Genomic DNA, 55,877 nt, shown 5'->3' with positions numbered 1-55,877 from the left:
CGAACTGCCACCGTTGCGCCTGCTTGAAGAACCCAAAGCCGGCGGCAAAGTTCCGGGACTTTCAGCGGATGCATTGGAACAAAATGCGCGCATCCTTGAAGGTGTCCTGGAAGATTTTGGTGTGCGCGGTGAAATCATCGAGGTTCGCCCTGGTCCGGTCGTCACACTCTACGAACTGGAACCGGCCCCTGGCATCAAATCGTCCCGCGTGATTGGACTTGCCGATGACATCGCTCGTTCGATGAGCGCAATCTCGGCACGTGTGGCCGTCATTCCCGGCAAGAACGCGATCGGCATCGAGCTTCCAAATGCCCGACGTGAAACCGTATATCTGCGAGAACTTCTGGCCGCGCAGGACTTTGAAAAGTCCAAATCGAAACTGGCGCTTGCGCTTGGCAAGACAATCAACGGCGAAAGCGTTGTAGCCGATTTGGCGCGCATGCCTCACTTGCTTGTGGCCGGTACCACAGGTTCCGGTAAGTCGGTCTCCATCAACACCATGATCCTGTCACTGCTTTACCGACTGACGCCGGACCAGTGCAAAATGATCATGATCGACCCAAAGATGCTGGAGCTGTCCATCTATGACGGCATCCCGCATTTGCTGACGCCGGTTGTCACCGATCCGAACAAGGCCGTTGTCGCCCTGAAGTGGACCGTCCGGGAAATGGAGGACCGTTACAAGAAGATGTCCAAAATGGGCGTCAGGAACATTGACGGCTACAACACCCGCATCAAGCAGGCGTTGGAAAAAGGCGAAAGTTTTACGCGCACGGTTCAAACCGGGTTTGACCGCGAAACCGGGCAACCGATCTACGAGGAAGAGGAACTGCCGCTCGAGGCGATGCCTTACATCGTCGTCGTCGTGGACGAGATGGCCGACCTCATGATGGTTGCGGGCAAAGACATCGAGGGTGCGATTCAGCGCCTTGCCCAGATGGCCCGAGCCGCCGGCATTCACCTGATCATGGCGACCCAGAGACCGTCTGTTGACGTCATTACCGGCACGATCAAGGCCAACTTCCCGACCCGGATTTCGTTCCAGGTCACATCCAAGATCGACAGCCGCACGATCCTGGGTGAAATGGGCGCAGAACAGCTGCTTGGTATGGGCGACATGCTGTTCATGGCTGGCGGTGGCCGCATTCAGCGTGTCCACGGCCCGTTTGTTTCCGATGATGAAGTCGAAGATATTGTGAAACATCTGAAAGTGCAGGGCACTCCTCAATATCTGGAAGCTGTCACGGAAGAGGAAGAAGCCAGCGACGGTCCTTATGACGGTGGTGGCGGTCTTGCAGGCGGCGGAGAGGGCAACGAGCTCTATGACAAGGCAGTCGCCATTGTCCTGCGAGACAAGAAAGCGTCGACTTCCTACGTTCAGCGACGCCTGTCGATCGGCTACAATCGCGCTGCATCTTTGATCGAACGCATGGAACAAGAAGGTGTGATCAGCGCCGCCAACCATGCCGGGAAACGCGAAATTCTGGTACAAAACGGCGTAGAAGACGAGTTTTGATTGCCAAACGCCAAAGCTTTGCCACACACTGACCCTAGCTACTGGTCCAAGTGTCACGGCACAAACGATTAGGATTGAATATCATGCTGACCCGTTTCGCCCATCGCTTTGTCAAACCACTGGCACGCGTGGCCCTGGCAGGCGCTCTCACGGTGACGGCCCTTTTGCCCGCTCAAGCCCTGAGCGAGAAAGAAAAAACAACCCTTCAGGAACTGAACACTTACTTCAATGCCGTGAAGACGATGCACGGAGACTTTATCCAGTTCGGCCCCGATGGCAGCCAGTCCGACGGCAAGTTCTACATGGCGCGACCCGGCAAGGTGCGGTTTTATTACAACAAACCTTCCGTTCTGGACATTGTTGCGGACGGCAAATCTGTCTCTGTGCGTGACCGCAAATTGAACACCCAGGACATCTGGCCACTTGGCCAAACGCCGCTGCGGTTCCTGTTGTCAGACAGCATCGATCTGCAGCGTGACACCAATGTCACCAATGTTCTGGTGGAAGAAGACCTTGTTACCGTGACAATCTTCGACAAGACCAAGTTCAACTCCGGCACATTGACGCTGATTTTCGACGCGGAAGATTTTGCACTGAAGCAATGGACGGTTACCGACCAACAGGGCTACGACACGTCGGTCGCGGTTTACAATGTTGTTTCCAACGGACCGACCAACCCCGACCTCTTCAAGATCGACTATCTGGCCAACGCCCGCCAGGACAAAAACTGACCGCCGCGGCGGAAGATTCCTTGGACGACAAACCGGCAACATCCGTCGGCTCCTCAGGTCAGGCAATTGTCTTTCAGTTGCTGGAAGCGTATTGCGCTGAAAAAGGACTTCGACTGACAGCCGGAGATCCTTATGGACATGCCGGATTGGTTGAAGATCCGTCGGGAGAGAAACGGTTCTTCAAAGGTTGTCGCTTCGACCTCAACGGCTATGGCGCAGCCGAAATTGCAAAAGACAAGGCCTATACAAACCGGTTCCTGGAACTTGCAGGGATTGCCATACCGGCAAGTCACTTTGTTCCCTCTGACGGCATTGGCACTGGCGCGGAATTGTCAGCGGATGTTCACCGGTTCACGGACAAGACCGGCTATCCGGTGTTCGTCAAACCAAACGAAGGTCAGGAAGGTCGAGACGTCCTAAAAGCAGTGACAAGCAAGGACCTGTTGACCGCCCTGCAAGCACTTTCGACAAGACACGCGGCATTGCTGGTGCAAGAAGCCATGCCGGGAACCGACCTGCGGATAGTCGTTCTTGATGGCGAGGTCCTGCTTGCGTTCGAACGCCTCAAACCGATCGTGACCGGTGATGGGACCAGGAACGTGTCGGACCTGATCAACGATCAAACGAAGCTCGACAGAACCGATCAGCGTATCGCAATCGAACTGGCACAGCAGGGTTTGAGATTGGACAACGTTCCGGAAACAGGACAAACCATCAGTCTTCTACCTGTGTGCAATCTGTCTTCCGGCGGGACAGCGCGTCTGGTCACCAAGGGCCTGGCGCCTGAGCTTGTTTCCATTGCCTTGCGCGCTGCCAAAGCCCTTGACCTTCGCTTTGCCGGCGTCGACCTCATTGTTTCCAACGAACATAGCCGCAATTCTGCCGCCGTTGTTCTTGAAGTCAATGCAGCACCCGGTCTCAACAATCTCTATCGGCAGGGCCGTGTGGAGGCCGAAGCGGCAACCTCAACCTATCGAAAGGTTTTTGAGGCAATGCTGAGGTTCTAAGACGAATACCAGCCCCGCCCTCTCGCCACCCTCTTGTCCTGCAACCTACTCTGCTGCGGCACCGCAGGTTTGTCCGCCGGATCCATAGTTCTTTTCGCGAGACGTTTTCCCGATCCCGGGATTGAAACTGTTCGTCGGATCAAGCGTCTGATAGTGGGCGGCCAAGGCAGGCTTTGCCATGTAAAGGTGGCCAACGTTGTGTTCTGCAGGATATTCAGCACCCCGCCGGTCTAAAAGCGACAACATTTTCTGCTTGACCCGTTTTGGATCAGCACCTTTGCGCACCACGTAGTCCTGATGAAAAACATGGCAAAAGAAGTGGCCATAATAGAGCTTTGAGACAAGATCTTTTTCGATCTCTTCCGGAAGCGCTTCGAACCAGTCTTCATCGTTTCGTGCCAAAGCGATGTCGAGAGCTATGACATCTTCGACCTCGGCTGCGTGCACAGCATGGTACCTTACGCCGGCACCTGCTGCCGCGAAGCGATGCAGCATCGCTTTTTTGGCTTCGGCTTCGGTGCAGGCAAACCAGGCATCCCTGCCCAGTGTTTCGGTCAGGATCGCTTCGATGGCTTCAGCCATTTGCGTCCCAACTTTCAAAATAAGATGATGTTCGTAACGCTCGCGCCATGTCAGCAGCCGTTTCGGAAGTGGTTCGGGGATCAGGTGGCTCAACAGTTGCATCGTGCGATCAACCAGATTGCTCGGCAAGAACGGCACTTTGTTCAACCGTGCGTCCAGAGCGCCCTTGATCGAGAAGAACATTGGCAGCCGATCCGTACCGAACCAGTGGATCATCATCAGCGTGTCTTTGCCGTATCGGCGTGCAACGTCAAAAAGCGTTCGGTGCATGTATTCGCCGCAGATCGGCAACTCATCGCATTCGGTCAAAATGCGTCGACGCAAGACCTCCAGGTCCGCCGGGCTGTTTGTACCGATGTAGTAGACGCGTTCCTCCTCAATAGCCGGATAGGAATCGAGTCTTACTGCAAAAACCGCCAGCTTTCCGGCCGAACCCGAGACCTCGAACAACCTGTCCGGATCTGCGTTGTAACGTGAAGGCGTTGAGGCTGTGACATCACGAACTTTGGCGATGTAACCATCATCCGACGCGCGCCCCACTCCATCCTTCACGTCCGCTTCGGTGAACAGGCCCTTCTCAAGCCGGTCCAGGATCTCTTCCGGTGTACCGCCCAGCTCCATTCCCAGGTGGTTTACAAGGCGCAACACTCCATTGCCGTCCACTTGTGCGTAAAGCGCAAGCTCCGTGTAAGCCGGGCCGCGCTGTGTCAGAGCGCCGCCGGAATTGTTGCAAACGCCCCCGACGATCGATGCGCCGATATTGGATGAACCGATGGTCGAATGAGGCTCTCTGCCAAGCGGCTTGAGCAGCTTTTCCAATTTGTAGAGTGTGCCACCTGGATGACTGACGATCTGGTGCCCGTCCTTAAGCACATGGATCTTGTCGAGGCGCAACGTATTCATGATCACGACATTGCGGTCATAGGCGCCCTTCGGTGTTGAACCCTCGGTCAAACCTGTATTGGCTGCCTGCATGATGACAATCCGGTCAGCCGCCACGCAGACCTGCAACACACGCCACATTTCAAGAAGTGTGCCTGGGATCACAACAATTTCGGCTTCGCCCTGCCCTGAACGAAATCCCTTTCGAAATCGCTTTGTGTCGATGGGGCCGGTCCGCACGAATTGCGCACCCACGATCTCAATCAGCGCGTCAGCGAACGAGGCATCGGTGGCCTGCTGGGCACCGAGGGGTTGTTGGCCGTGGTTCTCGTCTCTTGGCATCTTCCCGTTTCCCGAATTAAGACCATTGGTCGAATAAAGCGCTTGATTAAGTGCGGCCAAAATCTCTTTTGGCCGCACTTAGAGGGTCGATATCGCGTCCTTCGGCATACTTGTTGCCGCAGTTGTCGTGCCTGCTTTTTTTAGTATGCGACCGACGGCAACCACGTCGCGAGCGCGGGCCACATGAAGACCAGAGCCAAGCCGAAGAGCTGCAACAGCACGAAAGGTATGATCCCTTTATAGATATCGGTCAGCTTGATCCCCTCCGGGCAAACTCCCTTCAGGTAGAAGAGTGAGAATCCGACCGGTGGCGTCAGGAACGAGGTTTGCAGCGTTACAGCGACCAGGATCACGAACCAAACGAGAGCAGGCTCATCCATCGCGCCGAACCCTGGAATGTCCAGGCCCAATCCATTGACGATCGGACGCATGAGCGGCAGCACGATCAGCGTGATTTCGATCCAGTCGAGTACAAAGCCCAGCAGGAACACGATGCAGAGAATGAAGATCACGGTGCCGCTCGGGCCGAGACCCGTTGAAGAAACCATGCTTTCAATTAGCTCATCACCGCCAAGTTCCCGCAGCACAAAGGAAAACACAGTCGCACCGAGGAAGATCGCAAAAATGTAGGCGGTGGTGTTGAACGTTGCCTTGAGCACGTTCCAGGTTTTGGTAAAGGTTAGCTTGCGGTAGGCAAGCGCAAGGAGCGTCGCTCCGATGGCCCCGATACCGGACGCTTCGGTAGGTGTGCAGATACCTGCGAAAATTGAACCGAGCACGGCAAAGATCAATGCCAGCGGCGGGATAAGCGCGACAAAGATATCCTTGATCGCCGCCCAGTCGGGTGAGCGCGCATCGTCGGGAGCCGGGGCAGCTTTCGGATTGAGCAGAGCAAGACCGAAAATATAGAGCAGGTAGATCGCGCCGAGCAGCATTCCGGGAATTGCTGCCGCCATGAAGAGGTCGCCAACCGAAAGCGCCATCTGGTCCGCCATGATGACAAGCATGATTGAGGGCGGGATCAGAATACCCAGCGTGCCGGATGCAGCAACAACGCCGGTTGAAAGGGTTTTTGAATACCGATGTTGCATCATGGCCGGAAGGGACAGGACACCGAGGAGGACCACTGAAGCGCCGACGATACCGGTTGATGCGGCCAGAATAATGCCGATCAGCGTCACGGTGATGGCAAGTCCTCCGCGCACGGTTCCAAAGAGACGGGTCATCGAAGTCATCAAACGCTCGGCAACACCGCTTTCATCGAGCATCAGGCCCATGAAGATAAACATCGGCAGTGCCACCAGCACCGCATTCGACATGACAGCGTAAACACGGTTCACGACAGCGCCGAGAGTTAGGTAATCAAGACCGGTGAAGGTGTCCTCAAGTCCGGTCCAGGCCATGTTGCCCATGTCGAACTGATAGGCGAGGCCGCAGAAAATCATGCCGGTTCCCGCCAGGGTCCAGGCAACCGGAAATCCGGTGAACAACAACCCGACAAAGCTCATGAACATGGCAATGACGAGCATTTCTTCAGTTGTCTCAACCAGCGTCGACAAACCGGCCGTGATGACGGCAAAAATTCCGATCAACACCAAAAGGCGCGTGAAGCCGCCGCCTTGCCGTTCGCTTGCATCGGCAACGAAAATCGCGTGAACGTCGTGCAGAAGGCGCGCAAACGCAGCGATACCCAAAAGTACGAAACTGATGGGAATAATGGCTTTGAACGCCCAGCGATAGGCGAGACCGGTGGCGGAGGACGACCGTTCGTTGACGCGGTAGCTTTCAACGAAGTAGTCGAACCCCTGATCGACCATCAGCCAGATAAAGGGTGCGAGCAGAAACAGAATTCCCAGAATTTCAACGATGCGTTGCGCGCGGCGTGACAACTGCATATGCAGAAGGTCAACCCGAACATGACTATCGGTCGTCAAAGCATATGAGACACCGATCATGGTCACGAGGCCATAGAAGTGCCATTGCAATTCGTCGAGTTTGGGAAAATTCAGATTGAAGGCGTAGCGCAGGACGACCTGGGCGACAATGGCTGCAATCAAGGCGAGGTTCGCCAACATGACGACGTGGCCGGTGACTTTCACAAGGTTGTCGATCGCCACGGCAAGACCAAAACGATCCTGATCCTCGTGTTCGGTTACCGCCTCATAGGTCTCGGCGAGATCGCCCTGGTAATTGACATTCGTGCTCATTGCACAACTCCTCCTCAAGCCGGCCGCAGCTCACCCGTGGGCGCTCCTCGTTGCGCCAGGAACTCAATTGGCTGAAAAATACTGGGCCGTGCCCGGCAAGCCGGGCACGGCGATTGCCGGATCAGAAGCGCGGCAAGAACGCGTTCTTTTCCCAAAGGTCGTAGTTCGAACGGAACTGGCTAAGGTCCGCATAAACTTCAGCGAAGTACTCGTTGTTGGCACTTTCTTCAGCCGCGACCTCTTCCCAGGTATCCCGGAAAGTCTGCAGCATTTCTGGGCTCCACTTGCGGATTTCAACGCCGTTCTCTTCCACGTTGCGCTTCAGAGCATCGAACTGCAGGGCTTCACCTTCTGCAAAGCTGTCGGCCATGGACGCCTTGCAGGCCTCTGCCAGAATGTGCTGGTGCTGTTCGGAAGCCTCGTTCCAGACGTCTTTGTTGATCAGAAGTTCAAAGACAGTGGCCTGCTGATGCCAGCCAGGGAAGTAGTTGTACTTGGCCACCTTGTGGAAGCCTAGGCGCTGGTCGATGGCCGGCATGGAAAACTCGGTTGCATCGATTGCACCTTTCTCAAGTGCCGGGAAAATTTCACCTCCGGGAAGAAGCGAGGTCGCAACGCCGAGTTTCTCCATCACTTTGCCACCAAGGCCGAAGAAACGCATTTTCAGGCCTTTGAGGTCTTCTGCGGAATTGATTTCCTTTGAAAACCAGCCGGATGTTTCCGGAGCAATGACGGCGCACGGCAGTACTTTAACGTTGTAACCGGCCTCGTCATACATGCGCTGATAGAGATCCAGGCCATTGCCGTAGTAGATCCAGGCCATGTATTCGCCCGCTTCAGGACCAAACGGAATTGCCGAGAAAAGCGGTGCTGCAGGGATCTTCCCTGCCCAGTAACCCGCAGTGGTGTAACCCGCATTGATTTTGCCCGAGGACACCGCATCCAGGATTTCAAAGGCCGGCACCAGTTTGCCCGGCTCATAGACTTTCATGCGCAGCGTTCCACCGGACATGATCTCAACTTCTTCGGCAACTCGCGGGATCGGCGTGCCGAGGCTCGGCAGTTCGGTCGAAAACGCAACCGGCACTTTCAAAAGCAGCTTGTCAGCGGCAATGGCGGGCTGGGCGGCAAGGCCGGCGGCCAGAACAAGGCCGGTCAAAAATTTGGTCATCGTAACTCCTCCACAAGACCGGGGCAGCGCTATTCGGACAGCTGTCCCGCAACTAAGACACAGAGGTAAATAAAATTATCCACTAAATCAGTCAACAATTTTATTTACCTCTGCGTAGGTGCTGCGCCAATGAAACGGTCGTTCCGATAGGTAAGAAGCTGAATCTTGTTGGGTTTTCTGGCTACATCAGGAAAAACACTTGCCACTGAGGTAAACCAATATTACCTCTACTGACGGAGGTGCCGCATGAATGATCTCAACAGTCTGTTCGAGCCGATAGCTGCAGAGTCAGTGGTCGACCTGGTTGCGAACCAGATTGAAAACCTGATCGTCCAGGGCATCCTTCCCGAAGGTGCGCGGCTGCCCTCGGAACGGGAATTGTCGGAAAAGTTCGATGTCTCACGCCCCAAGGTTCGCGATGCGCTTAAGCGGCTGGAGGAGCTGGGACTGCTTCATGTCCGCCATGGCGAGGGCACCTTCGTTGCCCAACTTTCCGGACAGGCCATGACACCCGCGCTCATTGACCTATATGCGCGACACGGCATGGCTTTTTATGACTATCTTGAATATCGCAAGGAACAGGAAGCCTTTGCCACACGCTTGGCGGCTGAGCGCAGCACGCCGTCTGACAAGGCAGCAATCGCCGAAATCATCGAAGAGTTGAAACAGGCGCACGAAGCCGGTGACCTGGACACTTCGGAGCAGGCGGATGTTCGCCTGCACACCGCAATCGTGAATGCCAGCCACAATGCCATGCTGATCCACATGATGCGGTCTATCTATGATCTCACGCAGCGCGGCGTCTTCTACAATCGCCGCTATTTGCGCACAGTCGATGGCTCTGGCGACTCGCTTCTGCAACAACATATTCGCATTGCCGATGCCGTGATGTCGGGAGACCCAGGTGAAGCCGAAGCTGCCGCCCGCGATCACCTCGATTTTGTCGAGATGTCCTTCCGCATCGGCGAGGAACGTGAGCGCCGCGAAGCCTTTGCCAAGAAGCGCAAACTGGCATTGGAAACCACTGCGGCATCACCCGGACAGGCAAACGGCAGACCATCCAAATAAGCGATGTCAATGAAAAAGGCGGACACAGGATGTCCGCCTTCTCGTGTTTTTAGCAGGTAATACAAGGCCTTAAAACGAAAGGCCAAAGCCGTTCTGTTTCGACCCCGCTTCAGGCGGCAGCCACTCTGGCAAGGAAGTCGTCGACAACGACCTTCAGCCGGCTTGCATGATCAGCCACCTCGTTTGAGGCTGCCTCCACCTGCCCTGCGGACTGCGCTGCCTCAGCAACGGCATTCATGACACCAGAGATACTGTCCGCAACGCCCTGAGTTCCCTCAGCCGCTTCGCGTACATTCTGTGAGATCATGGACGTCGAAGCATCCTGTTCTTCAACAGCTGCAGCAATGGCCGAAGTTGTCTCGTCCGCCTGCTCCATCGTATCCCGGATTTCCTGGATTGCCGTCACACTCTCCGTCGTCGCACTTTGGATTGCCTCGATCTGCGTGGCAATCTCTTCCGTTGCATTTGACGTCTGGGTGGCGAGTTCCTTGACCTCCGCGGCAACAACCGCAAAGCCCTTGCCTGACTCACCGGCCCTTGCAGCCTCGATGGTCGCATTGAGCGCCAGCAGGTTGGTTTGTTCGGCGATCGCGCGGATCAGGGTGACGACTTCGCCGATCCGGCTCGCAGCTTCTGCCAGTTCAGAAACCTTACTGGTCGTTGTCCGGGCACTTGCCGATGCACCGGTAACGATCTCGGTTGCCCGGGCAACCTGCTCGCCGATTTCCGCAATCGAACCGGCAAGCTGCTCGGTCGCAGCAGCAACCGATCCGACGTTTTCAGACGCTGCAGCAGAGCTGCTTTCCGCTTCGGAGGCCTGCGTCGTTGTCTCAGTTGAGATCTGGTTCAGAACCTGCGCAGTCGACTGCATCTGCTCCATATTGCCGGTAACAGTGCTGAGCACGGCTTCGATTTCATTGCGGAAATCCGTAATCAGATGTTCGATGGTATTCTGGCGGTCCTGCTGCGCATCCTGTTCGGACCTTGCAACGGCTTCAAGATTGTTGCGTTCGACCGCATTCTCCTTGAAGACTTCCATCGCCTGCGCCAGGTCGCCGATTTCATCGCGGCGGGCCGTTCCGGCAACCGCGACGTCGAGTTGACCGTCTGCGAGTGCACGCGTGGCATCGACGAGCCCCAGAAGCGGACGAACCATGCCTCGGTCGACGACAAAGACACCGATGGCGCCGGCAATCACCAGGCTCGCCAGACCAACGGCAATCAGAGCCATGGAGCCGTTTTCAAAAAGCTTGTTGATGCGCGTGGCCGCAACGTCGACTGCTGCAATTTCCATTTCGATGAGGGATGCAACTGAACGTCCAATCCGCTCCACCGCATAGAACATCTCGTTGACCTGAGCATTCGATTCCGCTGTGCTCTTCAGCTCTTCGAGGTGATCTCTCAGGAGGCCGTTCTCAGGATCACCATAGGCGAGCAGTTCATTCAGCTGGGCCTTGATTTCCTCGGAGTTCAGGCCCTCAAAGCCGTCGCGCATGTGCTTGGCGTCTGCGGTCACTTTTTCCTGAATGGGAACCAGCATTGCCGGGTCGTCGGTCAAGCCACCTTGAACCAGGGTCGCGACGAATTTGTTGGCGAAAGCCTGCGCTTCCAGCGTGCTTTTCAACTGACCGACCTGATTGTTCAGGAGATCGGAGATAATGGCCGAGTTTTCCTCAACCGCTGTCTCGGTGTCGATGGTCAGGGTGAAGAGCTGATCGTCAATCTGCATGATGAGCGCATCATCAATGGCTTTTTGCAGTCCGATGGCTTCGTTCAATGTCGCCTTTTGCTGACCAATGCTGAGGGAATTCGAGCCGCGTTTCTCTAGCGTGGTTGCAGCCAGTGTCCGGAGCTGATCGAGTTCGTCGTCAGCGCCGGTGCTCAAATCCAAAGCGCTCAATTCACTCTGATATTGATCGATCTTCGCCTTCGTTGCGATGATCTTGTCTTCAAACACCGTCATAAGAGCCTTGTCGTCGACAAACGCAACTGTTTCAGCCAGGCCGACAAGCAGGTTCACTTCAGCACGGAGTTCCAAATAGAGTCTCAGCTTACCCATCTCGTCATTGGCAAGGCTGTTGACCAGGGATTTGCTTTGTTCTGCGGCATCTTCACCGCCCAGAACCACGGTGAAATAAGCATCGTCCACAATGGGTGTGATCGCATTGTGGACACCGTCATAGGCTTTGAAAAGTGCCGCCATGCGCGCATCTTTTGCATCTCTTGCCGCGATCTTTTCCTTGGTTGCAAGGTCCAGAACACCCAAAGTCTGCTGGAAGGTCTGGCTTTGGGAAAACAGTTCGTCGACGATTGTCCGGTTGGCATCGGATTTTACGAACTTGGCCTCGATACCTTCGATGACCGATACAGACTTTTCGAGTGCCTGAAAGGAAACTTCCTGGGACTGAAGCGTGACGCTGTTGGCAACAGCGGCGGCCGCGGTGGCGACTTCCGTGCTTGTCAGTGCAAGTTGAGCTGCATTTTCAATGGAAGGCAGGCGCTGTTCGGAAAGTTCAGCAAAGCCGCTCTCCACCCTTTGAAACGAGAACAGACCGATCCCGATTGCGGTTGCCGTCAAAAGAACAAGTCCGGCAAATGCGGTAAAAAGCTTCCCGCGAATTCTTAAATTAAAGATCGACTTTTCATTCGACCCACCAAAATTCAGTCCCCGAAACCCAAGCATGGCACCCACAGTCCCCAAAAAACACGCATCTGTCGTCACGCCCGAAACCGGAACGACACGTTAAATCCGCTGGCCTGAACAGGTCAGGCCAGCAGATGTGTTTGCTTAGCTGGCAGGCTTGTCGATAGGTGCGAAGCTGCCGTCTTTCTGGATCGTTGTCAGGAACACATCGTCCATGCCCTGGTTGTCATCGGCTCCGAATGTGAGCGTTACACCGCCCAGATCGAATGCACCTGTGGACCAGAAAGCATCAAGGAAACCTTCGCGGGTGACGTCCTTGCCGGCTTTCTCAAGACCCATGACCGCCAAACGACCGACAATGTAGCCTTCAAGGGAAACGAAACCCGGCTCAGCGGAAGCGTCCTTCGCCTTCAAAGCAGCCTGGTATTCTTTCACCAGCGGCACAGTCACATCCCACGGGAACGGAACAACCTGAGAAATGATGACACCTTCACCGGCATCGCCCAGCTCTGCGGAAAGAGCCTTGGAACCCACGAACGAGATATTGACGAATTCAGCATCGAGCTTGACCTTCTTGGCCAGCTTGATGAATTCGGCAATCGGCTTGTAGGCGCCAACCATGACAACCGCCTGCGGCTTGGCTTTGCGGATTTCAAGAAGCGCAGATTTCACAGCTGTTGTGTTGCGCTGGTATGTGCCTTCGGCAACCAGTTCCAGGCCACGCTTTTCAAGAGCTGCCTGCACACCGGCGAGACCGACGCGGCCAAAACCATCGTCCTGATAAAGGATCGCGATCTTGTCGAGGCCCAGTGCACCGTTGAGATGCTCAATCCAGGCTTCTGTTTCGGCACCATAGGTCGCACGCACATTTACAATGTTGCCATGCGCCGGATCACGCAGGAAGCCGGCTCCGGTGAACGGACCAACAAACGGAACCTTGGCAGCCGTAGCAATCGGCTGGGTCGCCTTGGAAGTTGGTGTGCCGACCGGACCGATCAGGCTGAACACCTTGTTGTCGTTGATGAGCTTGTTGACGGCGGCAATCGAACGATCCGGCTCATAGCCGTCATCCATGCTCACAAGTTCAACCATACGGCCATGAACGCCACCGGCTGCATTTGCCTCGGCAAAAGCGGCTTCGATGCCGAGTTTCATTCCGGTACCCAGCGCGCCGGCCGGACCTTCAAGAGCGGCCGCCTGGCCGAACAGAATTTTGGCGTCACTGACGCCGTCTTCCGCATTCGCAGAACCAAATGCAAACAGACAAGTTGCAGCCATAGCTGCAGCAAAAGACTTCCTGGATTTCGACAACATGTGTTACCCCCTAGAGTAAATAGCGTATAGCGACGCTAATTCCTTAGTCTAAGGCAAAGTTGTTAAGTGACCGTTTCGCTCGTTTATGTTTTTATTGTCATAAATACGCATAAAGCAATTTTAAGTTCCCGTAGTAGAGCTAATAGAATATTTAGAAAGTACTGGCCGCTATAATATAAGTTGCTAAAATTAATCGAGACAGCTCATAGGACCCGTTTTGCCTGTGTCACTCTGCGCGGACCCGAATGTGCCAAAACGACGTCTGCAACCTTCCGAAGACCTGCCAGCTTGGGTCGCCATTTTTGCTAAAACCAAGCTTGCCGGTTCAGACGCAAAACAGGATCTGAGAACAAATCTCTACCCTCCGCCACGCTCCCGGTGCATAAACCCAGCTCGGAGGATTTCTGCACATGCATCTCTTGATAATCGGCGCTGCCGGCATGATCGGCCGGAAACTTGTGGCTCGGCTCGCAGCTGAACCAGATTGTTTTGGTTTTGACGTCGATCGGCTGACGTTGGCCGATGTCGTTGAACCCTTGGCTCCTGAACCACTGAAAGATGTCACAACAACGAAAACACTCAGTCTGGCCGATCCCGGCGCTGCCGAAAGCCTGGTCTCCGGCCAGCAGGACACGGGCAGACCTGATGTGATCGTTCACCTCGCGGCGATCGTCTCAGGCGAGGCTGAAGCTGATTTCGAAAAAGGATACATGATCAACCTTGATGGCAGCCGCTTTCTTTTTGAGGCGATCCGCAAGGAAGGTTTGCGTCAACCCTATTGTCCGAGACTGGTTTTCGCATCATCTCTCGCCGTATACGGTGAACCTTTCCCGGAGAAAATCGGCGACGAATTTCATCTGACACCGCTCACCAGTTACGGAACGCAAAAGGCCATCGCAGAACTGCTGATCTCTGACTATACGCGCAAAGGCATTTTTGACGGTATCGGCCTGCGGCTGCCAACCATCTGTGTGCGTCCCGGAAAACCGAACAAAGCGGCCTCGGGTTTCTTCTCCAATATTATCCGCGAGCCGCTGGCAGGTCAGGAAGCCGTCTTGCCTGTTGAAGACAGCGTTCGGCATTGGTTCGCAAGCCCACGCGCCGCCGTCGGTTTCTTCGTCCATGCCGTTCGCCTTGATACCGAGCAGGTCGGTCTTCGCCGCAACCTCACCATGCCGGGCCTTTCCGCTCGTATCGGCGACCAGATTGACGCCTTGAGGCGTGTTGCCGGTGACAAGGCAGTCAACCTCATTCGCCGGGAGCCAGATGCGGGGATCGCAAGCATCGTCTCCGGCTGGCCGCAAGACTTTGTACCACAACGCGCTCTCGAGCTTGGATTTGAAGCCGAGACGCGTTTTGACGAAATCATTCACATCCACATTGAAGACGAATTGGAAGGCAAACTGATATGAACGCTAACGGGTTTGATGTAGATGGCCGGATCGCACTCGTCACCGGGGGCGGCAGCGGCGTCGGCAAGGCCGTAGCGCGCGGTTTGGCATCTGCAGGATGGCGGGTTGTCATCGCCGGACGCAGGTTGGGCGTCCTGGAAGAAACAGCAGCTGCGTTGACTTCAGAAACCGGCGGCGACGTAATTCCGATGTCTGCAGACATCGGTGATCCTGCAGCGGTAAAGGCTCTGTTCGAGGCGATCGGCACACGCTTTGGCCGCCTTGATCTCCTTGTCAACAATGCCGGCATTTCAAATTCTGCAGTGCCGCTTGAGGACATCTCCTTTGAGGAATGGAACAACGTGGTCGGCGCCAATCTGACCGGGGCGTTCCTGTGCACGCAGGAAGCGTTCCGGCTGATGAAGGCACAGGAGCCGCAAGGGGGTCGTATTGTAAACAATGGATCGATTTCGGCGACGACGCCACGCCCCTTCTCCGCGCCCTATACGGCAACGAAACACGCCATCACCGGACTGACCAAGTCATCCGCTTTGGACGGACGTCCGTACGATATTGCCTGCGGCCAGATAGATATCGGCAACGCAGCCAGCGAGATGACATCAAGGATGGGGGGCGGCGTGCCCCAGGCCAATGGCGAGATTGCCCCGGAACCGACAATCAATCCTCAACACATTGCGGATGCCGTGGTCTATATGGCCGGACTGCCGCTCGATGCGAATGTGCTGAGCCTGACGGTTATGGCGACAAAGATGCCGTTTGTCGGACGCGGCTAAGCACACTCAAGCCCTTGTTTGGAGATCCCGATGCGCGCAATCACATATGATCGGTTCGGCTCTGCCGAAGATGTTTTGTGCCCGGAGACCCTGCCGGATCCGACGCCTTCGGGCGGCGAGGTGCTGGTCCGAGTGCACGTATCCGGCGTTAATCCATCCGACGTGAAAGCCCGCGCCGGCTCGCGTCCCGGGGTAACCGAGCCGCCATTTCCAAAAATCATTCCGCATAGCGACGGGGCGGGTGTAATTGAAGCCGTTGGCGAAGGCGTCGATCCATCAAGAATTGGCGAGCGGGTCTGGATCTGGAACGGCCAATGGCAACGTGCTTTCGGCACGGCGGCAGAATTTGTTTCACTGCCTGAGGACCAGGCTGTCACGCTCCCAGAAAACGTTTCCTTTGAAGTTGGCGCCGCACTTGGCATTCCAGGCCTGACAGCGGTTCAGGCAGTGCTTGGCAGCGGTCCTGTCTCGGACGGAACAGTCCTTGTCAGCGGTGGCGCTGGAACGGTCGGCCATCTGGCAATCCAGGTTGCCGCAGCTTCCGGGGCCCGGGTTCTGGCAACGGCAAGAGGCGACGAAGCTCTGGCAGCGGCGCGGCAAGCCGGCGCAGAACATGTGTTCGACTATACCGATGAACGGCTTGCGGACCAGATCATGGAGGCAACAGGCGGCGCTCCGGTGGACCGCATAGTCGAAGTAGAATTCGGTCAGAATGTTGAGACCAACACCCGTATCATCGCCGAACGCGGCACAATTGCAGCTTACGGGTCAGCAAAGAACATGACCCCGACCCTGCCGTTTTATCCGTTGATGTTCAAAGCCGTGACGATCGATCTGTTGCTGATCTACATTCTGTCGGAAAAAGAGCGGGATATAGCAACACAACAACTGACCGGTTTGCTTGAACGTAACGCTCTCAACTTCCGGATCTCTGAAATACTGGATCTGACAGACTGCGCCAGAGCTCACGATATGGTCGCCTCAGGGCAGCGCTCTGGATCCGTCCTGTTGAAGGTCTGATGACCAGCAGCTTCAAGCATGCTCCCCTTTTGGCCGACTGGAAGTCCAGCGCCAGGAAGGGCATGCTTATAATTGTCTTTTGAAACAAGGTCGGATCGATGAAAGAGATTGTAATCGCAAGCGCAGCCCGAACGGCGGTCGGGAGTTTTGGCGGCTCGCTCAAGGACACACCGCCCATCGACCTTGCAACCAAGGTTGCCGAAGTGGCCATCGAGCGTGCCGGGATTGAAGCGGGGTCCATCGACCAGGCATTTCTTGGCAACGTGATCCACACGGAGCCACGTGACATGTATATCGCCAGGGTCGCGTCCCGTCAGGCAGGTGTGCCGGATCATGCGCCTGCTCTGACCATGAATCGCCTCTGCGGCAGCGGTTTGCAGTCAATTGTCTCTTCAGTGCAAGCCATCACACTTGGTGACGGCGACGTCACGCTTGCGGGCGGTGCAGAGAGCATGAGCAGAGCAGGATATTCGTTGCCTGGCGCGCGTTTCGGCCAGCGCATGGGAGATGCCCAGATTGTCGACATGATGACTGGCGCCCTGCACGATCCGTTCGGCATAGGTCACATGGGTGTAACGGCAGAAAATGTCGCCGAAAAGTATGGCATCGATCGTGACCGTCAGGATGCATTTGCTCTCGAAAGCCATCGCAGAGCCAGTGAAGCCATCAAGGAAGGTCGGTTCAAGGATCAGATCGTTCCGCTGAATGTTGGCCGACGCGGCCGGGAAACGGTGTTTGACACCGATGAACACGTCCGCCATGACGCCAAACCCGAAGACATGGCCAAGCTGCGTCCAGTGTTCAAGAAGGATGGCATGGTTACAGCAGGAAACGCGTCCGGCCTCAATGACGGCGCCGCCGCGCTTATTTTGATGTCGGCGGAAAAAGCCAAAGAGCTTGGCGTGGTTCCACTTGTGCGCATCCGGTCCTACGGAGTTGCCGGGGTTGATCCTGCCATCATGGGTATTGGCCCGGTACCGGCGATGCAAATCGCCATGACACGGGCCGGCATCCAAGCGGATGACCTTGCCGTCGTTGAATCAAACGAGGCATTTGCGGCACAAGCATGTGCGGTCAACGATCAACTGGGGTTGCCGTCGGAGAAGGTCAATCCGAACGGAGGCGCCGTGGCACTCGGTCATCCCATCGGTGCAACGGGCGCGATTATCATGACCAAGTTGATCTACGAACTGCGTCGGCGCGAAGAAAGCCTTGGAGCAGCCACCATGTGCATCGGCGGAGGTCAGGGAATTGCCGTGATCGTGGAAAACTTGATGTAGGCTGCACTGCCCCGTTTTTTTAACACCCGAATATTCGGCGGCAGCAACCGGGCTTGCCGCCGAAGCTCCGCAAACTCAATGGGTCAGTAGTCGCCGAGTTTCATATCCCGCGAATAGGTCTCACCCTCGACGTCTTTGGTGACGGCCTGACCGCAAATGGTGGCGCCGCGCGTCGCATCGTAGGTAAGTGACGGGGACCCTTGAAGTTGCCAGCCCTTGTTGAGGGCCTGAGTAACACGGTGACAGAACTCGCTGTCGTCGACGCCGGTGATGAACCGATACAGTTTCATGGAAATTCTCTTTGGTCCGGTGCAGCTGATTGCTTCTCCCGCATGTAGCCCGCTGGAACGTCATCGTCCACCCGGCGCATGCGGAGAAGTCTTTTTTGTCAGATGCCTGTCTGGATCCTTTTCGAGAAAATACCGGCCGGTAAACTCAGGCCGTCGCGCCCCGATGCCGGATGGCACAGCCAAGGCTGCCGGCCAGAACACCGACCAGAACTGCGATTGCAAGGTCGAAATAACCAATTTCAGAAGCATGGAAGCCCGCAAAAACAACGGTCTCAAAAACACCGACGAGCCCGCCCATTACCGCGGCAACCAGCCAGTTCCGTGTCATCATCCCAAGCGCCAGGCCCAGGATACCGGGCAGGCTGAGTATGTTGCCCCCAATGGTTCCGAGTAGATCGAGAATGCCAAGCATACTTTAGCCTTTTCTTTCTCTGAGCAGTTGAGAGCGCCAACCGTTGGAATTGGCGCTCAAAGCGTTTTACTTGGACAGTTTGCCGACATAGGACTGAATCGCTGCAACATCGTCAGTCTTCGGAGACAAAGGCGCTTTTTCAGCCTGAATCTCATCAACGATGCGCTTGTATTCCTCCAGGTGCCCCGGTGGCAGCGCGTGTGCGATGCCCTGGTGACAGTCGATGCAGGTCATGTTTTCATCGATGGCCCGCTGGTGTTCGGCTGCCGCCCGGTTTTCCTGGATTGTGAAGTCCATATATTCGAACGAATGGCAATTGCGACACTCCCGGCTGTCGGAAGCTTTCATTTTCCGCCAGACCAGCGATGCCATCTCAAGCCGATGAGCTTCGTACTTTTCAGGTGTGCTGATTGTGCCCATGATCTCGTGATAGACATCTTTCACCGCGATGATCTTGGCCTTGACCTTGTGCTGCCATTCGTGCGGGACGTGGCAATCGGAACAGATCGCACGCACACCCGAATGGTTGTTGTAGTGGATGGTCTCGCGATATTCGCCAAGGTTGGTTTCCATCGTGTGGCAGGAAACACAGAACTCCTCTGTGTTTGTCAGCTCCATGCTCCAGTTGAATGCACCCCAGAACAGGACACCGCCGAGAAACCCGGCAATGACGATGAACCCTACGCTGAAGGCCGATACCGGGCTCCAGAATCCGTTCCATAGCCTGCCAATCAGGCCACGCTTCGGTTTGTCGTTGGGATCTTTCATGATCTCTTATCTCCCGTTCCCTTGTCAGCGCGACGTGCTAGAGGATTGAAAGTCATTTCCGACAAGTTCAGGGGCATTGGCCTGCGGAACGTGGCACTGGTTGCAGAACCAACGGGTTCCGGCAACGGTGTCCAGCTGGTTGCCTTCCCGGTCGAGATAATGGGTCATGGACAGGGTTGGCGCTCCGCGCTCACCGGCAACCGTCCAGTCATGACAACTGAGGCACTGGTTGGTGCGCTTGTCCATCTGGTACTGGGAGATGGAATGCGGGATCAAAGGCGGCTGCTGGCGATAATTGCGTGGCATGCGCCCTTCGATCTGTTTGTGAACGCCGTCGACGGCCCGGGTATCTTCCAACTCGGCACCCCGCAAACTCTGGACACTGCCAGACGACTGGGCGATCGCGAAGCCGGCCAGGACTGTCGTGATCGCGATGGCGGAAATTCCCAAAAGGACCGGCATTTTCATGTCTATTCTCCGATGCTCCGTTCAAGCGGCCTGTTCAGTTGCCGCATCCACCGCCGTGGAGACGGTTTTTTTGGCTCGATTGTCATAGCGGTGGGTAAAGGCGAAAACGTCGACCGAACAGACGTCAATGCAGCGTCCGCAGTTGGTGCAGTCCGGTGACAAAATCAGGGGTGTTTCTCCGTCCTTGCCTTTCAGGGCCGGCGAAATCACATGGTTCTCGGGGCAGACCGCATAGCAATCCATGCAGTCATCGCAATCAACGCGATTCACGGCGCTGACACGCAAGACGCTCTTTGTCCCAACGAGACTGTAGAATGCGCCGACCGGGCAAATATGGCTGCACCAGCCGCGCCGCGACACCACGAGGTCAAAGAGGAATATTGCAACGACAAGCGCCCAGACAAAGCCCATCCCGAATATCAGTCCGCGATGCAGCATCGTGATGGGGTTGATCAACTCCCAGGCGACCGTGCCGGTTATCGCACTGACCAGAAGTACGGTTCCAAGGATCCAGAAACGGGTCGTGCGCTTTGGCTGCCAGCCTTTCTGCAAACCGAGACGCTCATGCAGCCAATGGGCAGCATCGGTGATCGGATTGATCGGACAGACCCAGGAACAATAGACCCTGCCGCCGATCAACGCGTAGACCGCCAGTACAATGACAGCCCCGACAAGAGCGGTGACTTCGGGCAAATGGCCGGCAACAATGCTCTGTGCCAGAACAAGCGGGTCCGTCAGCGGCAACACTTCAAATGTGCGGGAGCCGGCAAGCGTACCGACGACCCACCAGATGCCGAACCAGGGCCCCAGCAGAAAAAGCAGCAGAAAAAACGCCTGTGACAGGCGACGCAACAACAGGAATCGATGAGCGTTGAACCATCCCTTGAGCTGAATGGCTTCCTGGCCAACGGGAAGTCTGGTCTTGGCACTCATTGGCCGCCTCCCGGAAGTTTGAAGGCCGGTTCAAACGCCGGCACTTCAGAGCTGGTACCAGGTATCTCCGGCATTCTGTCCGGCAGATCGATTATGCCTTCAACAACGGGCGCGCCCTTGCGCTCCTTCTCTTCCCAGCCCTTGAGATAGTGCTCGGCAGACGAGCCGCGCGCCAGGCGCGTTGGCAGAACCTTGATGGCCGCATCCGGCAGGACGCAGCTCCTTTCGCAAACGCCGCACCCCGTGCAATGGTCGGCATGCACGGTCGGCGAGAAAATGGCGTGGTGACCCGAACGGGTGTTGTGGGACGGCTCCAGCGTGATTGCTTCGTCAATCACCGGACAAACGCGATAGCAGACATCGCAGCGAAGCCCCAGAAAGTTCAGACAGTTTTCCTGATCCACCAGCACGGCTGTTCCCATGCGAGCGTCATCGATGTTTTTCAGACCGGGATCGAGGGCTCCCGTCGGGCACGCTTCGACACACGGAATGTCGTCGCACATTTCGCAAGGAACCGTGCGCGCAGTGAAATAGGGAGTGCCTGTGGCCGGTCCGTCTTCACCCAGTTCCGCGAGTTTCAGTGTGTCATAAGGGCAGTCGCGCACACACAGGCCGCAGCGGATACAGGCAGACAGAAAGTCAGATTCAGGCAGGGCTCCGGGTGGCCGAAGCGCTTCAGCAGGCAAGGCACGCGCATCGCGTGCCAGATAGGCAAGCAGCGTGCCCGCCACCGCGCACCCGCCCGCCATCCGCGCCGTATCCGTGAGGAAACGGCGGCGGTCGACAGATCTCGGTTTTCCGGTGGCGGACATTGCTAGCTACCTTGGCTTCAATCAGGCGCGCTCGACTTTACAAGCGCACTTCTTGAAGTCGGTTTCCTTGGACAGTGGGCAGGTTGCGTCGAGCGTCAGCTTGTTGATGAGCTGTCCCTCGTCGAACCAGGGCACAAACACCAGGCCTTTCGGCGGCTTGTTCCGGCCGCGCGTTTCCACTCGGCTGAGCATCTCGCCCCGACGTGTGGAGATCAGGATTTCCTGACCGCGACGCAGATCACGTGCACGCGCATCATCGGGATGCATGTAGACGACCGCTGATGGATAAGCCCTGTGAAGTTCCGGCACCCGGCGGGTCATCGACCCTGAATGCCAGTGTTCGAGCACGCGACCGGTGCAGAGCCAGAGATCGAATTCTTCGTCCGGGCTTTCAGCTGCGGCTTCATAAGGCGCGAAGATGATATTCGCTCTGCCGTCAGGCTTGCCGTAGAACTCGACACCTTTGCCTTCCGCAACGTAGGGGTCATACCCCTCGCGGAAGCGGTAAAGCGTCTCCTTGCCGTCAACAACCGGCCACCGCAGGCCACGTGCCTGGTGATAGACGTCGAACGGTGCCAGATCGTGCGCATGACCGCGGCCGAATTCGGCATATTCTTCAAACAGGCCTTTCTGGACGTAAAACCCGAAATCCTTGGATTCGTCGTTTTCGAAACCTTCGGCCGTTTCGGACAATGGGAACTTGTTCACCACGCCGTTGGCAAAAAGCACTTCGTAAAGTGTCTTGCCAGCCAGTTCGGGTTTCTTGGCAACCAGTTCCTCACCCCAGGCTTCCTCAACCGTGAAACGCTTGGAGAACTCAATGATCTGCCAGACATCCGACTTGGCATCGCCCGGAGGGCTGACCTGCTGACGCCAGAACTGTGTGCGGCGCTCGGCGTTGCCATAAGCTCCTTCCTTTTCCACCCACATGGCCGTGGGCAGGATCAGGTCGGCAGCCAGGGCCGTGACGGTCGGATAGGGGTCTGAGACGACAATGAAGTTGTCGGGGTTCCGGTATCCCGGGAGCCCTTCCTCATTCATGTTGGGCGCCGCCTGCATGTTGTTGGTGCACTGGACCCAATAGGCGTTGAGATCACCGTCCTTCAGCTTACGATGCTGCAGAACTGCGTGGAAACCGGGCTTCGCCGGAATGGTTCCGGCAGGAATGTTCCAAGCGGTCTCACAGATTTCACGGTGCTTGTCATTGGCCACAACCATGTCGGCAGGCAGTCGGTGTGCAAAGGTGCCGACCTCACGTGCCGTGCCGCAGGCCGAAGGCTGACCGGTCAGCGAGAAGGGTGAATTGCCCGGTTCTGAAATCTTGCCCGTCAGAAGATGGACGTTGTACATCAGGCCGTTGACCCAGGATCCTCTGGTGTGCTGATTGAAGCCCATTGTCCAGAGAGACATAACCTTCCGGTTCGGATCGGCATATTGCTGGGCCATGCGCTCCAGCTGCTCGGCCGGAACCCCGGACAACTCGGACACTTTGTCGACGGTATATTCGGCAACGGATGCCGCATACTCATCGAAACTCATGTCTGAAAGCTTGCCGGAATTGGGATTGGCGGCTTCCTGTTGAAGCGGATTGCTGTCACGCAAACCATATCCGATATCCGTATCGGTCTTCTTGATGTTGACGTGAGCGTTGACGAAGTCCCAGTTCACCGCATCGTTCTGAATAATGTAGTTGGCGATGTAGTTCAGGATCGCCAGATCCGTCTGCGGCGCGAACACCATGCCGTTGTCGGCCAGTTCGAATGAGCGATGCTCGAATGTTGACAGGACATGGACTTCGCAATCCGGCTTGGTCAGGCGCGTATCCGTCAGACGCGACCACAAGATCGGGTGCATCTCCGCCATGTTCGATCCCCAAAGCACGAACGTGTCGGCGTGCTCCAGGTCGTCATAGCAGCCCATCGGCTCGTCGATGCCGAAGGCACGGATGAATCCCACCACCGCGGACGCCATGCAGTGACGGGCATTTGGGTCGATATTGTTGGACCTAAGGCCCGCTTTCATGAATTTGGCGGCGGCATAGCCTTCCCAGACAGTCCACTGACCGGATCCGAACATACCGACGGAGGTCGGCCCCTTTTTGGCCAGCGCCTCTTTCCATTTTTCGGCCATGACGTCGAAGGCTTGGTCCCAGCTCACCGGCTCGAAGTCGCCATTCTTGTCAAAAGCGCCGTTCTTCATGCGCAGGAGCGGGGTTGTCAGGCGATCCTTGCCGTACATGATCTTCGACAGGAAGTAGCCCTTGATGCAATTGAGCCCGCGGTTTACGGGTGCATCCGGGTCGCCCTGAGTCGCAACAACCCGGCCTTCCTTTGTGCCCACCAGAACAGAACATCCGGTGCCACAGAATCGGCAAGCGGCCTTGTCCCAGCGGATATCCGGGGAACGGGGCTGCGCCACGACAGATCCAGCGGTCAGCGGAATGCCTGCGGCGGCGGCAGTGCTTGCCGCTGCAGTCGCTTTCAGGAACGTGCGGCGGGATTCCGAGATAGTCATATCAGGTCTCCGGCATTAGGGAGTGGCGCAAGCATCCGGCTGCGACAGGTCCTCGAAGTGGTGGTAGTTGAGCGTGACGGACATCACGCCGGGAATTTGGTGCATGGCCATGATTTGGTCGGAAGCAATGGTGGTTTCGGTGTCTTCAACAACGACAACGAGGCGGCCATCTTCGCTGGCAGCATGAACTTCCGTTCCGGGCATCGCCTCGATGCCGGCGCGAGCGGCCTCAACCGCTCCCGTGGTCACGTGGACCAGGCAGCCGCAGATATTCATGTTTTCTCCCTCGCGCTCAAATCTTGAGCTCTCTTGAATTGGACAGCTTGTGCCGGGCAAGAGTGTGCGCATTCGCCGCACCCGGTGCATTGATCAAGATCAATGACCGGCTCGGCCTTGCCACCAACCGCAAGCTTGAATCGAACGGCTCTCGGCTCACAGACATCTTCGCAGGTGCGGCACATAACGCCTTGCAAAGAAAAGCAATTATCTTGAATTTCGGCGCGCCAGATCCAGCTTTCAACCTGCCCGGCGACCAGCGCGCCCGACGTGCAGGCTTCGGCACAACTATCGCAAAACGTGCACGCGCCCAAAGCAAAATCAACGACTGGAAGGCGGTCTTCGCCGACTCGAATGATCTTCTCCGGACAGGCCGAAACGCAATCGCCGCACTCTGTACATAGCTTGGCGAACTCGGAAACCGATCCGGGTGGCCGCATGACATTTGCGTCTACCGCGTGGAACCGTCCCCTTAAAAAGTTTCTTCGGCTGGGAGAGGGAGTCGTCAAATTGCCTATCCTTCAGGAATCGGTGGGTTTTCTGATCCTCAAAGGCCTCATTTCGTTCTTGGTGATCCTGATTGCTCAAGCTGCACTGACTGTGCCTCAAACACACTGAAAACACCGGTTTTCAGCCGGTTGCCTATTCAGCTTGAGGTTCACGGTAAAGAAAGAGCGGGGTGACTGCCTTGCTAAAAGTCAAAACGTGCGAAATTATTTTGCAATCGCCGCTTAAGAATTAGGCAATGCGAACAACGTTCTGCTCGCAATCAATCGGCAGATAAAGTCGAAATTCCAAGCACTCCCGAATACACCGGTTCGGTGGCACAAAATCGAACGTTTTCGATCTTACACCACCTCCAGGGAGTACAACTGGGGCTCTATCTATTGCTTGTAACGGCTTACGCCACTGTCAACCACGGGCCGCGATGCTATCGGCGATGGCGATCACCCTTTTGCCCATTTCCGCGTGGAGGCGCTCAACCATCTTGCCGTCGACCTGAATTGCCCCCTTGTCGGAGTTTTCCGGCTTCTCGAACTCCGCGTTGATCTTTCGAGCCCAGGCAATCTCGTCTTCAGTCGGGCTGAAGGCCTTGTGGCAGGAAACGATCTGCTTGGGATGGATAAGCGTTTTGCCGTCCATCCCCATGTCGGCCCCTTGAGCACACTCTTCGGCAAATCCGTCTTCATCCTGAAACGCATTGAAAACGCCATCCAGAATATCGATACCGCCGGCACGGGCGGCCGCAACGCAGGTCATCAGCCAGGGCATCATGGCAGCCCGCCCCGGTGAGAGGCGGGCACGCGTTTCCTTTGCAAGATCGTTGGTTCCCATGACAAAGCAGGACAACCGAACCTGAGTATCCTTGCCACAGGCGCCGATGGCACCTGCATTCAACATGGCCTCCGGGGTTTCCATCATCGCCCATAGCTTCAAGTCAGGCGAACCGCCAAGTGCTGAGATCTTGTGCGCAACCCTTTGAAGATCGGCAGGACTGTTCACCTTTGGCACGAGCACCGCATCCGGATTTGCCCCGACCGCTGCCTCAAGGTCCGCTTCGCCCCAGGGGGTATCAATACCGTTGATCCGGACGACAACCTCCCTGGACCCATAACCGCCAGCTGAAACAGCCTCTACGATCTGAGATCGCGCCAGATCCTTTGCGTCCGGTGCCACGGCATCTTCCAGATCAAGAAGAAGGCAGTCGACGTCAAGCGACTTCGCCTTTTCAAGCGCTCTGGCGTTTGAACCCGGCATATAGAGTGCGGAGCGACGGGGACGGAACGGTGCAGACATAGAGTGATCTCAACATTCAACAGGAAACGGAATTCCAGTTAATCTAGAGGATCGATTTCTCAATTGAAATCAGCCGAAGGGGGAAGACCGGTCCGGAAAAATCATGTGGCTTTGCCGTTGCGTTTTTTGAACAGCATGTCCTTTGCCGCGATCACTGCGCCGAGTGTGATCGCGACACAGGCGATCGCGACCGAGAGCGTCAGAGCCCCAAAGCCAAAAGCAATCAGGAGAAGCGTCGAAAGTAATGGTGCGGAGTAGGCAGCAGCGCCCAGCACCTGAATATCGCCGCGCTTGACGCCGACATCCCAGGTGAAAAACGCCAGACCGACCGGGAAGAGTGCCAGCGCTGCCACTGACGCCCATTCAAGAGAGCCTTCTGGCCAGACGGTATCCTCCAGAGCGACATGACAAAGGGCCGAGAGCAGCGCCGTCATCAGGCAGAACCCGGCAACGGCTTCCGTTGGCACCTTTCCCAGCCGCCGCGACAAGACGGAATAACTTGACCAGAAAAGGGACGAAGCAACCGCCGCGCCATATCCAAGTGCCGACCCGCCCGAAAAATTCAGTCCTTCTCCGCCTGTAATCAGGAGAACAGCCCCCGCAAGACCCAGGAGGGTACCGACAACATGATGAAAGCGTAGATGCTCCCCGGGCAGGAAGGCCGAAAACACCACGATCAGCAAGGGCCAAGTGTAATTTATGAGGTTGGCTTCCACCGGCGGTGCATTGCGAATGGCTGTAAAATAAAAGAAGTGAAAGCCGAACAGCCCGACAGTCCCAAAGGCCCAGACTTTCAGCGGCTGGCGCAGCTGGCCCAACTTGCCTGACACCGCAAGCCAGACAAAAGCCAGCGATCCGGAAATGCCAAAACAAAGCGCATTGAGCAAAAAAGGAGGCACATTGCCTGACCCTGCGCCAAACAGACCCAGCGTCGCCCACATCAGGACCGCGCTCAATCCAATGAGCGTTGCTTTCAGGCGTCCGCTTTCGGTCATCTATCCTGTCCATGCCAAATCGAAGCCGCGGTGATGACATGAAATTCAAGTCGGCGAAAGAGCCGCACCGCAAATTGACAAGGTTCTTGATCCCGATACCCGTTTCAGGACATGTTGTGGCTCAATTCACTGACCTGTCACTTTCGGGGACTTCATGACAACACTGGAAATCAGAGCCCTTGGGCTGAATGATGCCCATCAGCTTGCGCCACTCATTGCTGAAAATGCTCAGGCACTGAGACGTGGCGCGCCGCGGCGCCCGGATGAATACTACGCCGAACGTATTCTTGCTGATAAGACCGCGGAAGCGATCGGTGCGTTCGAAGGTGACATGCTGATCGGCTTTGCCGTATTTTTCGATCTCCCGGAACTGATCACCGGATTGCGCATTGGTCAGATGGACGACATTTATGTTCATCCGGATCACCGCAACAAGGGTGTCGGCCGCCGCATGATTGAAACTCTCGTCTCGGAAGGAAAGAGCCGCGGTTGGCTACATTTGCGCTGGATCGTGCCGGGCAAGAACACACCGGCTGTTGCGCTTTATGAAAAGCTGGCCGAACCGGACCATCGCAAAAGCTATCTGATCCCGATCGATCGTGTTGCAGGTGACTGATCGCAGGCCGACCTGACGGATCAGAAACCGGCCTGGAACAATGGCGGCATCGGCGGCAGCGGGAGAAGTCCGATCCGGGCGATCCCGCGATCGATATTGACCTTCAATGGCACCGTCTTGACGCCATCGACCTCGCTGGCCAAAGGATCCAGGCTTTTCACCACCTGCTCCATCAGTGCCAGTGTCCGATCTCCCGCGGGCGCAAGCGGTTTGAATGCTCCGATAAGAGCCTCGGCATTTCCAAGCGACAGATCCAGTGTTCCGGACAATGTGCCGTCCCCGTTGACGACGAAATCGCCGCCCGCCTTAACCCGGCTTTCACCCAGATTTGCATCGAACACGACAAGCTTTATCGGCAATTCGCCCCCGTTTGACTGCACCAGCCAGGGGAGACTCGCACCTGCCAACAGAGCCGCACCACCAGGAATTTGCAGATGCGCCCGTAAATCGACAGCATCCTGCAGGTTGGGCAATGACCGCAACTGAAGGGCATCGACAGACAGGAACCCCTCGAAAAAATCGGCTTCTCCATCCGACTGCCGCACATGCAACTCCGCCTTTTCTGCGGCGAAACTGCCTGTAGAGACCGGGTTGTTCAAAACAGCTTCGGGTTTTTCAACCACCGCATCGAGTTTGCCGAGTGCGCCGGACCCAAACTTCATGCTGGCCCGGGCGGTTTTCCAAGTCATGTCACCGGACATGCCTGAAAGCGGAATATCCATTACGGCCGGTGCTCCGGCCTCAAAAATAATGTGTGTCGGGTTGTAAATCAGGGCGACGGCTTGGAGGCCGCCGAGTTTTGCGGCGGCGCCCGAACGGTCCGCAGATATCATTTGCCTGCAAGAGACTTCATAGCGAAAGGGAAATCCATTGATCGCCAGATCGGCACAAGATACCTCCAGCCCCTGCGCCGCCATGGTGTTCATCTGGGAATTGAGCTGCTCGTGAAGCAATGATCTGCCGATAAACCAGACTGCAGACCAACCAAGTACGACAATCGCGAGGACGGACATCAGGATAATGTACCGCCGTTTGGTTGGTTTTGAGGGCAGCTTCTCTTTGCTGGACACGTGTTCCCTTACCTTCCTGTAATTCGCTGCAGGTCAGCAGCATTGAATCGGCGGCCACAGATTGTTATCTCCGCACCTGCGCAATTAGAAGACAGGGTGATATGAGCGATTTTTGGGTCTTTGGCTACGGGTCCTTGATGTGGAACCCCGGATTTGATCACCTGCGCGCTGAACAAGCGCTCTTGCGAGGGGCTCATCGCGCGCTTTGCGTCTATTCCTGGGTTCATCGCGGCACTCAGGAAAGACCGGGCCTGGTCTTCGGCCTCGACAATGGCGGCGCTTGCAGAGGACTTGCCTACCAGGTCTCAGAAGATATCTGGCCTCAAACGCTTGAATATCTCCGTGCACGCGAACAAACCACGATGGTCTACAAGGAACACTGGCACCACGTGGAACTGGGCAGTGGCGAGAAGGTCAAGGCACTGGTCTACATGGTCGACCACGGTCATCCGCAATACGCCGGTGCACTTCCGCCTGAAAAACAACTCGAGATCGTCGAAGGCGCCGTCGGGAAGTCCGGCAAGAACCCGGAATATGTCATCAACACAGCCGCACATCTGGAAGAAATGGGCATCGCCGACACGGCTCTCGCCTGGTTGGCCGGCCAGCTTAAAGACTCTAGGAATCCCTGAAGAAGGAGCTGCAAACCCAGGGCTTGGCTCCAACGAAGAAAGGCCGCGCAAATTGCGCGGCCCTTTCTTTTCTCAAGAGCGGATGCTCTTGAAAAGACTTACTGATGAGGGAAACCTTTTTTGGCAGTGCCGTTCCAGTCGCCGATGAAAGGCAGGATCGTCAGGTTGCTGTCGCTGGCGCGAGTTGCCTGAACGCGAACCGGAACCGGAGTGTTGCCGTTGGAATCACCAACTGTCTGATCCGGGAAGTCTGCAACTGCAGCGCGGTTGACGTAGCTTTTGGTGTTCAGTTTGCCGGCATCGCGAAGTGCTTTGGCGTTAGCGATCTGCATTTGCTGGATGGAAACAGGGTTGTTACCGTTCAGATCACCGACAGTCTGATCAGGAAACTGTGCGAAAGCGCCGCCGATGAGGGCACCGGAAACGAAAGTAGCTGCAACAACAGTCGACAGGATTTTCTTGGAAGTACGCATTTTAAAGCTCCGTATGTATTTACTCAGTTAAGAAATGATGCCGCCCCGAAACTTCGATACTGCATCTGTTTGCGTCTTATCAACGCTGCACACCCGATGTAGGAACTGATTTTGAGAAAAAAACCGAAATAACCTCTATGTGAACTGGTGTTTACTTAAATATACGAGTTCACGCTGCTGTGTTTACCTGTTTACTTAAGTAAAGCAGCATCCATCCGCATATTTTCTTCCTCAAAACAAAAAAGAAAGGCCACGCTCGGAGCGCGGCCCTTTCTTTTTAGTCGGGAGGTTTTTTGGGGTCGAAGATTACTGACGCGGGAAACCGTCTTTGCCGCTACCGTTCCAGTCGCCGATGAAAGGCAGGATCAGAAGGTTGCTGTCGGTCTTGCGCGTTGCCTGTGCACGAACCGGAACCGGAGTGTTGCCGTTTGAATCACCAACTGTCTGATCCGGGAAGTCTGCGACTGCAGCGCGGTTGACGAAGCTCTTGGTGCTCAGTTTGCCGGAAGAACGCAGTGCTTTTTCGTTCGCAATCCGCATCTGCTGGATAGAAACAGGGTTATTGCCATTCAGGTCGCCAACGGACTGATCCGGGAATTGTGCAAATGCACCGCCGATGAGAGCACCGGAAACGAAAGTAGCTGCAACAACAGTTGACAGTGTTTTCTTGATAGTACGCATTTTAAAGCTCCGTGTTTGTTTACTCGTTTAAGATTTGATGCCGCCCCGAAACTTCGATACTGCATCTTGCTTGCGCCTCTTGAACGCTGCAAACCTCATGTGGGGATTGATTTCGAGAAAAGAACACGGATAACCGTCATGTGATGACGTGTTTACTTAAGAATACATAATTCACAGCGCCGTGTGCAACGCGTTACTTAAATACGTCAAATATAACTGAAGCTTTTACTGAATCGCCAAAAACAAACCCTTAGCGTGGAAAAACTCCAGGAAGAACAAGTCTCGTGACGCCCTCGCGGCTTCGTGAGAATGCCGAAGCCTGAGCTCGTCAGAACATCAGTTTGGGGATGTCGCAATGGTTTCCAGCACCGGAGAAGGCCTTGGACCCCGCCTCGCTTCGTCAATAAGGCGATTGCTTGCGGTCTCGATTTCTCGAACCATGCGTTCGTGAAAGACGTCTGCCGGCAGGCCGGGCTGGATCGGCGGAAGGATGTCAACGACAACGGTGCCTGGATAAACCTTCCAGGAAGAGCGCGGCCAGTACAGTCCGGCGTTGTGGGCAATCGGCACGACAGGACATCGCAAGTCCTTATAGAGATGCGCAATGCCGTACTTGTATTTAGGCTCAGCCCCTGCCGGTCGACGTGTGCCTTCCGGAAAGATCAGGATCTGGCGCTTCTCTGCGATGGCTTCCTTGGCCGCTTCCATCATTGCCGCGAGCGCTTCGGAACGTTTTCCCCGGTTGATCGGGATTTGTTTGAATTTGGCCGTGTACCAGCCGAAGATCGGAATCCAGCGCAACTCACGTTTCAGAATAAAGGTTGGGCTGGAAAACAGCGGTATCAGTGACACTGTCTCCCAGGCCGACTGGTGTTTCATGGCGGCAATGAACCCGCCATCCGGCAGGTTTTCGCGGCCGCGCACCTCAACTTTCAGGCCAACAGTGATGCGCATCAGCAGCAATAGAACCTTGGCCCAGACCGGCACGACCCACCAGCCCCATTTGCGTGGCAGCAGCATCACGGGCGAAAACAGGATCATCAGAACGAAAGTGACCGAATAGAACAGAACCTGAAAAAGGCTGGAGCGCAGTAAAACCATGGAACCCGTAAATGCTGGATTGGGCGGGAGCCGCTCCGGCTATGAGCTGATCAGCTTCAGCTCACACCCCTCACGGTAATCCGCAGTCGGGCGAGGATATACTTCACATATTCGCGCATGAGAAGCCGGATCGTTGCCGGTTCCCTGTACCAGTCATTCAGGTTCAGGTCTTTTGAGAACACCGGATAGGCAATCAGATCCACCTTGGGCAGTGCACCGGAGAGTTCAACCTCGGCTCGCGGCAAGTGATAAGCGCTGGTCACAACCAGCAAGGAAGAAAACCCGTTCTTTCGGACCCAGTTGGCCGTTTCTGCAGCGTTGCCAGCGGTATTTAGGGCAACCCGGTCAAGATCGACGCTGTTTTTTTCAAGGGGCATGTCCGAAGCCGTCACCGCAGCAAGCTGCTCACGCGTTGTCCCCGGATGAACGCCAGATATCAGCAGCCTGCTTGCCCGCCCTTCTTCCAGAAGACGTATGGCCTCATTGACCCGGGCCTGACCACCCGTAAGCACCACGATTGCATCGGCATTGGCGCTGCCGGGAACTTTCGCACCGGTTACTTGATGGGCAAAAACCAGAAACTGTCCGAGTGCCGCGCCGATAAACGCGGTAAGAACGGCAACCAGCGCAAATCGCAGGCCGAAACGCTTCTTACGCCTTGGCTTTGCGCCGGTCTGCACGGGCTTCAAACTTCTTGAGGCAGGTCTCGATTCGTCCGATGACACGTTCACATGCGAATCCGAGACGATGGGGACACCGTCTTCCAGACCAGGCTCTATGACTGTGTTGGCATGTGACATGGCGGGACTATGATAAGTGATTCGGCCAATTTCGCGGCATTTGCTCCGAAAAATCAATCCACTTTTGCAAGATGGGCTTTCACCGCAAGACCGGATGTCAATGCAGTGAGGATCGCGACCAGGAATACCACGCCGAAAACACCGAAATATCCCGGCAAGCTGACAGATACGGAGCCGACCAATGCCGAGAGTTGATCGGAACTTGCCTGGCCCGACCCCTGCCGTGTCAGCATATCGAGCAGCAGGAAGCTCAGGATAGCGGCCACGCCACCCGATATGCCGCCCTTGAGGCCCAGCATCAGAAAGTGGCGCTGAAATTCACGCGCGATGAAACTGTCTTCTGCGCCAACAAAATGGAGCACTGACACAACGTCCTTGTTACCAGCCATGGCTGATTGCGTGGCGAAGACCACACTGAGCACCATGGATCCGAGAACGAGGATCATGATTGCAAATCCTCCGGCCACCACGGCACCCGCCATGGCAGACAGGCGAGACGTCCAGACCGAATGATCGTCGAGACTTGCGCCTACGACATTTTGAGAAACGGTGGAAGACAGCTGCTCGAGATTGAGCTGGTCGGGATCAGCCACGGTTATCTGGATTAGCCGAGGCACCGGCAGCCCGTCCAGTTGCAGACCTTCGCCTAGCCAGGGTTCGAGCAACGCTTTGGTTTCGTCGTCAGACATGGCGCGAACCGAACCGATTCCCGGAAACTCCTGCGCAAGAGCGACGGCCTTGTCGATCTCTCGCAGCATATCGACGCCTTCGGTCGGTCGGATCTGGATCGTGATCTCGCGAACCAGATCGTTCTGCCAGGCGTCGGCCGCATCCCAGACAATGGAAACCGCACCAACCGTCAGACATGCCAGGAAACTCATGATTGCCACCACAAGCGTGAGCGCCCGGCCTGCAACGGATTGCGGTGGTACGATGGCCGCAGCCGGCCTCAACTTGGAATCTTCGGTCTGTTCAGTCTTTTTCGGCTTAGGCGCAACTTTGCGCTTGATGCGCTTTGATCTTTTGGGACGCGCTTTCTTACGGGCCGGCTTAACCTCGGCGTCGACGCTTTGCTGATTGTCGGTGTCGTCGGACTGGGCCATTCTGCCGCCTAATCGAAGATTGAAAGGCGCCCGTCGGCAAGCACCATGCGTCGGGCATCCACCTGTTCCAGCAATGCGATATCGTGAGTCGCGATGATGACAGATGTGCCCAGTTTGTTTAATTCGATGAACAGGCGCAACAACCGGCGCGCAAGCGGCGGGTCAACGTTGCCCGTCGGTTCGTCAGCCAACAAGACCTCGGGCCGGGTGATCAGGGCACGTGCAATCGCCGCACGCTGTTTTTCTCCACCTGACAGGACCGGTGGCAAGGCATGCATCCGCTCGCCAAGCCCGACCCATTTCAAGAGATCGATGACGTCCGAGCGGTATTCGCTTTCGTCCTTGCCGATCACCCGCAGCGGCAAGGCCACGTTTTCATAGGTCGTCAGATGGTCCAGCAGCCGAAAGTCCTGAAACACAACCCCGATCTTGCGTCGAAGTCGCGGCAGTTCCTGCTTGTCAATCACGCTCAAGTCCCGATCGAAAACCTTTATCAGGCCTCGGGTGGGGCGCAAGGACATGAAGAGAAGCCTGATCAAGCTTGTCTTGCCGGCGCCGGACGGCCCTGTGAGAAACTGAAACGACTGCGGCTCGATCTGAAACGTCAGATCCTGCAGGATTTCAGGTCCCATGCCATATCTTAGTCCGACATTTTCGAACCGGATCACTCAGTTGACTCCTATCGAGGGCTCAAGCAGTGCGCTGAATCTACCCTGTGGCCACCAATCTCACCATGCCGTACCCGGCCTCAGGGAGCCCTCTACATGTGGCTATCCACCAACAATTCAACGTAACTGTTCCAAACCCGCTCTAATGCCTGGCCGTTAACGTTCCATTAATCATATAAAGGTCCATTAGATAACTGAAAGCCCGTCATCGGATTTGCTGGCCCTTGTCCCATATTTCGTGCCGGATTCCGACTTTGTCGGTTACGTAAACGAAACGCGCAAGCAAGCCATGACGAAAGGTCTTCGCGCATGAAGATCAAATGTCCGGACTGCAGTACGTCCTATGAAATAAAGTCAGAGGCGCTCGGCGCTGACGGCCGAAGTGTCAAATGTGCCAAATGCGGAAACCGCTGGTTCGCCAAACCGGAGGAAGAAGAAGAAGGCAACGTCGACTTCGAGGCCGCCAACGGCACGACAGGCACGACGGGTGTCAGCGTCAACAAGGGTCCGACCGAAGACAAGGACGAAGCCGACTGGGCAAAGGACGCTGAGGAAGACGCTGAGGCTAAGGCCGAAGACAACAGCGAACCGGAAGACCTGTCTGAACCCGACATCGAAGACGAAGAAGAGACGGAGAGTTTTTCCGAACCTGTCTCCGAACCCAATATTGGATCCGATGAGGAACGATTTGCCGCAGACCTGAACGAGGACAGCGGCGGCGAAGATCCTTCAGCGAGCGCGGATATCGAAAGCTCCGCGAAGCGACCGAAGATCATCGTTAACCCCGACAAGTTTCGCCGCAATCACCTGGGTGCGCTGTTCAACCTGTTTGCCCGCCTGAATTTCCGGCGCATTGGCGGGGTTTCACTCTTTGCGGCCGCAATTGCGATCTGTGCCGTCTTCGTCCTGATGCGGGACAACATCGTCAAGCAATCGCCGGATCTGGCAAGCCTGTTTCAGGTTATCGGATTTGACGTCAATTTGCGCGGACTTGAATTCCGCAACCTCAGAACCTTTACCGAAGTTGAAGACGGCAAGCGTGTTCTCGTTGTTGAGGGGTCAATCCGCAATCTGGAGAATGAGACTAACAGCGTTCCGGCTGTACGGCTCTCCATTCGCAGTCCGGACCTTCAAGAAGTTTATGCTTGGACGGTTGAACCACGCACTCGCGCATTAAATGGGCTGGACGAAACCCGCTTTAGGACGATATTAGCCGATCCGCCGGAGGGCGCATCGGATATTCAGATCCGGTTTGTTGATCGCGGCAAACGCCAGATAGTGCTTGAGTGACCATGACCGCCAATATTCATACGTTGTTTGACGAAGATGCCATTTCCACCAGAGTTGCCGCGCTTGCGGAGGAAATAGCTGAAGGAAAACCGGAAAAACTGCTCGTTGTAGCCGTGCTGAAGGGAAGCTTCATTTTTGCCGCCGACCTCGTCCGGGCCATGCACCGCGCCGGATTGGAGCCGGAGATGGAGTTCATTCATCTCTCGTCTTATGGCGCGGGAACCGAAGGCTCGGAAAACATCCGGATTTTGCGCGATGTTGAAAGTGACGTTAACGACCGCGATATAGTTCTGGTGGATGATATTCTGGAATCCGGCCGCACCTTGGCCTTCGCTCGCGAGCGTTTGAAGAACCGCGGTGCACGCTCTGTGAAGATCGTAGCTTTGCTCGACAAACCCGAGCGCCGTAAAGCTGCCATATCTGCCGACTATGTCGGTTTTGCCTGTCCTGATAAGTTTGTCGTCGGATATGGTATGGATATGGGCCACGCCTGGCGGCAGTTGCCTTATATTGGATACGTTGCTGCACCCGGGGAGGCTGCTGCAGACGGCAAAACAGGAGAGTGAGCATGGCTCGCATTCTTCTTACGGAAGACGACGAAGCGGTTCGCAGCTTTGTGAAACGCGCGCTCGAATTGGACGGGCACACTGTCGAAGCCGCTGAAGACGGTGGCGAAGCGATTGAAATTCTCACCCGTGAAGACGGCAAGTACGACCTTTTGCTATCCGACATCAAGATGCCTGTCATGGATGGCATCGCGCTCGCGCTGCACACAGCGCGCGACTATCCGGACATGCCAATCCTGCTGATGACAGGCTTTGCCGATCAGCGCGAACGGGCAAATGGTTTGGATAGCCTTGTTCACGACATCATCACCAAGCCATTTTCACTTGCCGACATCCGCAAGGCCGTTCGCGATGCCATTGCAGGCGATATGCCACAGGACACCCGCCGCTACGCCTAAAGCCGGGCATTGTCCCAGTAAGCAGATCGGATCTGAAACGCAAAACCCCCGCTCAAAGAACGGGGGTTTCTTAATTGTAAGCCGCATGCGGGAAGATCAATATCTCTTCAACAGCCGTTCCAGATAGTCCAGCTCCAGCTGCGGACGGGATGGATCTGAGAACCGCCGGCGAAGCTCTTCCAGAATGCGCCGCGCCCTTTGAACGTCGATCTCATCCGGGATCTGTACTCGGTTGTTGAAGTCGGGTCCTTCGGTCCGGCGAGGTCTGCCGAGCGGATCTTCGTCCATGGGCGAGGGTCCATTCGGGGATCCGGCACCTTCGCCTTGCCCCATCATTTGCTCTGTCAGGCCCTGAGCACCACGCCTGAGAGCATCAAGCGCGTTCCCCTGCTGTCCGAGTGCTTGTTGCCCCTCGCCTTCGCCAAGCGACTGTTGGGCATCACCCATGGATTCGCCCGCCTCGCCAAGCTCCTGGCTCTGGCCCATGCCGTTTTGCTGCAACTGTTCCATCAGCTGTTCCAGCTGCTGAGCCAGGTTTCCCTGATCCTGTTGCAGTTGTTCCAGCATCTGTTCAAGCTGCTCGCGGGTCATTTGCTGCTGCTGGCCCTGTCCTTGCTGGCCTTGTTGGCCCTGCTGCTGCTCGCCGCGACGCTGGTTCTGCTGGTCTTGATTGAACTGATGCGTTTCATCCATCAGCTGCTGTTGACGCTGGATCATTTCGCCAAGCTGATTGAGCATCTCCATCATTTCGCTGGACATGTTGTTGGGCATCATCTGAGGGCGCCCTGCCTGCAGGTTTTCCAGCATCTGCTGCATCTGAGCCAACAATTCGCGGGCAGCGTCGCGCGACCCTGTGCGCGCCAGCTCTTCGATCCGGTTCAGCATCTCGGACAAATCTTGTTGGCTGAGCGTTTGCTGATTGCCATCGAAAGGCTGCATGGCCTGCGGGTTCTGCCGCATTTGCTCAGCAAGCGCCTGCATGTATTCATTCAGGGCTTCGCGCAATTGCTGCGTCAGCTTGGCGATTTCTTCATCGCTCGCCCCTTCTTCCAGCGCCTTGCGTAATGCCTCTTGCGCGTCCCGCAGTTTGCGTTCCGCCGCCGACAGGTCGCCATCTTCGATTGACAGTGCCAGATCCCAGAGAAGCGGCAACAACGCTTTCAATTCCTCATCGGAATTTGCCTGAAGCAATTCGCCATAGGCAAAGCGCATACCAAGGTAGTTTCGCGCCTTGAAGTCGAACAATTGCGGCGCAAGCATCAATGCGTCGAAGGCAATGATCACCTGATCATGGTTTTGTGCATCAAGTGCCAGGTTCCGGCGCTGCTCCACGATCGCTCTGGCGAGTGGTTTGCCGAAACGGCGTTGCGGCAGAGTGATGCGATAAGCCGGCGACAGGCCTTCCTGTCCAGCCTGATCACGCGCCAACAATGTCAGATCAACCTCGGAACCGGCCCAGGGGTGAGACGTCAGGTCCCGAATGGTTTCCGCGGTCTTCGCGGTACCAGCCCGCGGTGGCAATGAAAGCGGAAATTGAGGCGCTTCGACAAGGGGACGCGGCACACGGCCCCCGTGATCCGGGTTCGGCAGCGGCGAAATGCGTGCTTCCGCGGCAACGACGCCGTAGTCGTCATTGACCAGATAAGAAAATTTCAGTGCGCCGCTAAGCTGTTCCTCGGGATCGTCTGTCAGACGAATTTCAGGCGCATCATCCGGACGCACGGCAAAGACAAAGTTCAGGAACGGCTCGTCACCGGATCTGAGTTCAACAACACCTGTTGTTTCCAGCGTGATCTTGCGCTCGACCGGCAGCAGTTTCTGCAGTTCGGGATCCTCTGTCTCAGACAGTGCCTCGGGCTCGATCGTGGTTGGTTCAACATCATCTGCACCGGCAAACGTCATCACCAGTTCACGAGCGCCTTGCGTCCTGACCACCAGCACCGAGCCCTCGGGAACGGAAACCGGGGCAGAGGGATCGCGCAACTGCGCACTTTCGCCAGTGAGATAGATCGGAGGTTCGCTGGTATATAACGGCGGCGTAACCCAGGCATCCAGGCGGCTTGGAGGCTCAACGCTTGTGAACGGGTTCTGGAAAGCGGAAACCAGACGACCGGTATGATCGCCTTGCGCCGCCACAAAACCAATCAGGACCAGACTGGCAGCAAGAACACGCACCGCCCAGGGATCGCGCCTGAAAGCCTGCGGATCAGGCGCTTTTGATTTGATCGCGGCCAGCCGCTCTGCGGTTCGGCGCTGATGAAGGGCCCATATGGCCTGGCTTTCGGCATTTGCCACACCAACCGAAAGATCGTCCTCAAGCGTTGTTAGCGGCCGGTGGTCTACCCCCGACGCATTTTCAACCCGATGCAGGGCATCCTCGCGAGAAGGCCAGCGAACGTTCACAAGATCTCGCGCAGACCAGATTACAAGGGCTGCAAATCCGACAAGACCCAGAGGTGACACCCAGGCCGGCAGCAGCATCCACAGCCCCAGCCAGGAAAGGCCGACAAAGATCCCGACAACGACAAAGACCGGCAGCATCGCGCGCCACAGCCGCTCGACGAAAAGTGCCCATCGGCTCTGTCCGACAAGACGGTTCAAGCGTGCTCGGATGACGTTCCGCCAGCCATAAGGTTCCGGATAGACTGGCCGATCAGACTGCTGATTGCTATCGTTCGGGCTCAATGGCACCTCCGGTTCATATCCCGCCAAGTGCTGTTCCATGTGAAATTTCAGCACGCAGGATCTGCCCACACCCTAATAAGGTGAGGCATTGGAGGCCGTCCGGCAACCTGTTGGATCAACTAATTCTCTGCAGATTAAGTCACGAACCCTTGAGCCAGTCGGGCATTCGGTCGAGTCCGATCAGTTCCTCAAAGCTGGTCCGTGGCCTTACGACGGCAAATTGGTCAGCATTTACGAGGACTTCCGGGATAAGAAGGCGCGAGTTATAGGTGCTTGATTGCACAGCGCCATATGCGCCCGCTGAATACATCACCAACATATCCCCAGCCTTCACTTCCGCCATTTCGCGGTTTTGCGCCAGAAAATCGCCGGTTTCGCAAACAGGACCAACAATGTCGGCCATGATTCGCTGCCCGTCGCCGGCGTCCTGCTTCACCGGTCGAACCTCATGATGGGCCTCATAAAGGGTTGGACGAATGAGATCGTTCATGGCTCCGTCGACGATCACAAAGGTCTTGTCGGCACCCTCTTTCACGTAAATGACACTGGTGACCATGACCCCGGCATTGCCGGCAATCATGCGCCCGGGCTCAAACATCACAGTGCAATCAAGCTCGCGGACGTGCTTCTTCACCACCTCGGCATAGGCGTCCGGATGTGGCGGCGGATTATTGTCGGTGACATAGGGAATCCCCAACCCTCCACCAAGATCGACATGATCAATCTTGTGGCCTTCAGAGCGCAGATCCGAAATCAGGTCCCCAAGTCTTGCAAATGCATTGTCGAATGGTTCCAGCTCAGTAATCTGGGACCCGATATGCATGTCGATGCCGGTCACTTGGATGCCCGGCAACCGTGCTGCCTCAGCATACACTTCACGGGCACGCTGCCAGGGAATGCCAAACTTGTTTTCTGCCTTGCCGGTCGCGATTTTGGCGTGAGTTTTTGCGTCCACGTCGGGATTGATGCGTATCGAAACGCGCGCAGTCTTGCCCATAGCTTGTGCAACACGCGACAATTGACGCAGCTCAGGTTCAGATTCGACATTGAAACAAAGAATGTCTTCTTCCAGCGCATAGGCTTGTTCAGCCTCGGTTTTTCCAACCCCGGAAAACACGATCTTTTGGGCCGGCACACCGGCTGCGCGTGCGCGTCGCAATTCGCCTTCAGACACAACATCCATACCCGCGCCAAGCTCGGCAAGCGTTGCCAGTACTGCTTGATTGGAGTTTGCCTTCATGGCGTAGCACACCAAAGACGGAATATCGTCAAAGGCGGAGGAGAAGACCTGGTAGTGCCGGGTAAGCGTCGCGGTCGAATAACAGTAGAAGGGCGTTCCGACGGCGTTTGCGATCTCGCTGATCGAAACGTCTTCGGCGTAGAGTTCGCCATCTTTATAATCAAAGTGGTGCAAGGGATGCCCTCATAAGGATCGATCATCCTGCCTTGTTCGAGGCTGCATACTGCAGTCAGGACGATCGGAATTAGCGTTACGGCGGACTGGCCGTTGTTCCTGTTCGGCAAATCCTACCGAATGAGGAAATCCAAGGGAAAGGTCTTGTCGCTTGCTGGGGGCTCGGTCGGTGGCGGCGCCGGCGCATCAGCTGGATCAACACCGGCATACGTTTGCTGTGTGGCAGCCCCTGGTTCATCAAGTGAGCCCTTTCGGCCGCACCCGGCCAGGGTCAAGCTCAGGCAAAGGCCAATCAGCGCCAGAGTTCCAAACCGGGTTGTCATCACAAAATTGCCCTTTCCGGAATTCGCATTCGGTCCTTCTCCTCGCATGACAGACAGAATTCGGCAAGGCCGCACTGAACCGTCATGCGAAGATATCGGCCAATTGGTGCGAGAAGTCAGCTCTTGGCGAGGTCCTTGAGCCACCGCCGAGCCTGTTTGCGCACATTTACCGGTGACGTTCCGCCATAGCTGGTGCGACTGCGCACCGACTTGTCGACCGAAAGCACAGAAAAGATTTCATCGGTGATCTTCGGCTCGACAGTTTGCATCTCTTCGAGCGAGACTTTGTGCAGTTCGACGTTCTTTTCAACCGCCATGGCAACGATCCGCCCGGTCACATGATGAGCATCACGGAACGGCAATCCGAGCACCCTCACAAGCCAGTCGGCGAGATCTGTTGCGGTTGAGTATCCCGATCCGGCGGCCTTTTTCATGACTTTGGTCACCGGCTCCAAATCCCGAACCATGCCGGTCATCGCCGCCAAGGCCAGCGATACACTGGCAAGGCCGTCGAATGCCTGCTCTTTATCTTCCTGCATGTCCTTGGAATAGGTGAGCGGCAAACCCTTCATCATCACCAGGAGAGACTGAAGGGCACCATAGATCCGTCCGGTCTTTGCGCGCACGAGTTCGGCGGCATCCGGGTTTTTCTTCTGTGGCATGATCGACGAGCCGGTCGAGAACTTGTCCGAAAGCTTGACGAAACCGAATTGCGCGGAGCACCAGATAACAATCTCTTCAGCGAGACGCGAAAGATGCATCGCGGTCAAAGACGCTGCAGCGAGAGCTTCGATCACGAAATCACGGTCTGAAACGGCATCCAGCGAATTGGCTGCAGGCCGGTCAAAGCCAAGTACATCTGCCGTCATCTTGCGATCGATCGGGAAGGACGTGCCCGCGAGCGCGGCAGCACCCAGCGGGCTTTCGTTCATGCGTTTTCGGGCATCGCGCACGCGGCCCCGATCTCTGGCGAACATCTCCACATAGGCAAGCATATGGTGACCGAAAGTAACAGGTTGTGCCGATTGGAGATGCGTAAAGCCCGGCATGACGTCAGCAGCGTGAACTTCCGCCTTTTGCGAAAGAACCTGCATCAATTCGCTCAGCTGCGCGTCAAGTGTGTCGAGCGTGTCCCGAACCCAGAGGCGAAAATCCGTCGCGACCTGATCATTTCTGGAGCGTGCCGTATGCAAGCGTCCAGCTGCTGGACCGATCAGTTCGGCAAGGCGGGCTTCGATATTCATATGAATGTCTTCAAGCGCCCTGGAAAACTTGAATTTGCCACTTTCGATTTCTGACAGGATTGTGTCTAGACCTTGAACGATCTTGTCGGCATCGTCCTGCGTCACGATCTCTTTATCTGCGAGCATGCGCACATGGGCTTTCGAGCCGTCGATGTCTTGCTTATATAGCTTCCGGTCGTAGTCGATGGAGGCGTTAATCTCCTCCATGATGGCGTCCGGTCCTTCAGCGAACCGGCCTCCCCACATGCGATTGCTCATGTCCTGTCCTTTAAGAGGCGCCCCTTGCGAGGTGTGAACGAATGTCGAAGCCAACCGAACCTGCAAAAAACTCACGGCGAGGTCTCGTCCTAGCCGGGCTTGCTGGTGCTGTGGCCGCTGTAGCGGCTCTATACGTGATCGCCGGACCGAATGGCAATATCGCGAGTGCTCAAAGCTGTTCGGTTGCTCTAGAAGCAGCCAAGGCCGCCAAGCCCCACGCCAAGGGAGAAGTTGCCGCTTTCATTCCTGCCAGCCAGCCCCTGGAGTTGAAACAGCTCACCTTCATGGGGCCGGACAACCAGCCTGTCAGCCTCGCCGATTTCAAAGACAGAACAGTGCTTCTTAATCTTTGGGCGACCTGGTGCGCGCCGTGCAGAAAGGAAATGCCGGCACTGGACGAACTTCAGGCAGACCTTGGCAGCGATAACTTTGAAGTCGTGGCGGTGAGTCTGGATCGCGGAGGCCCCGACAAACCAAAAGCGTTTCTGGAAGAGATCGGCGTTGGCCATCTTGGGTTTTATCAGGACAGTTCAAACGCCCTGCTGCAGGATCTTCGCAAAGTGGCCCGCGCCACCGGATTACCAACGACAATTCTTGTCGGGCCTGAAGGTTGTGAAATCGGAACAATGTATGGCCCCGCCGAATGGGCATCCGGCGAGGCCAAGTCACTTATCGAGAGTACGATGGTGCGGCAAGGCACCTGAGACGGTGCTTGCCGGTCAGGTCTGATTAAACTGAAATGTCGACAGCGTTGCCGAGGCCTGGAATCTTCCGGGCCTCACGGCGCTCTGCTTCATTTGTGACCTGCGCTTCTTCAAGCCGTGCGGCCACCTGCCGTTCCTGATCATTTTGATCCCGGATCGCATTTGTGGCCAGCTCTGCTCTCACGGAGGCTGCATTGACCGCAGCTGAAGAACTGTCTGTTACACTCGCCATAATATTTGCTCCTCTGGCGTGGTGTCGGCATTAGACGAAAATGTCGACCCGGTTGCCGAGACCATCTTCCGGCTTGCGTGTTTCCGCACGCTTTTCCAACTGTTCGGCCTGTCGGCTCAGATTCTCTGTCCGATTTGAACTGAACTTGGCCTGTCTTTGAACCGTTTCGGCAACGGCTTCCGATTGGCGCGCGTTCATAGCTTTAACCTGCTCAGCGACCTTGTCGGCGCGCGGAGTGGCCAGAGAAGGCTGGAAGGCCTGGTTTTGTCCATATCCTACTGCTTCAGGCATCGTTTTCCCAACTTCTGGATACGATTTCACCAGTAAAGTATTACAGGAGGACATGAATTCGAGTGTAAACAGAGAGATTAATCTACATTACTGCTTATTTTATTACTCAAGGTAAGCATAAATATTACATAAAATTGTAGCTATGTTCGTGCAAGCAAATGAATCAATGAATGTTTTAAGATGCAGTATCTGGCGAGAGCACCCAGATCTGCCCGACAGATCAGAGCACGCGAGCCTGTTTCACCCGGTCGACAGGATGGCTGTATACAGTAACTTTAGGGAATTGCCCGAACAGTACGGGTATCGATCAGACCGTGACGTCGACCTGGCTTCCAAGTCCAGGTGCGGGTGCCGCCTGAGCTGATTGCAGATTCTCGGCACCTTCTTGCAGCAAGGCAACCAGATTGGCATCCTGCTGCACCGACATTTTCAGCATCTCCGACTGTAGCGCCTGAGATGTCTGTGCCTGACTTTGAGCAACAAATGTGCTGGCGATACCAACGCTGTCCATCATTCACTCCTAGATCGACGAGCACACTAGCAAACCGCCCTTAAACAAGCGTTAACAAAGCCTTACTTAAAACACTCAAGATTTAGGAACTGGACGGTTTCATGCTGATCAGGGCTTGCCGGCGTATCTTCCCGGACGCCGTACGCGGCAGTTGTTCAACGAGCCGATAAGACTTGGGCTGCTTGTAGTCTGCAAGATCCTTGGTTGCACGCGAAGCAAGGCGCTCCAAATCAAAAGTGTCAGCATCACGCGGCACAACAAAGGCCGTGATCAAGCTGACGCCATCCCGGACAGACACAGCCGTTACAGCGACTTCCGAGACCTGAGGGTCAGTTGCCAGGACCCGCTCGACTTCCTCCGGCGCGACTCTGTAGCCGAACGCATTCATCAAGTCGTCTGCTCGGCCCTCGTACCAGAAATAACCGTCTTCGTCCCTGCGAGCCCTATCACCTGTCAGGAACCATTCGCCGCGGAATGCAGCTTCGGTTTCTTCGGACGCTTTCCAGTAACCAAGCATCAAACCTGGTTCTGAAGAATGAATTGCGAGCAAGCCCGGTTCATTCGTTTCGGCAAAGAGCGACGCGTTCGATGCCTCGCTCAGGATCGACACTTTGCGCCCTTCTTGAGGCTTACCCGGCGAGCCGGGTCTAACCGGCACCGTCGGTCCGTTTGAGAGATAGGTCGAAATCTCGCTCATCCCGAGAGCTTCATAAAGCTCGCGTCCAGTGCTGACTTTCCAGTCCTTATAGAGACTTGGTGGCAGTGCCTCTCCGGCCGTTAGCCCATGCCGCAGACTGGGAAACGAGTCACTTGTGATTTTGCCGTATTTCAGTATGCGCCGATAAAGACTTGGCACCGCAGCAAACAATGATGCGTCGCTGCCTTCGATAACGCCGGGCCAAATATCCGGATCACGTGGGCCATCGTAAACAATACTGGTCGCCCCGTTTGCCCAAGGATCCATCAATCCTGCGCCCAGCGTATAGGTCCAATTGAAGGCACCGGCATGCAAAAGCCTGTCCGAAGACGATATTCCGTACCAACCCTGATACATTGGCCGCCGAGCAAAAGCGGCTCTTTGAGCATGCAGCACGCCTTTCGGCATCCCACTCGTTCCTGATGTGTAGATCAGAAATGCCGGATCGTCGGCAGCCGTTTCCGCAAATGTTCCCGGCGCATATTGTTTCAGAAAGTCAATTCCTTGAGGCCCAAGCGAAAGAACCGCGACATTGTCCGGGATTTCAGTCTTGCCGTCGTGCACCAAAAGGCGCGCACCGCTATCGGACAAAATGGAAGACGTTTCACGGGCCGTGAGCTGTGCCGAGGTTGGAACCGGAACAAAACCGCCTGCGATTGCTCCGAAGAAAACCAACGGAAAATCGACCGAGTGCCCAATTCGAAGCAGGACCCGGTCTCCAGCTTTCAAACCGGTGTTTTTCAACCCGGCAGCCACGGAAAGCACACTTGAAGTGAGCTTTCCATATGTCCACGCCTCCTCGAGGCCGCCGCCGGCACCCACAATTTCCAGCGCCGTCTTGTCCGGCGCCGGCTCTGCATTGGTCAGGCAATAACGGGCAAGGTTCATCTGAGCCGCTTAGCGGGTCGGTACAGGTATCTCGCCGCGGTAGTCATAAAAACCGCGCTGGGTCTTACGGCCCAGCCAACCCGCCTCGACATATTTCACCAAGAGCGGACAAGGCCGGTATTTGGTGTCGGCGAGGCCTTCATAAAGCACCTGCATAATGGAGAGACAGGTGTCGAGGCCAATGAAATCCGCCAACTGCAACGGTCCCATCGGGTGATTGGCGCCCAGGCGCATGGCCTTGTCGATCGATTCGACCGATCCGACACCTTCATAGAGTGTGTAGATCGCTTCGTTGATCATCGGCAGCAAAATGCGGTTGACCATGAAGGCAGGAAAATCCTCGGCGACCGCAATCTGTTTGCCCAGTCGAACACAAAAGGCTTTTGACGCTTCAAAGGTCTCGTCTTCGGTAGCGATACCGCGAACCAGCTCCACCAACTCCATCAGTGGAACCGGATTCATGAAATGAATCCCGATAAAGCGCTCCGGGCGATCTGTCGTTGCCGCAAGACGGGTAATGGAAATAGACGATGTATTGGTTGCCAGAATGGCTTCTGGTTTCAGGATCGGGCAGAGCTGGGAAAAGATTTTCCGTTTGATCTGCTCGTTTTCAACCGCAGATTCGATCACCAAATCCGCATCAGCAAGAAGATCGAGGTCTTCTACCGCCTTGATCCGGTTGAGTGCGGCGTTGCGCTCTTCTTCGGTAATCAGGGACTTGGAAACCTGACGCGCCAGATTGCCGTTGATCGACGCCAGTCCGGACTCGATCCGCTCCATGGAAATGTCGCTCAAACCGACGTCAAAGCCTGCAAGTGAGCAGACATGCGCTATGCCGCTGCCCATCTGACCTGAGCCGATCACGCCGACTTTCTTAATCTCGACTACCATCCTGAAAATCCGATCGTTAAGTACATGCCTTCAAAGGCCGGGTTGCGGCTATTTTTGGCAAGTCTTGCGCCGAACAGCAAGAACCCCGGAGCGAAAACCTTCATTCGCCCCGGGGTCCGTGTTCAATTTGCCGCAGGTCTTACTTAACGGCAGCCTCAAGTTCAGGCAGCACATCGAACAGATCGGCAACCAGGCCATAGTCGGCAACCTGGAATATCGGAGCCTCTTCATCCTTGTTGATTGCTACGATCACCTTGGAGTCCTTCATGCCTGCAAGGTGCTGGATGGCACCGGAAATTCCGCAGGCAATATAGAGGTCCGGAGCGACGACCTTACCGGTCTGGCCAACCTGCCAGTCGTTCGGGGCATAACCCGCATCGACTGCGGCGCGCGACGCTCCAACCGCTGCACCAAGCGCATCGGCAACCGGCATGATGACTTCCTGGAATTTTTCCTCAGATCCGAGGGCACGGCCGCCGGAAATGATGATTTTGGCAGAAGTCAGTTCTGGACGATCGGATTTGGAAAGCTCTTCCCCGATAAATTCCGAAAGTCCCGAACCGTCAGCACCGGCGACGGTTTCAATCGCTGCCGAACCACCCGATTCAGCCGCGGCAAAAGTCGATGTTCTGACGGTGATTACCTTTTTGGGGTCACCTGACTTGACCGTCTGAATGGCATTGCCTGCATAGATCGGACGCTCGAACGTCTCCGCATCGACAACCGCGGTGATATCTGAAATCTGCATCACGTCCAGAAGGGCGGCGACACGCGGCAATGTGTTTTTTCCGTTGGCAGTCGCAGGTGCAACGATGGCATCATAATCACCCGCAAGACCAACGATCAGGTCCGCGGTCGGTTCAGCCAGCTGGTGCTCGAGCGCATCACTCTCTGCAACCAGTACCTTTGCAGCGCCGGTCAGTTTGGCCGCTTCCTCTGCCACGGACTGGACGCCTTTGCCGGCAACCAGAATGTGTACATCTGCACCAAGGGCAACGGCGGCTGTAAGGGCCTTTGCGGTTGCATCATTCAAGGCACCACCGGCATGTTCTGCCACAAGAAGTGTTGTCATTGTTCTTTCCTCCTGTGACGGGCCTTAAAGGACACCAGCTTCATTCTTGAGTTTTTCGACGAGCTCGCCAATGGAACCGACCTTGATGCCAGCTTCACGGGCGTCGGGTTCCGCAGTCGAAACCACGCTCAGGCGCGGCGTTACGTCAACGCCGTAGTCATCGGGTGACTTTTCATCGATCGGCTTTTTCTTTGCCTTCATGATGTTCGGCAGCGACGCATAGCGTGGCTCGTTCAAACGCAGATCGGTTGTCACGATAGCCGGCAACTTCAACTTGACGGTCTGCAGACCCCCGTCGACTTCACGGGTTACATCAACCGTGCCATCGCCGAGATCAAGCTCGGAGGCAAAAGTGCCCTGGCTCCAGCCCAGAAGTGCTGCGAGCATCTGGCCGGTCTGATTGCAATCGTCGTCAATGGCCTGTTTGCCGAGGATCACAAGCCCGGGATCTTCGGCTTCAACAATACCCTTGAGAATTTTGGCAACTGCCAGCGGCTCGGTCGTCTCGTCGGTCTTGACCAGAATTCCCCGGTCTGCACCCATCGCCAGGCCGGTACGCAAGGTTTCGGTTGCTTGCTGTGGCCCGACTGAAACGACAACAACTTCGCTGGCCTTTCCGGCTTCCTTCAGACGAAGAGCCTCTTCGACAGATATTTCGTCAAACGGGTTCATGGACATCTTGACGTTTGCAAGATCGACGCCCGAACCATCCGGCTTGACGCGGACTTTAACGTTGTAGTCGATGACCCGCTTAACGGGTACGAGGATTTTCATTTGGTCTCAACCTCTTGCTGGGCCGGCTTTCACCGCACCGCATTTTGCAGGCTCGTCCACTCCGGTGACGCAAGGTCACAAACGGCGGAAACAAGCCAATCGTGGCGCATGGCGGGGGACGGTACTGACCAGCGAGGCAGCTGTCAATTGCGCTATTTGGTCTAAAAGGGGAAATTGCCGGGCATAGAAAAACACGCGTCGCAAAGATGATAGTTCGGCGGTGCGAAACGGTAGGGAAACCCTACCATAAACACCAAATATCACCTGGCGAACACGTTGTTGGTGATGATTGAAACACGGTTGCCGCTCGTCGACAGTTTTGGATTTTCGTCCAGAAAATCAGATCCCTGAAGAACTCGGTGAAAAATTATCTGAAATCGGTTCGGCAAAAACCGTTGTCCAGGTTCCATTTACATCCCGGCACGCGGTTCCACGGATGGATAGGTCGAGACCACCAAAGGTTGTTTCTCGAATATACTGCCGGCACCAATGTCCACTTTTGCTTCGATATGTCTTGATCGGTGTCAGAACCTCACTCCAATTGCCTTCCTGTCCGACAAAGACCGGTTCACCGCTGACCTTGGTTTCCAGGGCCTCCTGAACGGATTGTGCAAGCAACATCCGTTCGGTTTCCATATGCGCAGCGAGAGACGAAACGGCATCATCCATGCGGGACTGCATCCAGAAAGTCGTGAAGGCAAAAGTCCCGGCAACGAGTATCAGCGCCGCAGCAACCTGGACAAGCGACCCCGTCCAGGCAGGGAACCTGCGCGGAGTGGAGCCAACACCTCGCTTTTCAAACTCCCGGTCAATCAGGCCCTGAAAACGGTCCATGCTTTCATCCGGGATCGTCGCAGGCATTGCGCTTTGCAACACGAAATCGTCTTGAGACATCAGACGAAGCAGTTCGTTGCCCTTGGGCGACTGCCGAATATCGGAAAGCAATTCGGCTCGGTCTTGGTCGCCAATTTCCCGATCGAGGATCTTGCCAATTTTCTCAACGAGGGCGATCTGCTCGCGCTTTTCTTCAAGTGTCACAACACACCTCCTGGCATGCTTTGTATGGGAACTTCTGGAGCGGTATCGTCCGTTTCCAGCCATTCTCGCAATTTCAATCTCGCTCGCGCAAGCCGGCTGGTAACCGTCCCGATTGGAACACCAAGCTCTGCCGCAACGTCTTTGTAACTCTGGCCTTCAACAGCGATCTTCAAAAGCACTTCTCGATTGTCTTCATCCAATCTGCCGATAAAGTCCCTTACCTTCTGCAATTCAAGGCTACTGGCGGCCGCCTTCGCGCCGTCGTAGCTCTCTTCAAAGTCAAGCATCGCCAGATCGAATAACCTGGCCCGGTTCGCAGAATCCCTCACGGAGTTGAAATAGTGATTCTGCAGGATCCGGAACATCCAACTGTCCAGGCGGGTTGCAGGGTCAAACTGGTCCAGTGACCGTATTGCGCGCTCACACGTTGTCTGCACCAGATCGTCTGCCTGATCCGGGTTCCGGCACAGCCGCAATGCAAAACTCCTCAGCTTGGGGAGCAGACGGATCATCTCCGTCTTCATATTGTCTTCTGGCAAGAAGTTCTCCGCAAAACCGCTCTCGGGGGTACAACACGTGATGAAAACTTTCGATCCCGACTTTTTTTGGACATTCTTCGGGAAGAAAGAAGAGCACTCACGTGTTATAGATCAAAAGGCGCGGAATCGCTCTCAAAAATGTCCGTGCAAGAGAACCGCATAGAAACCTGATCTTATGAACCAGACCCGCCAGAAAACATTGACAGATCGCCTCTCTGCGATGTTCCGCATGCTTCCGGGCATCGTGGCCTCGGTACTGGTATTCTCTATCGCCTTTTTCAATCCTCTAATCGACGTCAAAGATACCGATTCTGCATTCGCTCAGTCACGCGATGATCGTGGTGGCAGGGGTGACCGTGGTAGCGATAGAGACGATAGGGGCAGCGGCGGCAATAGCGGCAGCAGTAAGAGCGGTGGCGGTGGCGGCGGAAGCGACCGCTCGAACGATAGGGGCGGAAACTCAGGCAATAGTGGGAATTCGGCTTCCCGAGACTCTGCCTCACAAAAGCCAGGATCTGGAGGTCTGCTTAATCGCGTGTTTCGTGATGAACGTTTCAATGGCAACAGCGAACAGTCCGGTGGGTCGCTGTCGGAGCGGGAAGAGCGCGAAGCGATACAAAACGGTTGGCAGTAGATCCAAGAGGCAGGATCGGCTTTGAAAATTTTGGATGCGGGGCTCCACACGAAGGGGCCTGTCTTTTTTTGCTTGTTACTTTCAGCGGCGGGCTGCAATTCTGGGTCCGTATCCAATACTCCTGACGTGACAACATCAGCTATCGGTCTGCAGTCGTCTGACCGATCCCTCGCTCAGCAGAACCTGCAAGTGGTTCTGGAAAGCTCTCTGTCCGGAAAATCACAGAGCTGGCAAAACCCGCAAAGCGGTGCGCGCGGGTCGGCAACTCCGTTGAAAACCTGGAAGACGACCGACGGAACCTATTGCCGCTCGTACAAGGAAAGTATCCGCCTGGCGTCGGGAGAATCCATCGATCGTGACGGCGTTGCCTGCCGTTCATCGGACGCTGTCTGGCAATCAACCTAAAGCGATCGCTTCACGACATGGCCTGGTCAAAAAGCTTGACCCCCTTGCGACGGAAAAACAGCACGAGGACGGCGCCGGCGATCAAGCCACCGACATGCGCAATCCAGGCAACCTCGCTCTCGGCCGCTGCGAACACATTGTAAAACTGATAAAGCACCCAGGCTCCGAGCAACCACATTGCAGACAGTCGCAAGGGGATGCGGCCGAGCACAAGCACCCACACCTTGACCCTTGGATGAAGCATCAGATAGGCAGCCACAACTCCTGACACCGCACCTGACGCCCCGATAAGTGGCACCTCGGAGTTAACGTCCAGCGCTGCATAGAGAAAACCCGAAAACGCTGCGCAGATCAGATAAAACAGCAAGTATCGAAAATGGCCCATGGCATCTTCGACATTGTCACCGAATACCCATAAAAACAGCATGTTTCCGATCAGGTGCACAAAGCCACCATGCAGGAAGGCGTATGTCACAATAGACATCCATTCCGGCAACAGCTGCAGCTGCGGCGCCAGTTCACGGATGTCGAAAAGCACCACCGGGATCAATCCGAGCGAATAAGACGCGGCTGCAACCGCTTCTTGAGCGCCGGCACCTTGAAAAAAGACAAAAATCAGAACGTTGAGAGCAATGAGCGTGAGATTGACGTAAGGGATTGGAACATGAACCCGCCGGTTGTGATCATAGACCGGAATGAACATGCCCCAATGCCTTTCGTTCTGTGCGTCTTGGTCGTTTAACGGTTTTGACCCGGAACCCAGAGAACATCCTGTTCTCCTTTGTCGTTCAGGTAACGCGACGCCACGAAAAAATAGTCAGACAGACGGTTCATGTATCTGACTGCCGCTGGGTTGATCTTCTCCACGCCTGAAAGTTCGACCATTAACCGTTCCGCGCGACGTGAAACCGTACGGGCAAGATGAAGATGCGCCGACGCCGAACTCCCGCCAGGGAGCACGAAAGAGCGGAGCGGAGACAGGTCTTTGTTTAGCCCATCAATCGCGTCTTCGAGGGCCTTCACTTGCGCGTCGCTGATCCGCAAAGGCTCATATCCAAGATCCTGATCGGTTTCGGGAGTAGCCAAATCCGCACCCAAATCAAACAGGTCGTTCTGGATACGACCAAGAACGATATCGACCTCTGAAGCACCATCGCCGGTATGCAGCCGGATCAGGCCAACGACAGCATTGGTTTCATCTACCGTTCCGTATGACTCGATCCGCAGATCGTTTTTCGGCCGGCGCTCGCCAGACCCAAGAGCCGTCGTACCGTCGTCACCTGTTTTTGTATAGATCTTGTTCAAAACAACCATTTTTGAATGCCCTTGGATGTTGCTCCTGCAGTCGTTTCTAGCGACCGGACCCGAAGAAATAGAGCCCACCCATCACCAGGACAATCACCAGAAACTGCAAACCGACACGCCAGCGCATCAGCATCTGCGAACGGTTACCAGGACCGTTTCGAAACATGTTCCAAAGACCGGCAAACAGAACCAGGGCTACGGCCGCCATGCCAACGGGAATGAGTGCATTAATGACACCAGCCATCTTGTTAGTCCTCTTTCAGAGCGATGACCCGGCAACTCCGGATCCCATGTCGCGCACTATTCTTCACTATCAGCAGCCCGAATGCAGAACCGGTCCAGCAGACTTGTGGGCAAAACACGTTTTGCAGCTGCCATAACTTTTGTCGGTATCGTGACATGATACCGCGCTTTGGGCCGGTTGGCCTCTACCGCATGAATAAGTTTCTTCACCACCGCCTCAGGCGGCAGTTTGAAGGGTCCCGGCTCACCTGCTTCCATACGTACCCGGCGTTTCTCGTAGGTCTTACGATGTACGGAGGCCTTGAGACCAGTTTCTCCGATCCAACGATCGAAATTTTCAAGGGCATTTTCCGTAAATCTAGTGCCGATTGGGCCCGGCTCTATCAGGCTCACATGAATACCCGTTCCCTTTAGTTCCTGCCGCAACGTGTCTGTATAGGCTTCCAAAGCAAATTTGCTGGCCGTATAAGCGCCGCGATACTTCAAGGCAACGAAACCAAGCACCGAAGAACACTGCACGATACGCCCGCCACTATTTGCGCGCATCGCAGGAATCAAACGCCGTGTCAGATCGTGCCAACCTATGAAATTGGCCTCGAACAGCGCTCTCATCGCCTCCGTCGGGATATCCTCAAGTGCACCGGGCACAGCGTAGGCACCGTTGTTGAATACGGCATCCAGTTTATGGTCAGTCAGTTGAAGAACGCTGTTGGCTGCCGTCTCGATGCTGTTGGGGTCTTCGTAGTCTAGCCGCAGGGCTTCAAACCCTTCTTCGGCCAACCGGTCGACATCCTCCTGGCGCCGAGCTGTTGCAAAGACGCGCCAGTTCCGCCCACGCAGAATATGGGCCGACACAGCGCCGATACCGGAAGAGCATCCGGTTATTAGGATCGACCGATGCCTCGGGAAACTCTCTGGATAGTCAATCATTCAAATAAAAATCCGGCGCCCAGCAGACCTTACCTGGCAATGTCCTATCAGATTGGCTCCCCGGAAAGCAATTTGGGAACGGGTCCCGCAAACCCGGCAGCTTCCTTGATAAACTGTGTCTTGATGCCCGGCATGCGATCCACAAGGCCGAGACCAAAATCCCGGAACGCCCGCAGGACGTCATTATCGTTCGAAAACAGCCGATTGAGCACGTCGGTCACGACGCCCATCTGGAATGTGTCGAAACGGCGCCAACGCTGATACCGCTCAAGAATATCAAGCCCTCCGGGATCCTGCCCAAGACGGCGCGCATCGACAACCACTTCCGCGAGCGCGGCAACATCCTTGAACCCAAGGTTCAGACCTTGTCCCGCGATCGGGTGTATGCCATGTGCGGCGTCCCCAATCAGCGCAAATCGCGGATTGACGAAGTCGCGGGCCAGTTTCAGTCCAAGTGGATAGGCGCGCCGCGGGCCATCAACCTCGAGCGTGCCAAGGTGATGTCCGAAACGGCGCTCAAGTTCGAGTTCGAAGGTAAACTCATCGGATCGCACAAGTCTGTCGGCATCAGAGGTTTTTTCGGTCCAGACAAGCGATGATCTGTTCCCGGGAAGCGGAAGGATGGCGAAGGGGCCAGCGGGAAGAAAGTGTTCTTCAGCCCGGCCGTTGTGAGGTCGCTCATGCTTTACGGTCGTGACAATACCCGATTGCCCGTAATCCCAGTTGACCGTTCGGATACCTGCAAGGTCGCGAAGCTTGGAGCGAACGCCATCGGCGGCAACGAGAAGCCGGCTTTTCAAAATCGTGCCGTCCGCCAGCTCAAGTTCAACCTGATCCGGATGTGTCCGGAATGTATCTGCTGTTCCTGGCGCAAAGAATTTCACACCGAGTTTTTTAGCAGACTTGTAGAGCGCGGGCATCATCACGCCGTTGGGCATCATGTGAGCAAAGGGTTCGCCTTCTGTCGCTTCGCCGTCGAAGGTCAGAAAGACGGGTCGCACAGCATCGCGTAACTTGCTGTCTGTGACGATCATTTCGTTGATTGGTTGCGATTCGGCTTCGATTTTAGGCCAAACACCGAGCTGCGTCAGCATTCGGGACGCAGCAGCAGCTATTGCCGAGGCACGTGGGTCATTGTGCAGCTGATCCATGGGTTTGGGATCAACAATGGCGCAACTGATGCTTTCGTCGCCTTGCTTGAGCGCAACGGCCAGGGACAGGCCGACATACCCGCCGCCCGCAATAACAACATCGAACATATCGGCAGCGCTTTTACGTTTCGCCATTCAATTACTCCCCGCCCCGGTTTCCCTAAGGACATCTTGACTTTAACGTCAGGCCCCGTCCAAGACTGGACCCGAAAACTCGCCGAGGCCACTTTCAGGCCCACCTTTTCGGCACATTATGTAACAAGGATCGCGCCGATGAACACGGCCATTGACAACCTTTTGCAAATACTCGACCTAGAACCGCTCGAACGCAATCTGTTCCGTGGTCGCAGCCCCCAGGTTGGCTGGCAACGGGTTTTTGGCGGTCAGGTCATCGGCCAGGCCTTGGTCGCCGCGTCGAGAACTGTTGTTGAAGACCGGCATGTTCATTCCCTGCATGGATATTTTCTGCGTCCTGGTGACCCGGAAGTCCCCATAATTTACGAAGTCGACAGAATTCGAGACGGCGGCAGTTTCACCACACGGCGTGTGGTCGCCATTCAGCATGGCGAAGCGATCTTTTCAATGGCAGCTTCCTTTCAGGTGCGCGAGGAGGGATTGGATCACCAAAGCGACATGCCGGACGTGCCAACACCGGACGCCTTGCCGAGCGAGCAGGAACTTAAGGAAAAATTCCTGTCACTGGCGCCTGAAAACATCCGTCGGTATTGGGAACGGGAGCGACCGATCGAGATGCGCCCGGTCGACATGACCCACTATTTCAGCAAGAAGCCGCTGCCGCCCAAACAATATGTCTGGGTGCGGGCCACCGGACAGCTGCCGGATGACGAGCGCATTCATCAGTGCGTTCTTGCATACGCATCTGACATGACCCTGTTGGACACATCCCTCTTTCCACACGGTACGTCGGTCTTCAGCCCAAAGATTCAGGCGGCGAGCCTTGATCACGCCATGTGGTTCCATCGTCCATTCCGCGCGGATGACTGGCTGCTCTATGCCACCGACAGCACGTCTTCAT

At 55.8% G+C, this 55,877-nt stretch carries 58 protein-coding genes (2 of these 58 cut by a window edge); 17 read left to right on the top strand and 41 right to left on the bottom strand.

Annotated elements, in window-relative coordinates; translation table 11 throughout:
* From FIV00_RS02275 to FIV00_RS02265, 3 genes are all read left to right on the top strand, one after another.
* Positions 1-1,516, top strand: partial view of a DNA translocase FtsK gene (locus FIV00_RS02275; RefSeq protein WP_152499301.1) — the 3' portion only. 1,259 nt of this gene lie to the left of the window's left edge; only the last 1,516 of its 2,775 coding nucleotides appear in the window; its start codon lies beyond the left edge, outside the window; the stop codon is at positions 1,514-1,516.
* An 83-nt stretch (positions 1,517-1,599) separates the two neighbouring features.
* Positions 1,600-2,247 (top strand): outer-membrane lipoprotein carrier protein LolA, encoded by a 648-nt coding sequence (locus tag FIV00_RS02270; RefSeq protein ID WP_152499300.1) that lies wholly within the window; start codon positions 1,600-1,602, stop codon positions 2,245-2,247.
* A gap of 20 nt (positions 2,248-2,267) precedes the next feature.
* Positions 2,268-3,254: a RimK family alpha-L-glutamate ligase gene (locus FIV00_RS02265; RefSeq protein WP_173005840.1), complete on the top strand. Its 987-nt coding sequence runs from the start codon at positions 2,268-2,270 to the stop codon at positions 3,252-3,254.
* Between the two features lie 45 nt (positions 3,255-3,299).
* Here the strand turns inward: FIV00_RS02265 and dld are convergent, their stop codons facing one another.
* The 3 genes from dld to FIV00_RS02250 all read right to left on the bottom strand — a co-directional run bounded on the left by dld (position 3,300) and on the right by FIV00_RS02250 (position 8,438).
* Positions 3,300-5,060 carry a D-lactate dehydrogenase gene (gene dld / locus FIV00_RS02260; RefSeq protein ID WP_152499298.1) on the bottom strand — a complete coding sequence of 587 codons (1,761 nt, stop codon included), beginning with the start codon at positions 5,058-5,060 and terminating at the stop codon, positions 3,300-3,302.
* Positions 5,061-5,200: 140 nt separating this feature from the next.
* Positions 5,201-7,267 carry a TRAP transporter large permease subunit gene (locus FIV00_RS02255; protein ID WP_152499297.1) on the bottom strand — a complete coding sequence of 689 codons (2,067 nt, stop codon included), beginning with the start codon at positions 7,265-7,267 and terminating at the stop codon, positions 5,201-5,203.
* 121 nt (positions 7,268-7,388) lie between these two features.
* Positions 7,389-8,438, bottom strand: coding sequence for a TRAP transporter substrate-binding protein (locus FIV00_RS02250; RefSeq protein WP_152499296.1), 1,050 nt, complete (start codon positions 8,436-8,438; stop codon positions 7,389-7,391).
* Positions 8,439-8,684: 246 nt separating this feature from the next.
* On the opposite strand from FIV00_RS02250, the gene FIV00_RS02245 reads away from it, so the two are divergent.
* Positions 8,685-9,506, top strand: coding sequence for a FadR/GntR family transcriptional regulator (locus tag FIV00_RS02245; RefSeq protein ID WP_152499295.1), 822 nt, complete (start codon positions 8,685-8,687; stop codon positions 9,504-9,506).
* Positions 9,507-9,615: 109 nt separating this feature from the next.
* On the opposite strand, the gene FIV00_RS02240 is transcribed toward FIV00_RS02245, so the two are convergent.
* The gene (locus FIV00_RS02240; RefSeq protein ID WP_152499294.1) at positions 9,616-12,189 is read right to left on the bottom strand and encodes a methyl-accepting chemotaxis protein; all 2,574 of its coding nucleotides are present in this window, start codon (positions 12,187-12,189) and stop codon (positions 9,616-9,618) included.
* A gap of 105 nt (positions 12,190-12,294) precedes the next feature.
* Complete coding sequence (locus FIV00_RS02235; RefSeq protein WP_247649326.1) at positions 12,295-13,464, bottom strand: ABC transporter substrate-binding protein; 1,170 nt, start codon at positions 13,462-13,464, stop codon at positions 12,295-12,297.
* Between the two features lie 410 nt (positions 13,465-13,874).
* Here FIV00_RS02235 and denD point away from each other — a divergent pair, with 410 nt between their 5' ends.
* From denD to bktB, 4 genes are all read left to right on the top strand, one after another.
* A complete protein-coding gene (gene denD / locus FIV00_RS02230) occupies positions 13,875-14,876 on the top strand; it encodes a D-erythronate dehydrogenase (protein WP_152499293.1) in 1,002 nt (333 codons plus the stop codon).
* Positions 14,873-15,649: an SDR family oxidoreductase gene (locus FIV00_RS02225; RefSeq protein ID WP_152499292.1), complete on the top strand. Its 777-nt coding sequence runs from the start codon at positions 14,873-14,875 to the stop codon at positions 15,647-15,649. The genes denD and FIV00_RS02225 overlap by 4 nt, the downstream gene beginning before the upstream one ends.
* Positions 15,650-15,679: 30 nt before the next feature.
* Entirely contained in the window at positions 15,680-16,669 is a 990-nt protein-coding gene (locus FIV00_RS02220; RefSeq protein ID WP_152499291.1) for an NADPH:quinone reductase, read from the top strand.
* Positions 16,670-16,767: 98 nt separating this feature from the next.
* The gene (gene bktB / locus FIV00_RS02215; RefSeq protein WP_152499290.1) at positions 16,768-17,949 is read left to right on the top strand and encodes a beta-ketothiolase BktB; all 1,182 of its coding nucleotides are present in this window, start codon (positions 16,768-16,770) and stop codon (positions 17,947-17,949) included.
* A gap of 83 nt (positions 17,950-18,032) precedes the next feature.
* Here bktB and FIV00_RS02210 read toward each other — a convergent pair whose 3' ends face one another.
* The 11 genes from FIV00_RS02210 to FIV00_RS02160 all read right to left on the bottom strand — a co-directional run bounded on the left by FIV00_RS02210 (position 18,033) and on the right by FIV00_RS02160 (position 27,214).
* Positions 18,033-18,239 carry a DUF1737 domain-containing protein gene (locus FIV00_RS02210; RefSeq protein WP_152499289.1) on the bottom strand — a complete coding sequence of 69 codons (207 nt, stop codon included), beginning with the start codon at positions 18,237-18,239 and terminating at the stop codon, positions 18,033-18,035.
* Between the two features lie 145 nt (positions 18,240-18,384).
* Complete coding sequence (locus FIV00_RS02205) at positions 18,385-18,651, bottom strand: hypothetical protein (RefSeq protein WP_209006781.1); 267 nt, start codon at positions 18,649-18,651, stop codon at positions 18,385-18,387.
* A gap of 66 nt (positions 18,652-18,717) precedes the next feature.
* Positions 18,718-19,419 carry a NapC/NirT family cytochrome c gene (locus FIV00_RS02200; RefSeq protein WP_152499288.1) on the bottom strand — a complete coding sequence of 234 codons (702 nt, stop codon included), beginning with the start codon at positions 19,417-19,419 and terminating at the stop codon, positions 18,718-18,720.
* A 24-nt stretch (positions 19,420-19,443) separates the two neighbouring features.
* The gene (locus tag FIV00_RS02195) at positions 19,444-19,887 is read right to left on the bottom strand and encodes a nitrate reductase cytochrome c-type subunit (RefSeq protein ID WP_152499287.1); all 444 of its coding nucleotides are present in this window, start codon (positions 19,885-19,887) and stop codon (positions 19,444-19,446) included.
* A 21-nt stretch (positions 19,888-19,908) separates the two neighbouring features.
* On the bottom strand, positions 19,909-20,820 hold the full coding sequence (napH, locus tag FIV00_RS02190; protein ID WP_152499286.1) for a quinol dehydrogenase ferredoxin subunit NapH: 912 nt from the start codon (positions 20,818-20,820) through the stop codon (positions 19,909-19,911).
* Positions 20,817-21,632, bottom strand: coding sequence for a ferredoxin-type protein NapG (gene napG, locus FIV00_RS02185; RefSeq protein WP_152499285.1), 816 nt, complete (start codon positions 21,630-21,632; stop codon positions 20,817-20,819). Before napG ends, napH begins: the two co-directional genes overlap by 4 nt.
* Before the next feature lie 21 nt (positions 21,633-21,653).
* Positions 21,654-24,146, bottom strand: coding sequence for a nitrate reductase catalytic subunit NapA (napA, locus tag FIV00_RS02180; protein ID WP_152499284.1), 2,493 nt, complete (start codon positions 24,144-24,146; stop codon positions 21,654-21,656).
* A 15-nt stretch (positions 24,147-24,161) separates the two neighbouring features.
* On the bottom strand, positions 24,162-24,422 hold the full coding sequence (locus FIV00_RS02175) for a chaperone NapD (protein ID WP_152499283.1): 261 nt from the start codon (positions 24,420-24,422) through the stop codon (positions 24,162-24,164).
* Positions 24,419-24,862 carry a ferredoxin-type protein NapF gene (locus FIV00_RS30500; RefSeq protein WP_371419562.1) on the bottom strand — a complete coding sequence of 148 codons (444 nt, stop codon included), beginning with the start codon at positions 24,860-24,862 and terminating at the stop codon, positions 24,419-24,421. Before FIV00_RS30500 ends, FIV00_RS02175 begins: the two co-directional genes overlap by 4 nt.
* A gap of 472 nt (positions 24,863-25,334) precedes the next feature.
* Positions 25,335-26,219 (bottom strand): CoA ester lyase, encoded by an 885-nt coding sequence (locus FIV00_RS02165; protein ID WP_152499281.1) that lies wholly within the window; start codon positions 26,217-26,219, stop codon positions 25,335-25,337.
* Positions 26,220-26,320: 101 nt separating this feature from the next.
* Positions 26,321-27,214 (bottom strand): DMT family transporter, encoded by an 894-nt coding sequence (locus FIV00_RS02160; RefSeq protein ID WP_152499280.1) that lies wholly within the window; start codon positions 27,212-27,214, stop codon positions 26,321-26,323.
* Between the two features lie 154 nt (positions 27,215-27,368).
* On the opposite strand from FIV00_RS02160, the gene FIV00_RS02155 reads away from it, so the two are divergent.
* Positions 27,369-27,830, top strand: a complete 462-nt coding sequence (locus FIV00_RS02155; RefSeq protein WP_152499279.1) for a GNAT family N-acetyltransferase — start codon at positions 27,369-27,371, stop codon at positions 27,828-27,830.
* Between the two features lie 20 nt (positions 27,831-27,850).
* Here the strand turns inward: FIV00_RS02155 and FIV00_RS02150 are convergent, their stop codons facing one another.
* Complete coding sequence (locus FIV00_RS02150) at positions 27,851-28,900, bottom strand: DUF2125 domain-containing protein (protein ID WP_152499278.1); 1,050 nt, start codon at positions 28,898-28,900, stop codon at positions 27,851-27,853.
* 101 nt (positions 28,901-29,001) lie between these two features.
* Between FIV00_RS02150 and FIV00_RS02145 the strand changes: the two genes are divergently transcribed.
* Positions 29,002-29,532: a gamma-glutamylcyclotransferase gene (locus tag FIV00_RS02145; protein WP_152499277.1), complete on the top strand. Its 531-nt coding sequence runs from the start codon at positions 29,002-29,004 to the stop codon at positions 29,530-29,532.
* 98 nt (positions 29,533-29,630) lie between these two features.
* On the opposite strand, the gene FIV00_RS02140 is transcribed toward FIV00_RS02145, so the two are convergent.
* From FIV00_RS02140 to ftsE, 6 genes are all read right to left on the bottom strand, one after another.
* Positions 29,631-30,005 (bottom strand): hypothetical protein, encoded by a 375-nt coding sequence (locus FIV00_RS02140; RefSeq protein ID WP_152499276.1) that lies wholly within the window; start codon positions 30,003-30,005, stop codon positions 29,631-29,633.
* 306 nt (positions 30,006-30,311) lie between these two features.
* Positions 30,312-30,686, bottom strand: coding sequence for a hypothetical protein (locus FIV00_RS02135; protein ID WP_152499275.1), 375 nt, complete (start codon positions 30,684-30,686; stop codon positions 30,312-30,314).
* Positions 30,687-31,022: 336 nt separating this feature from the next.
* Positions 31,023-31,787 (bottom strand): 1-acyl-sn-glycerol-3-phosphate acyltransferase, encoded by a 765-nt coding sequence (locus FIV00_RS02130; RefSeq protein ID WP_152499274.1) that lies wholly within the window; start codon positions 31,785-31,787, stop codon positions 31,023-31,025.
* Between the two features lie 56 nt (positions 31,788-31,843).
* Positions 31,844-32,587 carry a YdcF family protein gene (locus FIV00_RS02125; RefSeq protein ID WP_152499273.1) on the bottom strand — a complete coding sequence of 248 codons (744 nt, stop codon included), beginning with the start codon at positions 32,585-32,587 and terminating at the stop codon, positions 31,844-31,846.
* 53 nt (positions 32,588-32,640) lie between these two features.
* Complete coding sequence (locus tag FIV00_RS02120; protein ID WP_152499272.1) at positions 32,641-33,690, bottom strand: ABC transporter permease; 1,050 nt, start codon at positions 33,688-33,690, stop codon at positions 32,641-32,643.
* A gap of 8 nt (positions 33,691-33,698) precedes the next feature.
* Complete coding sequence (ftsE, locus tag FIV00_RS02115; protein ID WP_152499271.1) at positions 33,699-34,358, bottom strand: cell division ATP-binding protein FtsE; 660 nt, start codon at positions 34,356-34,358, stop codon at positions 33,699-33,701.
* Positions 34,359-34,667: 309 nt separating this feature from the next.
* Between ftsE and FIV00_RS02110 the strand changes: the two genes are divergently transcribed.
* Genes FIV00_RS02110 through FIV00_RS02100 form a run of 3 tightly spaced genes read left to right on the top strand, consistent with a single transcriptional unit; the run spans position 34,668 to position 36,612 of the window.
* A complete protein-coding gene (locus tag FIV00_RS02110) occupies positions 34,668-35,648 on the top strand; it encodes an MJ0042-type zinc finger domain-containing protein (protein WP_152499270.1) in 981 nt (326 codons plus the stop codon).
* Between the two features lie 2 nt (positions 35,649-35,650).
* Positions 35,651-36,214, top strand: coding sequence for a hypoxanthine phosphoribosyltransferase (gene hpt, locus FIV00_RS02105; protein ID WP_152499269.1), 564 nt, complete (start codon positions 35,651-35,653; stop codon positions 36,212-36,214).
* Positions 36,215-36,216: 2 nt separating this feature from the next.
* A complete protein-coding gene (locus FIV00_RS02100; RefSeq protein WP_152499268.1) occupies positions 36,217-36,612 on the top strand; it encodes a response regulator in 396 nt (131 codons plus the stop codon).
* 96 nt (positions 36,613-36,708) lie between these two features.
* Here the strand turns inward: FIV00_RS02100 and FIV00_RS02095 are convergent, their stop codons facing one another.
* The 4 genes from FIV00_RS02095 to argH form a co-directional block, all read right to left on the bottom strand.
* On the bottom strand, positions 36,709-39,336 hold the full coding sequence (locus tag FIV00_RS02095) for a TIGR02302 family protein (RefSeq protein ID WP_152499267.1): 2,628 nt from the start codon (positions 39,334-39,336) through the stop codon (positions 36,709-36,711).
* 100 nt (positions 39,337-39,436) lie between these two features.
* On the bottom strand, positions 39,437-40,711 hold the full coding sequence (gene lysA / locus FIV00_RS02090) for a diaminopimelate decarboxylase (protein WP_152499266.1): 1,275 nt from the start codon (positions 40,709-40,711) through the stop codon (positions 39,437-39,439).
* A 113-nt stretch (positions 40,712-40,824) separates the two neighbouring features.
* Complete coding sequence (locus tag FIV00_RS02085; RefSeq protein WP_152499265.1) at positions 40,825-41,034, bottom strand: lipoprotein; 210 nt, start codon at positions 41,032-41,034, stop codon at positions 40,825-40,827.
* A gap of 116 nt (positions 41,035-41,150) precedes the next feature.
* Positions 41,151-42,536, bottom strand: coding sequence for an argininosuccinate lyase (gene argH, locus FIV00_RS02080; RefSeq protein ID WP_152499264.1), 1,386 nt, complete (start codon positions 42,534-42,536; stop codon positions 41,151-41,153).
* A gap of 41 nt (positions 42,537-42,577) precedes the next feature.
* Here argH and FIV00_RS02075 point away from each other — a divergent pair, with 41 nt between their 5' ends.
* The gene (locus FIV00_RS02075; RefSeq protein WP_152499263.1) at positions 42,578-43,240 is read left to right on the top strand and encodes a TlpA disulfide reductase family protein; all 663 of its coding nucleotides are present in this window, start codon (positions 42,578-42,580) and stop codon (positions 43,238-43,240) included.
* A gap of 25 nt (positions 43,241-43,265) precedes the next feature.
* Here the strand turns inward: FIV00_RS02075 and FIV00_RS02070 are convergent, their stop codons facing one another.
* The 9 genes from FIV00_RS02070 to FIV00_RS02030 form a co-directional block, all read right to left on the bottom strand.
* On the bottom strand, positions 43,266-43,472 hold the full coding sequence (locus FIV00_RS02070) for a hypothetical protein (RefSeq protein ID WP_152499262.1): 207 nt from the start codon (positions 43,470-43,472) through the stop codon (positions 43,266-43,268).
* Positions 43,473-43,502: 30 nt separating this feature from the next.
* Positions 43,503-43,763 carry a hypothetical protein gene (locus FIV00_RS02065; RefSeq protein WP_152499261.1) on the bottom strand — a complete coding sequence of 87 codons (261 nt, stop codon included), beginning with the start codon at positions 43,761-43,763 and terminating at the stop codon, positions 43,503-43,505.
* 307 nt (positions 43,764-44,070) lie between these two features.
* The gene (locus tag FIV00_RS02060) at positions 44,071-44,277 is read right to left on the bottom strand and encodes a putative motility protein (RefSeq protein WP_152499260.1); all 207 of its coding nucleotides are present in this window, start codon (positions 44,275-44,277) and stop codon (positions 44,071-44,073) included.
* Between the two features lie 79 nt (positions 44,278-44,356).
* Entirely contained in the window at positions 44,357-45,859 is a 1,503-nt protein-coding gene (locus tag FIV00_RS02055) for an acyl-CoA synthetase (protein ID WP_152499259.1), read from the bottom strand.
* Positions 45,860-45,868: 9 nt separating this feature from the next.
* Entirely contained in the window at positions 45,869-46,750 is an 882-nt protein-coding gene (locus tag FIV00_RS02050) for a 3-hydroxybutyryl-CoA dehydrogenase (RefSeq protein ID WP_152499258.1), read from the bottom strand.
* Positions 46,751-46,889: 139 nt separating this feature from the next.
* The gene (locus FIV00_RS02045) at positions 46,890-47,822 is read right to left on the bottom strand and encodes an electron transfer flavoprotein subunit alpha/FixB family protein (protein WP_152499257.1); all 933 of its coding nucleotides are present in this window, start codon (positions 47,820-47,822) and stop codon (positions 46,890-46,892) included.
* A 24-nt stretch (positions 47,823-47,846) separates the two neighbouring features.
* On the bottom strand, positions 47,847-48,596 hold the full coding sequence (locus FIV00_RS02040; RefSeq protein ID WP_152499256.1) for an electron transfer flavoprotein subunit beta/FixA family protein: 750 nt from the start codon (positions 48,594-48,596) through the stop codon (positions 47,847-47,849).
* 339 nt (positions 48,597-48,935) lie between these two features.
* Positions 48,936-49,634, bottom strand: a complete 699-nt coding sequence (locus FIV00_RS02035) for a hypothetical protein (RefSeq protein ID WP_152499255.1) — start codon at positions 49,632-49,634, stop codon at positions 48,936-48,938.
* Entirely contained in the window at positions 49,631-50,146 is a 516-nt protein-coding gene (locus tag FIV00_RS02030) for an RNA polymerase sigma factor (RefSeq protein ID WP_152499254.1), read from the bottom strand. Before FIV00_RS02030 ends, FIV00_RS02035 begins: the two co-directional genes overlap by 4 nt.
* A 202-nt stretch (positions 50,147-50,348) precedes the next feature.
* Here FIV00_RS02030 and FIV00_RS02025 point away from each other — a divergent pair, with 202 nt between their 5' ends.
* Together FIV00_RS02025 and FIV00_RS02020 are read left to right on the top strand one after the other, a co-directional pair.
* Positions 50,349-50,807, top strand: coding sequence for a SelK/SelG family selenoprotein (locus FIV00_RS02025; protein WP_152499253.1), 459 nt, complete (start codon positions 50,349-50,351; stop codon positions 50,805-50,807).
* A 126-nt stretch (positions 50,808-50,933) separates the two neighbouring features.
* Positions 50,934-51,212, top strand: coding sequence for an RT0821/Lpp0805 family surface protein (locus FIV00_RS02020; RefSeq protein WP_209006780.1), 279 nt, complete (start codon positions 50,934-50,936; stop codon positions 51,210-51,212).
* A gap of 10 nt (positions 51,213-51,222) precedes the next feature.
* Here the strand turns inward: FIV00_RS02020 and FIV00_RS02015 are convergent, their stop codons facing one another.
* Genes FIV00_RS02015 through FIV00_RS01995 form a run of 5 tightly spaced genes read right to left on the bottom strand, consistent with a single transcriptional unit; the run spans position 51,223 to position 54,976 of the window.
* Positions 51,223-51,915, bottom strand: coding sequence for a rhomboid family intramembrane serine protease (locus FIV00_RS02015; RefSeq protein WP_152499251.1), 693 nt, complete (start codon positions 51,913-51,915; stop codon positions 51,223-51,225).
* Between the two features lie 35 nt (positions 51,916-51,950).
* On the bottom strand, positions 51,951-52,526 hold the full coding sequence (locus FIV00_RS02010) for a cob(I)yrinic acid a,c-diamide adenosyltransferase (RefSeq protein ID WP_152499250.1): 576 nt from the start codon (positions 52,524-52,526) through the stop codon (positions 51,951-51,953).
* A 37-nt stretch (positions 52,527-52,563) separates the two neighbouring features.
* Positions 52,564-52,761: a twin transmembrane helix small protein gene (locus FIV00_RS02005; protein ID WP_152499249.1), complete on the bottom strand. Its 198-nt coding sequence runs from the start codon at positions 52,759-52,761 to the stop codon at positions 52,564-52,566.
* Between the two features lie 56 nt (positions 52,762-52,817).
* On the bottom strand, positions 52,818-53,690 hold the full coding sequence (locus FIV00_RS02000; protein ID WP_152499248.1) for an SDR family oxidoreductase: 873 nt from the start codon (positions 53,688-53,690) through the stop codon (positions 52,818-52,820).
* A gap of 47 nt (positions 53,691-53,737) precedes the next feature.
* The gene (locus FIV00_RS01995; protein WP_152499247.1) at positions 53,738-54,976 is read right to left on the bottom strand and encodes a ubiquinone biosynthesis hydroxylase; all 1,239 of its coding nucleotides are present in this window, start codon (positions 54,974-54,976) and stop codon (positions 53,738-53,740) included.
* Positions 54,977-55,114: 138 nt separating this feature from the next.
* Between FIV00_RS01995 and tesB the strand changes: the two genes are divergently transcribed.
* Positions 55,115-55,877: the 5' portion of an acyl-CoA thioesterase II gene (tesB, locus tag FIV00_RS01990; protein WP_152499246.1), read on the top strand. The gene runs 104 nt beyond the window's last position; 763 of the gene's 867 nt are visible here — the first part of the coding sequence; it begins with the start codon at positions 55,115-55,117; its stop codon lies off the right edge, out of view.

The organism is Labrenzia sp. THAF82 (assembly GCF_009363435.1).
Lineage (GTDB): Bacteria > Pseudomonadota > Alphaproteobacteria > Rhizobiales > Stappiaceae > Roseibium > Roseibium porphyridii.
The sequence above is the reverse complement of the archived record's forward strand: the minus strand, read 5'-3'. Positions and strand labels throughout refer to the sequence as shown.

Excerpts from the sequence above, each read along its gene's own strand:
- FIV00_RS02155 (WP_152499279.1), top strand. The coding sequence starts at position 27,369 with ATGACAACACTGGAAATCAGAGCCCTTGGGCTGAATGATGCCCATCAG.
- FIV00_RS02250 (WP_152499296.1), bottom strand. The coding sequence starts at position 8,438 with ATGACCAAATTTTTGACCGGCCTTGTTCTGGCCGCCGGCCTTGCCGCC.
- FIV00_RS02145 (WP_152499277.1), top strand. The coding sequence starts at position 29,002 with ATGAGCGATTTTTGGGTCTTTGGCTACGGGTCCTTGATGTGGAACCCC.
- napH (WP_152499286.1), bottom strand. The coding sequence starts at position 20,820 with ATGAGTGCCAAGACCAGACTTCCCGTTGGCCAGGAAGCCATTCAGCTC.
- FIV00_RS02025 (WP_152499253.1), top strand. The coding sequence starts at position 50,349 with ATGAACCAGACCCGCCAGAAAACATTGACAGATCGCCTCTCTGCGATG.
- FIV00_RS02225 (WP_152499292.1), top strand. The coding sequence starts at position 14,873 with ATGAACGCTAACGGGTTTGATGTAGATGGCCGGATCGCACTCGTCACC.
- FIV00_RS02055 (WP_152499259.1), bottom strand. The coding sequence starts at position 45,859 with ATGAACCTTGCCCGTTATTGCCTGACCAATGCAGAGCCGGCGCCGGAC.
- FIV00_RS02040 (WP_152499256.1), bottom strand. The coding sequence starts at position 48,596 with ATGAAAATCCTCGTACCCGTTAAGCGGGTCATCGACTACAACGTTAAA.
- FIV00_RS02135 (WP_152499275.1), bottom strand. The coding sequence starts at position 30,686 with ATGCGTACTATCAAGAAAACACTGTCAACTGTTGTTGCAGCTACTTTC.
- FIV00_RS02120 (WP_152499272.1), bottom strand. The coding sequence starts at position 33,690 with ATGGCCCAGTCCGACGACACCGACAATCAGCAAAGCGTCGACGCCGAG.
- FIV00_RS02160 (WP_152499280.1), bottom strand. The coding sequence starts at position 27,214 with ATGACCGAAAGCGGACGCCTGAAAGCAACGCTCATTGGATTGAGCGCG.
- FIV00_RS02065 (WP_152499261.1), bottom strand. The coding sequence starts at position 43,763 with ATGCCTGAAGCAGTAGGATATGGACAAAACCAGGCCTTCCAGCCTTCT.
- FIV00_RS02130 (WP_152499274.1), bottom strand. The coding sequence starts at position 31,787 with ATGGTTTTACTGCGCTCCAGCCTTTTTCAGGTTCTGTTCTATTCGGTC.
- FIV00_RS02005 (WP_152499249.1), bottom strand. The coding sequence starts at position 52,761 with ATGGCTGGTGTCATTAATGCACTCATTCCCGTTGGCATGGCGGCCGTA.
- denD (WP_152499293.1), top strand. The coding sequence starts at position 13,875 with ATGCATCTCTTGATAATCGGCGCTGCCGGCATGATCGGCCGGAAACTT.
- FIV00_RS02075 (WP_152499263.1), top strand. The coding sequence starts at position 42,578 with ATGTCGAAGCCAACCGAACCTGCAAAAAACTCACGGCGAGGTCTCGTC.
- FIV00_RS02200 (WP_152499288.1), bottom strand. The coding sequence starts at position 19,419 with ATGAAAGATCCCAACGACAAACCGAAGCGTGGCCTGATTGGCAGGCTA.
- FIV00_RS02010 (WP_152499250.1), bottom strand. The coding sequence starts at position 52,526 with ATGGTTGTTTTGAACAAGATCTATACAAAAACAGGTGACGACGGTACG.
- FIV00_RS02245 (WP_152499295.1), top strand. The coding sequence starts at position 8,685 with ATGAATGATCTCAACAGTCTGTTCGAGCCGATAGCTGCAGAGTCAGTG.
- FIV00_RS02045 (WP_152499257.1), bottom strand. The coding sequence starts at position 47,822 with ATGACAACACTTCTTGTGGCAGAACATGCCGGTGGTGCCTTGAATGAT.
- FIV00_RS02070 (WP_152499262.1), bottom strand. The coding sequence starts at position 43,472 with ATGGCGAGTGTAACAGACAGTTCTTCAGCTGCGGTCAATGCAGCCTCC.
- FIV00_RS02110 (WP_152499270.1), top strand. The coding sequence starts at position 34,668 with ATGAAGATCAAATGTCCGGACTGCAGTACGTCCTATGAAATAAAGTCA.
- bktB (WP_152499290.1), top strand. The coding sequence starts at position 16,768 with ATGAAAGAGATTGTAATCGCAAGCGCAGCCCGAACGGCGGTCGGGAGT.
- napG (WP_152499285.1), bottom strand. The coding sequence starts at position 21,632 with ATGTCCGCCACCGGAAAACCGAGATCTGTCGACCGCCGCCGTTTCCTC.
- FIV00_RS02030 (WP_152499254.1), bottom strand. The coding sequence starts at position 50,146 with ATGATCCGTCTGCTCCCCAAGCTGAGGAGTTTTGCATTGCGGCTGTGC.
- FIV00_RS02100 (WP_152499268.1), top strand. The coding sequence starts at position 36,217 with ATGGCTCGCATTCTTCTTACGGAAGACGACGAAGCGGTTCGCAGCTTT.
- FIV00_RS02015 (WP_152499251.1), bottom strand. The coding sequence starts at position 51,915 with ATGTTCATTCCGGTCTATGATCACAACCGGCGGGTTCATGTTCCAATC.
- FIV00_RS02060 (WP_152499260.1), bottom strand. The coding sequence starts at position 44,277 with ATGATGGACAGCGTTGGTATCGCCAGCACATTTGTTGCTCAAAGTCAG.
- FIV00_RS02270 (WP_152499300.1), top strand. The coding sequence starts at position 1,600 with ATGCTGACCCGTTTCGCCCATCGCTTTGTCAAACCACTGGCACGCGTG.
- FIV00_RS02255 (WP_152499297.1), bottom strand. The coding sequence starts at position 7,267 with ATGAGCACGAATGTCAATTACCAGGGCGATCTCGCCGAGACCTATGAG.
- FIV00_RS30500 (WP_371419562.1), bottom strand. The coding sequence starts at position 24,862 with ATGCGGCCACCCGGATCGGTTTCCGAGTTCGCCAAGCTATGTACAGAG.
- FIV00_RS02210 (WP_152499289.1), bottom strand. The coding sequence starts at position 18,239 with ATGAAACTGTATCGGTTCATCACCGGCGTCGACGACAGCGAGTTCTGT.
- FIV00_RS02000 (WP_152499248.1), bottom strand. The coding sequence starts at position 53,690 with ATGATTGACTATCCAGAGAGTTTCCCGAGGCATCGGTCGATCCTAATA.
- FIV00_RS02050 (WP_152499258.1), bottom strand. The coding sequence starts at position 46,750 with ATGGTAGTCGAGATTAAGAAAGTCGGCGTGATCGGCTCAGGTCAGATG.
- FIV00_RS02195 (WP_152499287.1), bottom strand. The coding sequence starts at position 19,887 with ATGAAAATGCCGGTCCTTTTGGGAATTTCCGCCATCGCGATCACGACA.
- FIV00_RS02085 (WP_152499265.1), bottom strand. The coding sequence starts at position 41,034 with ATGACAACCCGGTTTGGAACTCTGGCGCTGATTGGCCTTTGCCTGAGC.
- hpt (WP_152499269.1), top strand. The coding sequence starts at position 35,651 with ATGACCGCCAATATTCATACGTTGTTTGACGAAGATGCCATTTCCACC.
- FIV00_RS01995 (WP_152499247.1), bottom strand. The coding sequence starts at position 54,976 with ATGGCGAAACGTAAAAGCGCTGCCGATATGTTCGATGTTGTTATTGCG.
- FIV00_RS02235 (WP_247649326.1), bottom strand. The coding sequence starts at position 13,464 with ATGTTGTCGAAATCCAGGAAGTCTTTTGCTGCAGCTATGGCTGCAACT.
- FIV00_RS02140 (WP_152499276.1), bottom strand. The coding sequence starts at position 30,005 with ATGCGTACTTCCAAGAAAATCCTGTCGACTGTTGTTGCAGCTACTTTC.
- FIV00_RS02125 (WP_152499273.1), bottom strand. The coding sequence starts at position 32,587 with ATGTCACATGCCAACACAGTCATAGAGCCTGGTCTGGAAGACGGTGTC.
- dld (WP_152499298.1), bottom strand. The coding sequence starts at position 5,060 with ATGCCAAGAGACGAGAACCACGGCCAACAACCCCTCGGTGCCCAGCAG.
- argH (WP_152499264.1), bottom strand. The coding sequence starts at position 42,536 with ATGAGCAATCGCATGTGGGGAGGCCGGTTCGCTGAAGGACCGGACGCC.
- FIV00_RS02205 (WP_209006781.1), bottom strand. The coding sequence starts at position 18,651 with ATGCTTGGCATTCTCGATCTACTCGGAACCATTGGGGGCAACATACTC.
- FIV00_RS02220 (WP_152499291.1), top strand. The coding sequence starts at position 15,680 with ATGCGCGCAATCACATATGATCGGTTCGGCTCTGCCGAAGATGTTTTG.
- FIV00_RS02240 (WP_152499294.1), bottom strand. The coding sequence starts at position 12,189 with ATGCTTGGGTTTCGGGGACTGAATTTTGGTGGGTCGAATGAAAAGTCG.
- FIV00_RS02175 (WP_152499283.1), bottom strand. The coding sequence starts at position 24,422 with ATGAATATCTGCGGCTGCCTGGTCCACGTGACCACGGGAGCGGTTGAG.
- FIV00_RS02165 (WP_152499281.1), bottom strand. The coding sequence starts at position 26,219 with ATGTCTGCACCGTTCCGTCCCCGTCGCTCCGCACTCTATATGCCGGGT.
- napA (WP_152499284.1), bottom strand. The coding sequence starts at position 24,146 with ATGACTATCTCGGAATCCCGCCGCACGTTCCTGAAAGCGACTGCAGCG.
- FIV00_RS02095 (WP_152499267.1), bottom strand. The coding sequence starts at position 39,336 with ATGGAACAGCACTTGGCGGGATATGAACCGGAGGTGCCATTGAGCCCG.